The organism is Fundicoccus ignavus, from assembly GCF_009659375.1.
In the GTDB taxonomy this organism is placed as follows: domain Bacteria; phylum Bacillota; class Bacilli; order Lactobacillales; family Aerococcaceae; genus Fundicoccus; species Fundicoccus ignavus.
Map to the genome: position 1 here is coordinate 230,686 of NZ_WJQT01000002.1, position 48,226 is coordinate 278,911.

Annotated in this window: 40 protein-coding genes (1 of these 40 cut by a window edge); 34 read left to right on the forward strand and 6 right to left on the reverse strand. The window is 34.3% G+C overall.

Annotated elements, in window-relative coordinates; translation table 11 throughout:
- The 9 genes from der to GF867_RS03100 all read left to right on the forward strand — a co-directional run.
- Positions 1–1,291 carry the 3' portion of a ribosome biogenesis GTPase Der gene (gene der, locus GF867_RS03060; protein ID WP_153831643.1) on the forward strand. Its footprint begins 23 nt before the window's first position, so only the last 1,291 of its 1,314 coding nucleotides appear in the window; the start codon falls outside the window, past its left edge; the stop codon is at positions 1,289–1,291.
- A 159-nt stretch (positions 1,292–1,450) separates the two neighbouring features.
- Positions 1,451–1,726, forward strand: a complete 276-nt coding sequence (locus tag GF867_RS03065; protein WP_153831644.1) for an HU family DNA-binding protein — start codon at positions 1,451–1,453, stop codon at positions 1,724–1,726.
- Positions 1,727–1,947: 221 nt separating this feature from the next.
- Positions 1,948–3,252 carry a tetratricopeptide repeat protein gene (locus GF867_RS03070; protein WP_153831645.1) on the forward strand — a complete coding sequence of 435 codons (1,305 nt, stop codon included), beginning with the start codon at positions 1,948–1,950 and terminating at the stop codon, positions 3,250–3,252.
- A gap of 39 nt (positions 3,253–3,291) precedes the next feature.
- Complete coding sequence (locus GF867_RS03075) at positions 3,292–3,840, forward strand: YpiB family protein (RefSeq protein ID WP_153831646.1); 549 nt, start codon at positions 3,292–3,294, stop codon at positions 3,838–3,840.
- Entirely contained in the window at positions 3,830–5,068 is a 1,239-nt protein-coding gene (locus GF867_RS03080; protein ID WP_153831647.1) for a CCA tRNA nucleotidyltransferase, read from the forward strand. Before GF867_RS03075 ends, GF867_RS03080 begins: the two co-directional genes overlap by 11 nt.
- A gap of 48 nt (positions 5,069–5,116) precedes the next feature.
- A complete protein-coding gene (locus GF867_RS03085) occupies positions 5,117–7,675 on the forward strand; it encodes an exonuclease domain-containing protein (RefSeq protein ID WP_153831648.1) in 2,559 nt (852 codons plus the stop codon).
- A gap of 58 nt (positions 7,676–7,733) precedes the next feature.
- The gene (locus GF867_RS03090) at positions 7,734–8,210 is read left to right on the forward strand and encodes a hypothetical protein (RefSeq protein WP_153831649.1); all 477 of its coding nucleotides are present in this window, start codon (positions 7,734–7,736) and stop codon (positions 8,208–8,210) included.
- 24 nt (positions 8,211–8,234) lie between these two features.
- Positions 8,235–9,533 carry an asparagine--tRNA ligase gene (gene asnS / locus GF867_RS03095; protein WP_153831650.1) on the forward strand — a complete coding sequence of 433 codons (1,299 nt, stop codon included), beginning with the start codon at positions 8,235–8,237 and terminating at the stop codon, positions 9,531–9,533.
- Positions 9,534–9,615: 82 nt separating this feature from the next.
- Positions 9,616–10,359 carry a DnaD domain-containing protein gene (locus tag GF867_RS03100; RefSeq protein ID WP_253940711.1) on the forward strand — a complete coding sequence of 248 codons (744 nt, stop codon included), beginning with the start codon at positions 9,616–9,618 and terminating at the stop codon, positions 10,357–10,359.
- Between the two features lie 108 nt (positions 10,360–10,467).
- On the opposite strand, the gene GF867_RS03105 is transcribed toward GF867_RS03100, so the two are convergent.
- Entirely contained in the window at positions 10,468–12,978 is a 2,511-nt protein-coding gene (locus tag GF867_RS03105) for a transglycosylase domain-containing protein (protein WP_153831651.1), read from the reverse strand.
- Positions 12,979–13,010: 32 nt separating this feature from the next.
- Positions 13,011–13,613: a Holliday junction resolvase RecU gene (gene recU / locus GF867_RS03110; protein WP_153831652.1), complete on the reverse strand. Its 603-nt coding sequence runs from the start codon at positions 13,611–13,613 to the stop codon at positions 13,011–13,013.
- A 245-nt stretch (positions 13,614–13,858) separates the two neighbouring features.
- Between recU and tig the strand changes: the two genes are divergently transcribed.
- The 11 genes from tig (at position 13,859) to addA (ending at position 32,332) form a co-directional block, all read left to right on the forward strand.
- Positions 13,859–15,139, forward strand: a complete 1,281-nt coding sequence (gene tig / locus GF867_RS03115; protein WP_153831653.1) for a trigger factor — start codon at positions 13,859–13,861, stop codon at positions 15,137–15,139.
- A 137-nt stretch (positions 15,140–15,276) separates the two neighbouring features.
- Positions 15,277–16,521 carry an ATP-dependent Clp protease ATP-binding subunit ClpX gene (gene clpX / locus GF867_RS03120; protein ID WP_153831654.1) on the forward strand — a complete coding sequence of 415 codons (1,245 nt, stop codon included), beginning with the start codon at positions 15,277–15,279 and terminating at the stop codon, positions 16,519–16,521.
- Positions 16,522–16,536: 15 nt separating this feature from the next.
- A complete protein-coding gene (gene yihA / locus GF867_RS03125; protein ID WP_153831655.1) occupies positions 16,537–17,124 on the forward strand; it encodes a ribosome biogenesis GTP-binding protein YihA/YsxC in 588 nt (195 codons plus the stop codon).
- Between the two features lie 30 nt (positions 17,125–17,154).
- Positions 17,155–18,414 (forward strand): MFS transporter, encoded by a 1,260-nt coding sequence (locus GF867_RS03130; RefSeq protein WP_153831656.1) that lies wholly within the window; start codon positions 17,155–17,157, stop codon positions 18,412–18,414.
- A gap of 22 nt (positions 18,415–18,436) precedes the next feature.
- Positions 18,437–20,344 carry a DNA primase gene (gene dnaG / locus GF867_RS03135; protein ID WP_153831657.1) on the forward strand — a complete coding sequence of 636 codons (1,908 nt, stop codon included), beginning with the start codon at positions 18,437–18,439 and terminating at the stop codon, positions 20,342–20,344.
- A gap of 17 nt (positions 20,345–20,361) precedes the next feature.
- Positions 20,362–21,510 carry an RNA polymerase sigma factor RpoD gene (rpoD, locus tag GF867_RS03140; RefSeq protein ID WP_153831658.1) on the forward strand — a complete coding sequence of 383 codons (1,149 nt, stop codon included), beginning with the start codon at positions 20,362–20,364 and terminating at the stop codon, positions 21,508–21,510.
- Positions 21,511–21,978: 468 nt separating this feature from the next.
- A complete protein-coding gene (locus tag GF867_RS03145) occupies positions 21,979–22,710 on the forward strand; it encodes a tRNA (adenine(22)-N(1))-methyltransferase (protein ID WP_153831659.1) in 732 nt (243 codons plus the stop codon).
- Positions 22,691–23,503 (forward strand): Nif3-like dinuclear metal center hexameric protein, encoded by an 813-nt coding sequence (locus tag GF867_RS03150; RefSeq protein WP_311453456.1) that lies wholly within the window; start codon positions 22,691–22,693, stop codon positions 23,501–23,503. Before GF867_RS03145 ends, GF867_RS03150 begins: the two co-directional genes overlap by 20 nt.
- A 17-nt stretch (positions 23,504–23,520) precedes the next feature.
- Entirely contained in the window at positions 23,521–24,753 is a 1,233-nt protein-coding gene (gene pepT / locus GF867_RS03155; RefSeq protein ID WP_153831660.1) for a peptidase T, read from the forward strand.
- Positions 24,754–24,792: 39 nt separating this feature from the next.
- The gene (locus tag GF867_RS03160) at positions 24,793–28,434 is read left to right on the forward strand and encodes a PD-(D/E)XK nuclease family protein (protein ID WP_172973938.1); all 3,642 of its coding nucleotides are present in this window, start codon (positions 24,793–24,795) and stop codon (positions 28,432–28,434) included.
- Complete coding sequence (gene addA / locus GF867_RS03165) at positions 28,415–32,332, forward strand: helicase-exonuclease AddAB subunit AddA (protein ID WP_172973939.1); 3,918 nt, start codon at positions 28,415–28,417, stop codon at positions 32,330–32,332. Before GF867_RS03160 ends, addA begins: the two co-directional genes overlap by 20 nt.
- 61 nt (positions 32,333–32,393) lie before the next feature.
- Here the strand turns inward: addA and GF867_RS03170 are convergent, their stop codons facing one another.
- Together GF867_RS03170 and GF867_RS03175 are read right to left on the reverse strand one after the other, a co-directional pair.
- Complete coding sequence (locus GF867_RS03170; protein WP_153831663.1) at positions 32,394–33,779, reverse strand: putative glycoside hydrolase; 1,386 nt, start codon at positions 33,777–33,779, stop codon at positions 32,394–32,396.
- Between the two features lie 45 nt (positions 33,780–33,824).
- Positions 33,825–34,454 (reverse strand): YkyA family protein, encoded by a 630-nt coding sequence (locus GF867_RS03175; RefSeq protein WP_153831664.1) that lies wholly within the window; start codon positions 34,452–34,454, stop codon positions 33,825–33,827.
- Between the two features lie 133 nt (positions 34,455–34,587).
- Here GF867_RS03175 and lspA point away from each other — a divergent pair, with 133 nt between their 5' ends.
- From lspA to GF867_RS03220, 9 genes are all read left to right on the forward strand, one after another.
- Positions 34,588–35,046 (forward strand): signal peptidase II, encoded by a 459-nt coding sequence (gene lspA, locus GF867_RS03180; protein WP_153831665.1) that lies wholly within the window; start codon positions 34,588–34,590, stop codon positions 35,044–35,046.
- On the forward strand, positions 35,043–35,984 hold the full coding sequence (locus tag GF867_RS03185; protein WP_153831666.1) for an RluA family pseudouridine synthase: 942 nt from the start codon (positions 35,043–35,045) through the stop codon (positions 35,982–35,984). Before lspA ends, GF867_RS03185 begins: the two co-directional genes overlap by 4 nt.
- A 202-nt stretch (positions 35,985–36,186) precedes the next feature.
- Positions 36,187–36,888 (forward strand): DUF2786 domain-containing protein, encoded by a 702-nt coding sequence (locus GF867_RS03190; protein WP_153831667.1) that lies wholly within the window; start codon positions 36,187–36,189, stop codon positions 36,886–36,888.
- 125 nt (positions 36,889–37,013) lie between these two features.
- Positions 37,014–38,531 carry a pyruvate kinase gene (locus GF867_RS03195; protein WP_172973940.1) on the forward strand — a complete coding sequence of 506 codons (1,518 nt, stop codon included), beginning with the start codon at positions 37,014–37,016 and terminating at the stop codon, positions 38,529–38,531.
- A gap of 13 nt (positions 38,532–38,544) precedes the next feature.
- Positions 38,545–39,159, forward strand: coding sequence for an SAM-dependent methyltransferase (locus GF867_RS03200; protein WP_153831669.1), 615 nt, complete (start codon positions 38,545–38,547; stop codon positions 39,157–39,159).
- 1 nt (position 39,160) lies between these two features.
- Positions 39,161–39,589, forward strand: a complete 429-nt coding sequence (locus GF867_RS03205) for a pyridoxamine 5'-phosphate oxidase family protein (RefSeq protein WP_153831670.1) — start codon at positions 39,161–39,163, stop codon at positions 39,587–39,589.
- A 737-nt stretch (positions 39,590–40,326) separates the two neighbouring features.
- Positions 40,327–40,995 carry a deoxynucleoside kinase gene (locus GF867_RS03210; RefSeq protein ID WP_153831671.1) on the forward strand — a complete coding sequence of 223 codons (669 nt, stop codon included), beginning with the start codon at positions 40,327–40,329 and terminating at the stop codon, positions 40,993–40,995.
- A 106-nt stretch (positions 40,996–41,101) separates the two neighbouring features.
- Entirely contained in the window at positions 41,102–41,404 is a 303-nt protein-coding gene (locus GF867_RS03215) for a DUF503 domain-containing protein (protein WP_172973941.1), read from the forward strand.
- Entirely contained in the window at positions 41,404–42,372 is a 969-nt protein-coding gene (locus GF867_RS03220; protein WP_153831673.1) for a magnesium transporter CorA family protein, read from the forward strand. The genes GF867_RS03215 and GF867_RS03220 overlap by 1 nt, the downstream gene beginning before the upstream one ends.
- A gap of 84 nt (positions 42,373–42,456) precedes the next feature.
- Here GF867_RS03220 and nth read toward each other — a convergent pair whose 3' ends face one another.
- Positions 42,457–43,086: an endonuclease III gene (gene nth, locus GF867_RS03225; RefSeq protein WP_153831674.1), complete on the reverse strand. Its 630-nt coding sequence runs from the start codon at positions 43,084–43,086 to the stop codon at positions 42,457–42,459.
- A gap of 111 nt (positions 43,087–43,197) precedes the next feature.
- Here nth and GF867_RS03230 point away from each other — a divergent pair, with 111 nt between their 5' ends.
- The 5 genes from GF867_RS03230 to GF867_RS03250 all read left to right on the forward strand — a co-directional run bounded on the left by GF867_RS03230 (position 43,198) and on the right by GF867_RS03250 (position 46,754).
- Positions 43,198–43,689, forward strand: coding sequence for a ComE operon protein 2 (locus GF867_RS03230; protein WP_153831675.1), 492 nt, complete (start codon positions 43,198–43,200; stop codon positions 43,687–43,689).
- A gap of 17 nt (positions 43,690–43,706) precedes the next feature.
- Complete coding sequence (locus GF867_RS03235; protein ID WP_153831676.1) at positions 43,707–44,243, forward strand: TIGR01440 family protein; 537 nt, start codon at positions 43,707–43,709, stop codon at positions 44,241–44,243.
- A gap of 28 nt (positions 44,244–44,271) precedes the next feature.
- The gene (locus tag GF867_RS03240) at positions 44,272–44,958 is read left to right on the forward strand and encodes a metal-dependent hydrolase (RefSeq protein ID WP_153831677.1); all 687 of its coding nucleotides are present in this window, start codon (positions 44,272–44,274) and stop codon (positions 44,956–44,958) included.
- 20 nt (positions 44,959–44,978) lie between these two features.
- Entirely contained in the window at positions 44,979–45,725 is a 747-nt protein-coding gene (locus GF867_RS03245; RefSeq protein ID WP_153831678.1) for an NAD-dependent protein deacylase, read from the forward strand.
- Between the two features lie 567 nt (positions 45,726–46,292).
- Positions 46,293–46,754, forward strand: coding sequence for a DUF6241 domain-containing protein (locus GF867_RS03250; RefSeq protein ID WP_153831679.1), 462 nt, complete (start codon positions 46,293–46,295; stop codon positions 46,752–46,754).
- Positions 46,755–47,491: 737 nt separating this feature from the next.
- Here the strand turns inward: GF867_RS03250 and GF867_RS03255 are convergent.
- A complete protein-coding gene (locus GF867_RS03255) occupies positions 47,492–47,908 on the reverse strand; it encodes an OsmC family protein (RefSeq protein WP_172973942.1) in 417 nt (138 codons plus the stop codon).
- Between the last annotated feature and the right edge of the window lie 318 nt (positions 47,909–48,226).

The following is a 48,226-nucleotide window of genomic DNA, read 5'->3' on the forward strand; positions in this document are numbered from 1 at the left end:
AGTAGGCCGTCCAAACGTAGGTAAATCGACTGTATTTAACCGCCTTATCGGTGAAAGAGTTTCGATCGTTGCGGATTTTCCTGGGGTTACTAGAGATAGAATTTATTCAACTGGTGAGTGGTTAGGAAAAGAATTTCGTCTAATTGATACTGGTGGAATTGAAATGACAAATGAGCCGTTAATGGATCAGGTACGTTTTCAAGCTGAAATCGCAATGGATGAAGCGGATATTATTATTTTCTTAGTGAGTGCTCAAGAGGGTTTAACAGATGCAGATGAAGAAATCGGTCATATGTTACATCGTACGAAGAAACCAGTTATTTTAGCTGTTAATAAGACTGATAACCCTGAACAAAGACAAGAAATCTATGATTTCTATGCATTAGGACATGGTGAGCCATATCCAGTCTCTGGAGCTCATGGAACTGGGTTTGGTGATTTACTAGATGAGGTGATGGTTCAAGCTCCGTCTGATAGTTCAGATACAGAGGAAGATACATCAATCAAATTTAGTTTTATTGGTCGTCCAAACGTAGGTAAATCAAGTTTAGTAAACAGCATACTTAAAGAAGAGCGTGTAATTGTTTCTAATATAGAAGGAACTACACGTGAAGCAGTAGATACTAAGTTTACGAGTCAAAGTGGTCGTGAATTCACGATGATTGATACAGCTGGTATCCGTAAACGTGGTAAAGTTTACGAACAAACAGAGAAGTATAGTGTTTTACGAGCAATGTCAGCAATTGAAAGAAGTGACATTGTTTGTATGGTAATCGATGCAGAGACTGGGATACGTGAACAAGATAAACGAGTTGCGGGTTATGCGTATGATGCAGGTAAAGGCATTGTAATCGTAGTAAACAAATGGGATGCAGTTGACAAATCGGATAATAAATTCGAAGAGTTCACAAAAGATATTCGTGCTGAATTCCAGTATTTATCTTTTGCGCCAATCTTATTTGTAAGTGCTAAAACAGGTCAACGTTTAAATAAATTACCTGAATTATTAGAGATGATTTACGATAACCGCCACCGTCGCGTACAATCTTCAGTTCTGAATGATGTAGTGAGTGATGCGGTTGCAATGAACCCTACACCGACTGACAAAGGTCGTCGATTGAAAATCTATTATATGACTCAAGTTGCGGTTAATCCTCCTACGTTTGTAGTTTTTGTTAATGATGTTGAATTAATGCACTTTAGTTACGAGCGATTCCTAGAGAACCAATTACGGAATGCATTCTATTTTGAAGGAACACCTTTGAAATTAATTGTTAGGGAACGGAAATAATATTAAATTTTTGAGACTTATTAACGTAAAACATTGTATTAACAAGTTTTATGTGATATTCTAGTAAAGAAATAACCAAGATGATTATACCCACGGGTTTATTTCATTAATAAGACAGTTGCTCATTTAGAGCACAATTTTAAAGGAGGATTTACTAATATGGCAAACAAAGCAGAATTAGTAGAAAGAGTAGCAGCGAAAACAAATTTAACTAAGAAAGACGTTACAGCAACAGTTGAAGCGTTATTTGAAACAATTCAAGACGTATTAGCTGAAGGCGAAAAAGTACAAGTAATTGGCTTCGGTACTTTCGAAGTTCGTGACCGTGCAGCAAGAAAAGGTCGCAACCCTCAAACAGGTGAAGAAATTGAAATCGCAGCTAGCAAAGTTCCTGGCTTCAAAGCTGGTAAAGCTTTAAAAGATGCAGTTAAATAATTGAACTTTATAACCCCTAGAGCCGCAAGGCTTCAGGGGTTGTTTTTTTGTTTTGAGGTTGAAGTGTTGACCAATTGCGGACTAATTTGACCGAGTTACTTAATTAAACGGCGGTGTAATCAGTCTATTTTGAATCAAAATATGAATATTTCTTGGAACTTTTTATGATGGGCAGTTCATGTTATAATGGTATAGGTGTAGTAAACAAGAGGGGGCAGAACATGTCTTTATTCGATGAAATTATGAAAGATTTATCCAGAGCTGAGGATTTAGAACAGCTTTCGATACTATTAGAAGAATATTATATAGAAGCAGAAAACGATCAAGTGATTTTTAATGAGATGATTAATGTTGCAGCATATTATGCTAATAGAGGGTATCGAGACGTACAAATCGATATTCTAAAAGCTCTTTATGAAATTAATGTGTCAGCAAAAATCATTTATTTAATCGCGGAAGCTTATTATTTGTACGCACAGTACGAAGAAGCTTACCAATGGATAAAGAAAGTAGACGATAATTTACGTTATAAAAATTCTTTGCTAGAAGCTAAGATTCTAATTGAACTAGGAGATTTTAATCAAGCAAAAAGCTTATTAGAAAAATTGATTGCAAACTTTAATTTAAAAGCAGAACCGTACGTAGTACTGGCTGAGTTGTTCTATGATCGTCAATTTTATGAACAAGCTAAAACTTATTATCAAGCAGCTTATGAATATTTTCCTGAGAAAATTGATGCTAGAGTGGTTCGAATGAAACTTGTAGAACTTGAAAGTATTAAAGAAGTTATTGATATACAGAAGATTGAGTCTCTGATGCTAACTGAAGATTTACCAATTGAAGAAGCTAACGAGTATTATATATTGGCAATCGCTTATTTTAAAGCGCAAATTATTGATAAAGCAATTGAGGCCTCTATTAAAGCCATTCAAGCAGATCGAGACCTAGTTGATGCCCGACTATTATTAATGGAGTTGTATGAAACTGTTAGCCAAAATAATGAGCTAAAAAAAACAATCGAGCAATTAGCGATTATGTTACCACCTTTCCACGAAGCGATTATGGACATTGCTGAAATTGCAAACCGTCATAATTATTTTACAGATGACTTACTTGAAAAATTAATTGATTTTTATGATTATGTCGATAATGTTGAAGACCAATATCGAATCATGAGTTATCTTGTTAATTATCAATTATCGATTAACAAACCTGAAAATGCATTACATTACTTAAAAACTTTAGCTTATGCGTTTGAAGACGAAATGTCACTCACACATTTATTCGCTAAAACTTACGAGGCATTAAATATGTTAGATCGTGCAGAGGTATTTTATAATAAAGCATTAGAATTAGGTGTTGGTGATTCTAGTTTAGTAATTGATGCAGTGAAATTTTATATGAATCAAGAACGATACGAAAAAGCGTATCTTATAACTGAGGACTTTAACAATTCTGCTTATCAAACTCAGGAGTTAGTAAATCTCAACAATGAACTAAAAGAGATACTGTGGGATAAAGATTAATTAATCACAACACATAACAAATAGAAAGTGGGAACAAACATGATTAATAACAATCAACGTAAAAGACAATTTATTGAATATTTACTTCAAAAATATCATCATGTTAATCCGACTGTTACTTACTTACTAAATTATTTAAAAACACAACCAAATACTATGGATTCAATCATCTTCACTGAAAACGTCAAATATGCTCCTAGAGGCATTTATATATCTTATCAACAAAATACGCAAGTGCCTTTTGTATATTATAAGGATCAGTTAAGCTATACGATGTGTGAACAAGCCTTTCATGATATTCGATTAAACTCTAAATTTAATCAACAGAAATTCTATCTTGAATTAAATATTCCGGATTACTTCCAACAACTCTATTATTTAGATATCTTTGAGGAAAATCCTTTTTTACCAGAAAACGAAGAATTAATTCAATCAACGGATGTTCACTTAGAAAGGCTAAGCATTGAAGCGAATATTCAGCAACTAAGTCGTAAATTAGATGCTGCACTTGAAAAACATCAGTTTGAAGAAGTGAGTTATTACTTAAAACAGATCGAGCAATTACGAGGTGAACTAAATGAAAATTGATTTAGACAATCAGCTGTTTCAATCAGCTTTGCCTGTCTTAAGTACCATTGAGTCTCATGGTTATGAGGCTTATTTTGTTGGTGGATGTGTCCGTGATACTTTATTGGAACTTCCTATCCATGATATCGATATAGCAAGCAGCGCGACTCCCGATGAAATTGAAGCGATGTTTAAGCATACGTTTGAAGTGGGGAAAGAGCATGGAACGATAGTTGTTTTGCATAATGATGTGCCTTATGAGGTGACGACCTTTAGAACTGAAGGGGCATATAGTGACTTTAGAAGGCCCGATGAAGTACAATTTGTTCGTAATCTTGAAGAAGACACATTGAGACGTGACTTTACGATTAATGCACTAGCATTTGATCATTATGGAAATCTATATGATTACCATCAAGGTTTACCAGACTTAAAAGCTAAATTAATTAGAGCAGTTGGGACAGCCCAGGAACGATTCAACGAGGACGCCTTAAGAATGATCCGTGCAATTCGTTTTGCAAGCCAGTTAGGTTTTACAATTGAAGCTAAAACTTTTACATCATTACAAGAGTTAGCGCCATTAATTGAGAATGTATCTATTGAGAGAATTAGAATTGAAATTAGTAAATTTTTTCAGGGTGAATTCTTCCATTTAAATGGAGATTTATTACCAGAATCAGGTTTACCTCCTTACATAAAAGCTTTCTCTAAAATTGACGTAAAAGCTGGTATCGCCGGTTTGAAGCATCATTTAAAACCTTTGATTGAAAATGAATTGACCAGAGAAGAAAGTTTTGTCTGGGCATTATTCTTACATAGCGCTGGAATCAATGAGAAAAGCACGATAAAAAGATTGCTTTCGAGTTGGACACATAGTAATCAATTGATTCGTGATGTTCAAGATACGATTCAATTGTTATTAGCAACCGATGCTAATCAATTGAATTCATGGTTAGTTTATCAATTTTCCGATTATATCGTGAAACAAATGATCGACTATTTGGGAGCTCATCAAAACGAGAAGCGAACAGAACTGTTAAAATTATATGAACAGTTGCCAATCTATCATCGTAAAGAACTTCAATTAGACGGGCGCCGTATTATGCAAGTATTGAATATGGAAAAAGGGGGTCCCATCGTAGGGAAACTCTTGTTAGAAGTTGAAAAACTAGTCGTGATGGGTCAACTAGAAAATGATGAACAACTTTTATTGAATTACGTGAAACAAGCGTATCAATCAACTAATTAAGAAAACAGATGTTTTCTACTGTATAAAGGAAATTGAGGGATACTAACCATGACTAAAATCGCAATTGTTGATATTGAAACAACTGGGCCTCGAATTGATGAAGGGGACCAGATTATTCAATTAGCAGCAGTAATCATAGAAGATGGGCTCATTATCCATGAACACTCGATGTTGATTAATCCTGAACGAGACATTCCTGTACACATATCACAATTAACTGGAATTGAAGCATCTACTGTAGCGAAAGCACCAACATTCGAGAAAGTAGCAGGCTTGTGGTATGAACGATTAAATGACTGTGTTTTCGTTGCACATAATTTAGCGTTAGACTTAACTTTTTTAACAGAATACTTTAATATATATGGCTTTGATAACTTTAAGCCAAAAGCATTAGATACAGTTAAATTAGCCAAAATATTAGTTCCTCAAGCGCAGGGCTTTAACTTAAATGATTTAAGTGAATATTTTGACTTGCCGTTTGCTAATGCTCATGATGCTTTAGCCGATGCTCAATTGACGACACAATTATTACATCATTTGGCTTTAGAGGTAAAAATGTTGGATAATGTCACTTTAGAAAGAATATTACCATTTGTAGAAGCATTACCGAATGATGAAGCTGAATTACTAAAGCATCCAGATCATTATTTATTAAAAGAAGAGGTTGTTGTAAAAGCACAAGAAAAGATCGTTAATGTTTCAGAAGGTGTGATCAAGCAGTCCAATAAACATCAGCAATTAGCACAACTAATTATCGAAAAAGCTCATCAGGAAAAATTACTTGTCGTTGAAGATATCGTTGCACCAATCAACCCAACTGTCATTAAACGGTTATTGGAAGAAATCATTGATCAAGGACAAGCTTTTTGCTTTGCGACAAGACAATCTAGTAATTTAAATGATTGGCGAAGTTTTATTTTGAATTATTTTTCTGTAGAAAAACTGGTTGTGTTAAAGAATGCACGTCATTTTATACATGTTGCAGCCTTTGAGCAATTATTGAAAACTTATAAAATTGAGCATGCTAATCAACAAGAATTATTAGTGATTGCTGCCACCATCAATTGGTTGACTCAAACCAATTCGGGAGATTTTGCAGAAATTAATCAAGAATTAAACATACAACCCATATTAGTCAAACGTTGTGGTCGCTATTTATCAAAGAAAACGCATAAGTTTTATCAACAAATGATAAAAAATAGTTATGCGGCTCAAATAGTTTTACTTGATCATCGGTTCTTAACAGAATTGACAAGATATCACCGAGATATAAGCGATTCTTTCTTTGAGCGTTGGTTAATTGTTGATAATTTAAGTATCTACACTAAAGCTGTAAGACAAACGTACCAAGATGAATTAGCAGTAAGTGAATGGTTTACAAAGACTCGTTTGTTAGCAGATCATTTATCTTACCGTGAGGAAGTATCGCAACAAGCCTCTCATTTCATCAAACAATTAAATGTAATGACGAAATTATTAAATGATTTAAGTAATTATTGCCAATATTTACTTGAAGGTGAACAGAAAACTCAGCCAACGCCTTCTAAAATTGAGCATTATGTCTCAATGAAAGACACAGCAAGCCAATATTTTTTAGACTCAATCGACGAGATTTATCAGCTACACAGTAAATTAGCGAAAGTTCTTAAAGCAGATATAACCTTAATAAATGTTATCAATGATATAGATAAAAAATGGTATTATCAATTTAATTTGCTAGAAGAAACGTTGTATCATATGATAACATCCAAACTTTCACAAAATTACTGGGTACTAGCTGCTGAAAGTATCCAAGGCCAATTTTTTCATGTAAAAATCATAAATCAGGCTTTAATTATAGATGACTCACATGTTAACTATTTAGAGCGATTTAATCAGGTGATTCTATTTAGCCCGGGCGACTATCATCATTTACAAAAAAACGGTAGCTATCAATGGTTACAATTAAGCAATTTTAAATATTTTCTATTGCCTAAGCAAACCAGTAATGCTTCAGTTACAATTAATGTCCCGATAGAATACATTTTAGATAAAGAAGTTGAGACTGAAAAAAGTGAATTTGGCCAACTACAGAGAATTTATATTGAAGATAATTTAGAAAACTACAAAGATTATTTATTAATTCTTGTAAATAGTAAAACTGCTGCTCAAAAAGCTTATCGCATGCTTTCTCAATCAGAACTAATTAGAAGTCGCTATTCTTTACACGCACAAGGCGTAAGTGGTAGTTTGAAGAAAATTAAGCGTCGTGCTAAAGAGATGCAACCTTCAATTGTTATAATGAGTTGGAATGCACTGCTCAATGAACAATGGTGTTTAGAGAATGAATTGTTTGAAATATTCATTACAAGTTTACCTTTTAATTCACCAAAAATGGCCAGTATTCAAGCCATGACGGAATATTTGACAGAAGACATAGAAGCTGGATTTCATAAAATTTTATTGCCACAGATGATTCAAAATTTTAAATTTATAGTAAGTTATTTAGAAAATAACTTTCAACTAAACACTGTTAATCTGTTTGATGAGCGTGTTTTTACTAAGTACTATTCGCAACAAGTACGCGAACAATTAGAAGATTTAGTAAAATTTGAAATTTGTCAGTAAAACTCTATGGAAAATATGGTAGAATATGGGATGACCAATTGATAGAGGGGGTTAGTTGTTGAATCGTAAAACTGTTTCAGTTTTAACAGCAATTTTTCTAGTTTTGTTAATAAGTATTCTTGGTGTCTTTATGCAGAGCCAAGCGCGAATTAATCAAGCTGAAGAAGAGACTGTCAACTTAGTTAAATATGACTTTAATGTAGATAAAATCAATAAATTTTATTGGGTAACGACTGATAATACTTATTTTAGTTTAGATTTTATCGATGACGAAGGAGTACAACATTTTGCTATTGTCGCCCAAGAGGGTGGCGATATTCAGTATTTTTCCGAAAATGAAATAATTTCTGAGCAAGATGCTAATGATCTAACAATAAATGAAACTTCCATGACTAATATTATTCAGACTCGCTTAGGTTTATTGAATAATGAACCAGTTTGGGAAGTAACTTTAAAAAATGACAATAATACGTTAACTTACTATTATGTCAATGCGTTAACAGGCCTTTGGGTTAAAACGATCTCAAATATTTAAAATGATATATTTCAAGGAGGATTTATGGAAACTATTACAATGTCACAAGCGGCTCAATTTGTTGATCAAAAAGTAACGATCAATGCTTGGGTAACAAATAAGAGAAGTAGCGGTAAGATTGCCTTTTTACAATTACGTGATGGGTCAGCTTACTTCCAAGGAGTTGTTTTAAAAAGCGACGTTTCTGAGGAGGTATTTGATACAGCTAAATCTTTACATCAAGAATCAAGTGTTCGTCTTGTTGGAACTGTACAAGCAGATAACCGTTCAACATTAGGGTTTGAACTTTTAGTTGAGGATATCGAATTATTAGGTGCAAGTGAAGATTATCCAATCACGCCTAAAGAACACGGTACTGATTTCTTAATGGACCACCGTCACTTATGGTTACGTTCTTCAAAACAACATGCAATTATGCAAGTTCGTAATGAAATTATTCGTGCAACTTACGAATTCATGAATAACAATGGATTTATTAAAGTTGATCCGCCGATTTTGACAGGTAGTTCACCTGAAGGGACAACAGAATTGTTCCATACCAAATACTTCGATGAAGATGCGTTCTTATCTCAAAGTGGTCAATTATATCTAGAAGCTGCAGCAATGGCTTTTGGTAAAGTATTCTCATTCGGACCAACTTTCCGAGCTGAAAAATCTAAGACAAGACGTCACTTAATTGAATTCTGGATGATGGAACCAGAAATGGCTTTTGTTGAGCACGCTGAAAGCTTAGAAGTACAAGAAAAATATGTTGCTTACGTTGTACGCAATGTTATTGATAATTGTGAAATAGCTTTAAAAACTTTAGGGCGTGATGTTGAGTTATTAGAGAAATACACAAAAACACCATACCCACGCATTGAATATACTGACGCTATTACATTATTAAATGAGAACGGCTTTGATGATATTCAATGGGGCGATGACTTTGGTTCACCTCATGAGACATTTATTGCAAGTCAATATGAGCAACCAATCTTTATCTTACATTATCCAAAAGATATTAAACCTTTCTACATGAAAGAAAACCCTAATGATCCACGTACTGTACTTTGTGCAGATATGATTGCTCCAGAAGGATATGGAGAAATTATTGGTGGTTCAGAACGTATCGCAGATTATGAAAAAATCATGACTAATATTGAAAAATATGGTTTAGATCCTGAAGCTTATGCTTGGTATTCAGATCTGTCAAAATATGGACCAGTACCACATTCAGGTTTTGGTATCGGACTTGAACGTGCAGTAGCTTGGTTAACAGGTATTGAGCATATTCGTGAAACAGCACCGTTCCCACGTTTATTAAACCGTCTTTACCCATAATTAATAACTACAAAAAAACAATTGCCTGCTTTGTCAGTCAATTGTTTTTTTAACACTGAATCTACTTGAAAGGGGAGAGAAAATGAAATCATCAATTTATGACTGGATGAAAGATGGCTTCACAATGGTTCCGAATGTACTATTTAATCGATTTCATCAGCTAAATTTATCATCTGATGAAATGTTGTTAATTCTCTATTTGTTTTCACAAATGAATCAAAGTCATTCGATTGAAGAAACGACTAAGATTGCGAATCAGCTAGGGTGGACATCTAACAAATTATTTAGTGAACTTAATCATCTAATGGATAAAAACTTTTTATCGATTGAGCTTGTACCTGATAAAAATGGTAAGCAAACAGACCATTATAGCTTACGACCTTTATTTGAACAATTGGATGAACGCTATTATCAAAAGACAGCTGCTAAAGATAAACAAGTTCAGACCCATAAAGCGATTGCTAAAGAAGATGATTTGTTTAAAGAAACTGAATCTTTAGTAATGACGTTTGAAAACGAATTTGGTAGAATGTTGACACCGTTAGAATTAGAAACGTTAAACAACTGGATTTCTAAAGATAACTATCAACCTGCTTTAATTAAATATGCTTTGAAAGAAGCGGTTATTCATCAAGCATTAAGTTTAAAATATATCGATCGTATATTGTTAACTTGGGAAAAGAAAAATATTCGTACAGTGAATGAGGCTCAAAGGGAATCAGAAAGATTCCAACAAGGCCAACAAAAGAATATACCACCTAAGTCAAACAATAATCGATATGATCATTTTGAAATTCCGTTATATGATTGGAAATCTAATAACTAATAAATTTATTGCTTCAATTTGATTAATATGAATTAATCTCTTGTCATCTATTAGGAGAAAAACAAAGAAGCGTTCAGGCAAAAAAACCTGAACGCTTCTTTTAAATTGTTAACCTGGTGGAGTTGATTCCACAGGAGGAGTATCATCAGAAGATTGGGATTCATTAGGAACTTCTGTGCTAGAATCAGTCTCATCAGGCGGTAAATCGCTAGATTCCGAATCGGATGAATCACTCTCCTCTGAGGTAGTCGTTAAAGTCAGCGTAACAACTAATGTGTCTGACGAACTATTACCATCTATGATTCTTAAGCGAAGTATGTACTCGCCGTCTGCTTCAGCCGGCATTGAGAAGGTTGTTCCCGTTCCAGTATAAACAACAGTTCCATTTAGGGATAGTTCAAAAGTTCCGCTATCAGTTAATGCTCCCCATTCAGCAACAATACTCTTAGTCTCTTCATTGTAATTAGCATCAAACCATGATGGCGGATTGATGTATCGACCGTAGTATAGTGATTGTTGAGTAGGCTCAGTACCTTTGATAAATAATTCTTTTGAACGAATTTCAGCTGGAGTATATGGACCAGGTAATTGAAGAGGTTCAGAATATTTTTCAATTTCAACTTCTACTAGACTATCTGGCATTGTCCAATCGTTATTCGGTAAATCTTTCATCATATAAGCCATCATTTCAGCATATATTTGCTGTGGTATACGAGTTTCATCGAGTGTTAAGTAATTACCTGCTTCATTTCGATTATCATAACCAACCCAAGTAGCAATCGAGTATTTAGGCGAAATACCAGCATACCAACCATCTGGTGCCGCGTAAGTGCTGCTATCCAGCCCGAGCTGTGCAAGTTCACTTTCCCTATAGTTCGTTGTACCAGTTTTACCAGCATGGTATAAACCTTCAATTTGAGCCGCTGATGCAAACGTACCAGGAACATCTTTTAAGATATCCACTAACATATAAGCAGTAGAATCTTTCATTGCTTCACGAGGTGTTGGAGTAAATTCTTGAACTGTACCTGCGGCTGTTATAACGCGACTAACAGTATAAGGTGTGTTATATTCTCCGTAATTTGCAATTGTTGCGTATGCTGCAGAAAGTTGAACAGGTGTCATTTCTCCACCAATCGCATTTGATTCAACCAAATCTTTATTATTATCATTAATAATATTTATATCCATTTTTTGTAAAAAGGCATATGCATTATCTAACCCAACTTCTTGTAACAATTTTAAAGCTGGAATGTTTCGTGAGCTTGATAGAGCTTCACGTAAAGTCATATCGCCTTCGTAAAGGAAATCATAGTTATTCAATGTAGAACCATCACTAAAGGAATAGGGCTCATCTACAATTGTTGTTCCAGTTGAGTAATTTAGATATTCAAAAGCAGGGCCGTAATCAGCTAAAGGTTTCATTGTAGATCCGATACTACGTTGTAAAGTATTTGCTCTGTTTAATCCGAAAGCGACTTCCTGTTTACGACCACCAATTACAGCAACTAACTGGCCAGTTTCTACATCTATGATAGAAACTGCAGTTTGCAATTCATCATCTGGGAAAATAACAGTAGTATTACTATTGACTGTTTCAAATAGTTTAACTTGTGCATCCATATCTAGATTTGTATAAACTTCGACGCCGTCAGTAAAGATATTTAGGTTCATTTTTTCTTGGACTTCTTGGCTGACAATATCAATATAAGCATCGATAACCAAGTCATCTTCAGTTAATGAGTTATTGTTAATGGGAACTAACATCGATTCGATTGACGTATTAATCGCTTCATCGTATTCGGCTTGACCAATTAAATTACGATCAAGCATGACTGATAAGACAAGGTCTCGCCTGTCTTTAGCATCCTCTGGGAAAGTGTAGGGATCATAGTCACTTGGCGCTTGTGGAATACCAGCCAGAAGAGCAGCTTCGGCTAACGAAATATCTTGAATGTCTTTACCGAAGAAATTTCTAGCAGCTGTTTTGGCTCCATAAGTATTATTAGAGTAAAACATTTTATTCAAGTACATTGTTAAAATCTCATCTTTTGAGAATTCTTGTTCTAAACCAAGGGCTAACCAAGCTTCTTGTGCTTTTCTTTCTAATGTTTGATCTTGAAAATCAGTCGAGAATACAGACAATTTAACTAACTGTTGGGTAATTGTACTCCCACCTTGAGTGATTTCACCAGCCTGTAAGTTTGCTAAAGCAGAACCTACTATACGGATAGGATCAACGCCTTTATGTGTGTAGAAACGAGCATCTTCAATAGCCATAACAGCATTTTTAAGTACTTCTGGAATTTCCTCTGCAGTCATTAAATCCCTATTCTGACCACCAAGCTCTTTAACTAGCTCACCCTCGCGGTCATAGATTTTACTAGAGACTTGTCCAATCAAATCACTTTCTTTAATTTCAGGTGCATTCATAGCGTAGTAGGCAAATAAACTACCGCCAGCTATAAGAGTTAAGAAGAAGAGGCTAATAAAAAGGATGACTAATCTCTTTAACCATTTTCTCCAATTGCTTTTCTTATTTTTATTAGGGCGATTGTTTGAACGTTGCTTTGATTTCTCGTACTTTTTGCGTTCAACACGACTTCCTGTAGTAACCATTCATCTCTTCCTTTCGCAACAATCGTACGTTGTTAATTATCTAAATCTTTAAGATATGCATCGATTGCAGGTAAATAATCAATCATTGGGAACAACCCAACATTACAAGGATAACTATTTTGCTTTATCCATTCATAAGTTATGCTTTGTTTATCTGTGGTGCCTAAATAATCATCAACACGATTAAATGGCAGTAAGTAAATTTCTTGATATGCTTTAAAAGAAACAATTAAAAAAGCTAATCCTCCATGCTTAATACATTGGCGCATATGAACCCTTTGGTGCTCAGGTAAGTTTGCAAGTGGAAAACTAGTTTTATTATTTGTTTCTTTTGCTTCGAAATCAATATAATGATTTTTATATACACCGTTATAATCTGTTGTTGAAGCATTTCTAAAGTATGCTTCAGTTATTTTTGCAGCACTTCTTTTAGGATAATTTACTTTTACAACTTGAACAGGAGTTGGCTTCTTGTGAATAACAGCCATCCCTTTTTGCAAGTAATAGTCGTTACTTTGATTTAATTTGTCTTCCAATGACATTCCACGACTAGCATAACTTTGTTTCGGTTTCTTTTTGTAAATTTCTTTCTGGCGCATTCTTGAAGAAGTATGACCAGCAGGGTAGTTTAACATAAAATCCACTCCTCCCATCTATTATACAGAATTATCACACTTCATCATAGAATAATTATGAAATAAATTGTTACGATTCTGTGAATATTAGAAGTAAATGATGTAAATATTGTGGAAATACTTAGAATTTTAAAAAATATAGACAGATAAGAAGATAAATTCTTTAAAATCATTTACAAACCATGATTAATTCGGTAAACTATACTAGTATGTAAACTATATTTAGTGTTGGAGGGTTAAGACACATGTCAGTAAAATTCGAAAAAAACGCAACAAACGAGGGATTATTAACTTTTGAAATCCCATTAGAAGATGTTAAAAAAGGTTTAGATAAAACATTTAAGAAAGTTCAAAAAACTGTTTCTGTACCAGGTTTCCGTAAAGGTAAAGTTCCACGTCAAATTTTTAATAACGTGTATGGTGAAGAAGCTTTATACGAAGATACTTTAAACTTACTTTTACAAGATGCTTTTAAAAATGCTATTGAAGAATCTGGTGTTCAACCTGTTATTGAACCACAAATTCACATTGAAAAAATGGAAAAAGGTGAAGCGTGGGTGTTACATGCACACGTAATCACTAAACCAGAAGTAAAATTAGGTGAATATAAAAACTTAACAGTTGAAAAACAAGACCGCGAAGTAACTGACGAAGCAGTATCAGAAGCAATTGAAGCTAAACGTCAAGCATTAGCTGAATTAGTTGTTAAAGACTCTGAAGCAGTTTCTGGTGATACTGTTGTTATCGATTACGAAGGTTTCGTAAATGAAGAAGCTTTTGAAGGTGGAAAAGGTGAGAACCATTCCTTAGAATTAGGTTCAAACTCATTCATCCCTGGTTTCGAAGAACAATTAGTTGGAACTAAAGCTGGAGATGAAAAAGATGTAGTGGTAACATTCCCAGAAGAGTACCATGCAGAAGATTTAGCAGGTAAAGAAGCTGTTTTCAAAGTTAAAGTTCACGAAGTTAAAGCTAAAGAAGTTCCAGCTTTAGATGATGAATTCGCTAAGGACGCTGATGAAGAAGTTGAATCGTTAGCTGAATTAGAGAATAAAATTCGTGTACAATTAACTGAAGAAAAAGAAGCAGCCGCTAAAGAAGCAGTTGAAGACTTAGCTCTACGTCAAGCGGTAGAAAATGCAGAAATCGTTGAATTGCCACAAGCAATGGTTGATCAAGAAATTGAGCGTCAAATGTCATACTTCTTAAACAACTTACAACGTCAAGGGATTAACGAAGAACTATTCTACCAAATTTCAGGTCAAACAAAAGAAGACTTACAAGCTCAATATGCAGAAGAAGCTGAACTACGTACTAAAACTAACTTAGTTTTAGAAGCGATTGTTACAGAAGAAGCAATTGAAGTGTCAGAAGACGAAATCAACGCTGAAGTTGAATCATTAGCATCACAATACAACATGGAAGTAGAACAAGTTCGTGGATTTGTATCAACTGATATGTTAGAATCAGACGTTAGATTGAAAAAAGCAATGAGCTTAATTGTTGACTCAGTTGAAGAAAAATAAGATAATTAGTTAGAATACTGATTATATACTATAAGAGGGAATGCAAAAGTCACATGTGAACGCACGGGCTAATTGCATCCCTTTTTTATCATTTTTCACCCATTATGAAGAATGATAAGAATGAAAGGAGCGGTCGTATGGCAAAAAAAACACCTAGAGCTAATGACTATTTTTGCTCGTTTTGTGGGAAATCTCAGGATGAAGTAAATAAAATTATCGCTGGACCGGATGTTTTTATTTGTGATGAGTGTGTTGAGTTATGCAAAAGCATCATTGATGAAGAAATGAAACATGAAAAACAATCGGCACCTATCCAAGTATTGAAACCTAGCGAAATTATGGCTACATTAGATCAATACGTAATTGGCCAAAAAGAAGCAAAGAAAGCATTATCAGTAGCTGTTTATAATCACTATAAGCGAGTGAATCACGAAGGAGCTTTTGAAGACGATATTGAACTTCACAAAAGCAATATTTGTTTAATAGGTCCTACTGGTTCAGGAAAAACATATTTAGCACAAAGTTTAGCACGTATTCTCAATGTTCCTTTTGCAATTGCTGATGCTACAACGTTAACTGAAGCAGGTTATGTAGGGGAAGATGTAGAGAATATTCTATTAAAACTTGTTCAAGCTGCAGATTATGATTTAGAAAGAGCTGAAAAAGGTATCATCTATATCGATGAGATCGATAAGATTTCTCGCAAGAGCGAAAACACTTCAATCACTCGAGATGTAAGTGGTGAAGGTGTTCAACAAGCTTTGCTTAAAATATTAGAAGGTACTGAAGCAAATATACCTCCAAAAGGTGGACGTAAACATCCAAACCAAGAATTTTTAAAACTAGACACAAGTCAAATTTTATTTATAGTTGGTGGAGCTTTTGCTGGAATCGAAAATATAGTTAAAGAAAGATTAGGTAGCAAAGTAATTGGCTTCGGTAGCGTTAATACCAAATTAGATTCTTCAAAATCATATATGCAACAAGTAACGCCAGAGGACTTATTAAAGTTCGGATTAATTCCAGAATTTATTGGTCGTTTACCAGTTATGGCATCATTGGAAGAGTTAACTGAAGCAGACTTAATTAACATTCTAACCCAACCAAAAAATGCTTTAGTGAAGCAATATCAACGTCTCTTAGAACTTGAAGACGTAGAGCTTGAGTTTGAAGATGGAGCATTAGAAGAAATTGCTAAAAGAGCAATTGAACGTGAAACAGGAGCAAGGGGATTACGTTCAATTATTGAAGCAGTTATGTTAGATGTCATGTTTGAAGTGCCGAATCGCGATGATATTAAAAAAATCGTCATAACAAGAGAGAATGTAATTGGGGATAGTGAGCCTAATTATTACAATGAAGAAAATCGCAAGATTTCATAATTAAGAGGTGAGTTTATGCAAGTTAATCACGCAGAACTAGTAATTAGTGCAGTAAGACCTAATCAATATCCCGAGGACTCAGTGCCAGAGATTGCTCTAGCTGGACGTTCGAATGTAGGAAAATCTTCTTTTATCAACAGAATGATTGAAAGAATTGGTTTAGCTAGAACATCAAGTCAACCAGGAAAGACACAAACTTTAAATTTTTATAATATTAATAATGAATTTAGATTTGTAGATGTTCCTGGCTATGGTTATGCAAGAGTATCAAAAAGTGAGCGAATTAAGTGGGGTTCAATGATTGAACACTATATTCTTAATCGTGAGAATATTCGTTTATTATTATTATTAATGGACATCCGTCATGAGCCCACTGAACTTGACATTGCAATGAAGGAATTTGCGGATGAAGCTGAAATTCCTTATGCAATTGTATTAACAAAATTAGATAAAATTAAAAAAAGCCAATTGAACAAACACTTATCAATTTATAAAAAATCTTTGAATTTACCTACTGTAGATGCCTTATTCTATTTTTCTTCAGAAACTGGTGAAGGTTCAGAAGATATCTGGGACATCATAGAAGACCAACTTGCTGAATAATATTGAATTATAGACAAAAGGAGAACCTAAATGCTAAAAAATATCACTCAAAAGTTTTCGAAGACGGAATGGAGTTGGATTTTTCAAGATTGGGCTAACTCTGTTTATTCTTTAATGATAACAACTGCTATATTTCCGATTTTCTATAAATCTGTTACTGACGTAGCGGGTATTTCATCTTCTGATTCGACGGCGTACTTAGGTTACGCGAATTCGGTGGCAACGATTTTAATCGGTTTATTAGCGCCACTTTTAGGTACAATTGCCGATTTTCCTCGTGTTCGAAAGCCACTGTTTACGGTTGGAACAATGTTAGGGATTGTTGCAGTTTTTAGTATGATGTTTACCTCAAATGGTGGATGGTTAACATTGTTAGTATTGTATTGTGTTTCGGCCATTGGTTTTGGTATGGCGAATATCTTTTACGATGGCTCATTGATGGATGTAACAAGCCGAAACCGTTTAGATCAGGTGAGTTCAGCAGGTTTTGGTTTTGGATATATTGGAAGTGTCATTCCATTTTTAATCTTTATGGTATTCCAATTAGGCGGTTTTTTTGATGCAAGAACAACTGTGAATATTGGCTTTTTACTTACAGCCATGTGGTGGTTCGTTTTCACGATACCTTATTGGAAAAATGTAGAGCAAACAACTTATTCGGTAAAAGAAGGGAATTTGCTAGCATCAACTTGGCGATCAATAACAAATACGTTAAGTGAAGTTAAGCAATATAAGCATATTTCATTGTTCTTAATTGCATACTTCTTTTACATAGATGGCGTTGGTACAATCATTAAAATGGCTACATCTGTTGGAACAGATATTGGTTTATCTGCTGATGAGTTGATTGTTATGTTATTAATTGTCCAAATTGTCGCATTTCCTTGCACAATTATTTACGGTTTATTAGCTAAGAAATTTGGTACAAGAAGTATGTTATTTGTAGGGATTGCAACATATATGATAATCTGTATTATTGCTTTAGGCTTAGAGACGTATAATGATTTTCTAGTATTAGCTATTTTAGTAGGGACCGCACAAGGTGGAATTCAGTCACTTAGTCGTTCATATTTTGGCCAGATGATTCCAGGTAAGAATACAAATCAATTTTTCGGTTTTTATAATATATTTGGTAAATTTAGTTCAGTATTAGGTACTACAGCATTAGGGATAGTTGCGCAACTAACAGATGACTCTTTGAAAGGAGTCTTCGCTTTAATTGTTCAGTTTTTGATTGGAGCTGTATTATTGTATTTAGCAAAACCACCTGTTCAGGAGCAGTTAGTATAAATTTAGAAAAAAGGTGATTTCAATGAGTTATATTCCTGAAGAAGTCATCCAAGACATACGTCAGAAAACTGACATTGTTGACGTGATTAATCAATATGTGCAATTAACAAAAAAAGGAAACAATTTTACCGCTTCGTGTCCATTTCATGAAGACCGTAATCCATCATTTTCAGTTCATCCAGGTAAACAGATTTATAAGTGTTTTAGTTGTGGACGTGGTGGAAATGTTTATGGTTTTCTTCAAGAAATTGAAGGAATCGGTTTTGTTCAAGCCGTTCAAAAAGCGGCAGAATTTTCAAATGTTGCTTTAGATGAGCGCTATCTAACCAATAAGAATGCGGAGCACAAGAAAGAAAATCAAACTCTTTACGACATTCATAAAAAGGTAAATGACTTCTATCATTATTATTTGCTGAATACAACGAATGGTGAAGATGCCCTTAATTATTTAACCAATCGTGATATGACAAATGATACGATGACTACCTTTCAATTAGGATTAGCACCGCTTAATTCAGAAGTTTTATTACAGTATCTGAGTCAAGAAAACTTTTCTCATGAAGATTTATTAGCGAGTGGAATATTCTATGAAAGCAGTCAGGGAAAATTAATAGATCGTTTTAGAGGTAGAATAATTTTTCCTTTACGTAATAGTAAAGGCGAAGTTGTAGCATTCTCGGGAAGAGTTTATGATGAAAATCTAGTGAGTCAAGCAAATGCTAAGTATTTAAACTCACCAGAAACTGAAATATTTCATAAAACAAACTTAGTTTATAATTTGGACATAGCCAGACCTAGAATTCGCCAATTAAATCAAGTGCTGGTTTGTGAAGGTTATATGGATGTAATTGGCTTGCATCAAGCTGGTTATCAGCATGCAGTTGCTACGATGGGGACTAGTCTTACGGAAGCGCATATTAAGCAATTAGGTAAATTAGCTAATGAAATAATATTTGTTTTTGATGGAGACGATGCTGGTCAGAAGGCGACTGCAAGAGCGTTTGATATTTCAAGTAAATATAAGCAACTATTCAAAAGTATTCAGATTCCGAATAGACTTGATCCAGATGAATGGATTAAACAAAAAGGAGCAGCCAGCTTCCAAACATTGATTAATCAGGCGGATAGTCGTTTTGAGTTTTATCGCATGTATTTAAAACAAGAATATGATGTTTCTGATGATCAACAGTTGGCGGCCTATATCGAACGCTTAATTGAGTTAATAGCTGAGATAGCCTCACCGATTGAACAACAATTAAGAATTCAAGATATTGTTGAACAATATCATTTAAATGAAAGTATTCTATACGAACAGTTAGCAAGAGCTAGACAAACAAGTTCATCGAGTACTACACAAGAAGTTATTCCAGTAAACTATGAACATGAACCAGTAATGGATGAAGAGTGGGGAGCGCCACCACCCGAAGATTTGTCAGAAATCGATTTTTCGCATGTTGAAGTTGAATCGGTAATAACTCCGACTGTACATAAAGTTAGGTCAATAAGAGCTTTTCAGAGTGAGAAACACTTATTAGCTTGTTTGATGTATTATCAAGAATCGTGGGATTATATCGCTCAAACAAATCAAGCGATTATAATGTTTCATGAAACAGCTCAAGCAGTGTACTTTGAGTTACAAGAGTATTATTATCAAGGTAATAAGATGCCTCTAACTGGTATAGTAGATAAAATTCAGGATACTGAAATTAATCATTTCTTAACAACATTAATATGGGAAAGTGACCCTTTAGGTTACTCTGATGAAATTATTAATGACTGTTTGCGCGTAATTAATGAAGAATTCATTTTATTAGAAATAAAAGAATTGAAGCAAAAATCAGAACAATATCGTAAAGAGCAAAAGTTTACTGAGAATAATGAAGTCATTAATCGTATAATGAGTTTAAATCGACAGTTAAAGAAACGCTAATAAAGGGGGATTTTTTAATGTCTGAAGAAAATGTAAAGAAAACAGATACTAAAAAACAAGAACTACAATTAACTGTAGAACAAGCAACAAAAGAGTTAATTAAAGAGAAAAAAGTTTTTGGTCAAATTCACTATGATGAATTAACTGAAAAAATTGCAAGTCCATATGAACTAGATTCTGAAGCAATGGATTTATTAATTCAACAAGTTGAAGACAGTGGTGTTTCTGTAGTTGGTGACGATGGTGGTCCAACGAAACAACAAATGGTCCGCGCTGAAGATATTAAAGAAGATAAAGAAGAATTAAGTGCCGCTTCTAAAGCTGCCGCATCTAAAGTAAAAGTTAGCGATCCCGTTAGAATGTACTTAAAAGAAATTGGACGCGTACCTTTGTTAACGGCTGAAGAAGAAGTAGCCTTAGCTATTCGTATTCAAGAAGATGATGAATTGGCTAAACAAGAGTTAGCAGAAGCCAACTTACGATTAGTTGTTTCGATTGCGAAACGTTATGTTGGTCGTGGTATGCAGTTCCTAGATTTAATCCAAGAAGGTAACATGGGGTTAATGAAAGCTGTTGAGAAATTTGACCATACTAAAGGATTTAAATTCTCTACTTATGCTACTTGGTGGATTCGTCAAGCTATTACGCGTGCAATTGCTGACCAAGCACGAACAATTCGTATTCCAGTACATATGGTTGAAACGATTAATAAATTGGTTAGAGTTCAACGCCAATTATTACAAGATTTAGGACGCGAACCTACTCCTGAAGAAATCGGAGCTGAAATGGACTTACCAACTGAAAAGGTAAGAGAAATTTTAAAAATAGCTCAAGAGCCAGTTTCTCTTGAAACACCAATTGGTGAAGAAGATGATTCTCATTTAGGTGACTTTATTGAAGATGAGGCAGCAATGAGTCCTGAGACATTTACGTCATCTGCTTTACTTCGTGAGCAATTAGAGGACGTATTAGATACACTAACTGATCGTGAAGAGAATGTATTACGTTTACGTTTTGGTTTAGATGATGGGAATATCCGCACTTTAGAACAAGTAGGTAAAGTATTTGGTGTAACTCGCGAACGTATTCGTCAAATCGAAGCAAAAGCTTTACGTAAATTACGCCACCCAAGTCGTTCTAAACAATTGAAAGACTTTTTAGAATAATAGAATAATCCGTAAACCGAACAATGCATTGAGTACTTTGCATGTAACGACTGAATTCAAAAGGTAACAGTTGCTCACGCAAAATCGTGAGCATGCCGGATGAAGTTTGTTATTTCAAAGTAACTAGATTGTTCGGTTTTTTTATAAAATAAAGTTTTATGTTGATTTCCCAAGCTTTGTACTACGCTCAGCTGATTGTTTTCTAAGGCGGAGGTCGCTTCAAAAGCCTCACTGACGTTCGTGCTTTTCCAGTTCAATTGGCTAAGCTCTGTCTACTTCGCTTTGCTCATAGACAGAGCAAGCTACGCCGATTGCCCTTTGTACCGCTATGGATAACAAGTCGCTGAGCTACGTTAAGTATTCCAACAAAAGTAAAGCGATATAATCAAGTTAAAACCGCTCAACGGAATTTAAAGTCCTCGGACTTGTCCGAGGTTTTCTGACAATATTAAAAAGTGAGGTGAAGGGATGAATTCAGAAAGATTATCCCCACGTTTAAATCGAGTGGCTCAATTAATTGGTCAATATGGTCCACAACCGATTAGATTAGCTGACATAGGAAGTGACCATGCCTATTTACCCTGTAACTTAAAGTTAAATGAAACGATATCTTATGCTATCGCAGGCGAAGTGGTAGAAGGACCTTTTCAATCAGCAGTAAAGGAAGTCAATCAGCAAGGTTTTAGTAACGTAATTGATGTACGTAAAGGTGATGGCTTAGAAGTCGTTACACCAGAGGATAATATTAATACCATTTCAATCTGCGGAATGGGCGGAGCTTTAATCAGAACCATACTCGAAGCTGGCTTACATTTATTAAGAAATAATACAATCGTTGTATTACAAGCAAATATTGCTGAGCCACAATTGCGAACATGGTTAAGTAAGCATCATTTTATTATTAGAGATGAGGACATTATCGAAGATAATAGTCGATATTATGAGATTATTGTAGCGGAATATTTACCGTCTCAACAACAAGTATTGAGTAAAAAACAAAGACTGTTCGGACCAGTCAATTTACGTCAGCCAGATGCTACCTATATAGCGAAATGGCAACAAGAATTACATAGCCAAGAAAAAGTCTATGCTTCCATGAAAGCTGGTTTAGAAGACGCTAATCATCCTAAATTAGTTGAAATGGAGAAACATTTACAATTAATAAGGGAGGAATTAGCACGTGTCGAAAAAACAAATTAAGCTAAATGAACTTATTTCATTATTTAACAAACAATATCCCCCATCTCTAGCCGAATCGTGGGATCAAAATGGTATTCACTTTGGAAGTTCTGAAGCTACTGTGAAGAAAATTTTGGTCACTTTAGATGTGAGAGCTGAAGTTGTTCAAGAAGCCATTGAAAATCAAATAGATACGATAATTGTGCATCATCCTCCTTTATTCAAAGCTATTCAACGCTTCGATTTAAGCCAACCAGATGTTGCCATGTATGCACAATTAATTAAACATGATATTAATGTTTTTGCAATGCATACAAATTTTGATGCTGCAAGTAATGGCATGAATGATTGGTTAGCAGAGCAATTGAAGTTAGAGAATGTTTCATCTTTGGTTGTTCATGAAGATGAAACAAATCCAGGCATTGGGAGAGTAGGGGAATTTTCAGAAGCTTTAAGTCGCACAGATTTACTTAAAGTATTGAAAGAGACTTACCAACGAGAACAGTTAATTGTAATCGAAAAGGAGAGTCGTGTCGCTTATAAAAAAGTTGCGATAGTAGGTGGCTCAGGAACTAGTTTTATTAATGAAGTTTCTGATCAAGAGGTCGACCTATTTATTACAGGTGATATCACCTATCATCAAGGCCATGATTTGTATGAAGCAGGCTTTATGACAGTCGATGCAGGACACTATATTGAGTCAATCTTTATACCCGGCTTAAGTAAAGAATTACAAAATACGATAGAAAAAAATAATTGGGACATTGAGGTAGTAGCTAGTCAAGTTAATACAAATCCCTTTAAATATGAATAATAGAACGGAGTTTTCTTATGTCAATTTTTGAAAAAACACAAGCAAGATTAATTAAATATGCTAAAATCAACACTCGCTCAGACGTTAATAGTCCAACGATTCCTTCCACAGCTATTCAATTTGATTTGTTGAACTTATTAGTTGAAGAATTAAAAGAAATAGGTCTTTCTGAAGTTGAATTGAATCCAGAAAACGCATTTGTTACGGCAACATTACCAGCTAATACAGACGAAGTAGTACCAAGCATTGGTTTTATTGCCCACGTAGATACTGCCGATTTTAACTCTGTAAATGTATCCCCTCAAGTTATTGAAAATTATTCATTACAAGATATTGTGCTAAATCAAAAAGAAAACATTGTGATGACTACAGCAGATTTTCCTAATTTGCTTGCTTATGAAGGCCAAACATTAATCACAACAGATGGTACAACTTTATTAGGAGCAGACGATAAATCAGGAATTGCTGAGATTGTCACAGCTATGGAATATTTAATTCAACATCCAGAAATTAAACATGGTAAAGTACGTGTAGCATTTGGACCTGATGAAGAAATTGGACGTGGAGCTGATCATTTTGATGCAGAGGGGTTTGCGACAGATTTTGCTTATACACTTGATGGAGGACCTGTTGGTGAATTAGAATACGAAAGTTTTAATGCAGCTGCTGCTAACTTAACAATAACTGGTAAAAACATTCATCCAGGAACTGCGAAGGGTAAAATGGTCAATGCAATCACTGTGATGAATCAATTTATTAATTTACTTCCAGAAAATGAAGTGCCAGAATTAACCGAAGGTAGAGAAGGATTCTATCATGTATCTGACGTAACTGGTACGGTTGATGAAGCAAAATTAAGCATGATTATCCGTGATCACGATCGCGAGCTATTCAACCAACGTAAAGCTTTTGTTGAGAAAGCCGTAGCTGAAATTAATGCCCAATATGCTACGCAACCAATTCAATTAGATTTATTTGATCAATACTATAATATGGCTGAAGTAATTGAAAAAGACATGACTTCAGTTGAATTAGCTAAGTTAGCGATGGAGGAATTATCAATTGAACCATTAATTAAACCAATTCGCGGTGGAACTGATGGTTCAAAAATTAGCTTTATGGGAATTCCTACACCAAATATTTTTGCTGGTGGCGAAAACATGCATGGTCGTTTTGAGTTTGTAGCGGTAGAGTCAATGGTAAAAGCGACAGAAGTTATTGTTCGTATCGTTGAATTGAACGCTAAATAAATATAGTTATAAACAAACTAATGGAAAGGATTGTGAATGATGCCGCTTCAATTTATTACTGGAGATTTATCTGTTAATAAGAAAAGTGAATTAATCGAGAAGATGGTGCAATTAAAGGCTCAAAATCCTGATGCGATTATTTACTATTTAGTGCCAGAACATTTAAAGTTCGATACAGAGTCTTTTGTTTTAGAAGAATTACAAAAGATTTATGAGACACAACAAGCTGCCATGATCGATATCCAAGTCGTTAGTTTTACGAGATTGGCTTGGTTTATGTTACTAGCCAATCTTAAATCAACACAGAATCTGTCTACAATTGGGCTTAGTATGCTCGTTAGACAGATTCTGTCTGATTATGCTGACCAATTATTGGTGTATCGAGGACAAATTAATTATCAAGGATTTATTGAAAAATTAGTGAGTCTTTTTGAAGAATTGTTTGAGGGAAATATTGAACCAGAAGATCTACAAGTTTCTTGGTTCGACAAAGAATTAAATGTAGAAGAAAATATCCCCAATATTGAAGCTCAAAGATTGAAAGAAATTCAACTACTGTATAGCGCTTATATTGTGGCAGTGAAAGAAAGGCACTTAGCAAGTTATGAAAACTATGATGCTTTAAGTAGCTATCTTAATTCATCAAAAGAATTTGATAATCATTATCTTTTTGTGGATAATCATTATTATTTTAATGCTAAACAAACATCTTTATTATTGGATGTAATTAAAACATTTAAACAAGTTTGGATAACCATGCCATTAACATCAGACCAAGCCCATTCTAGCAATTGGCAACCTCTAGTTCAGGTACCTCATGACACATATAAGCAGTTAAAAGAATTATGTTTGAACTTAAACTTAAGCGTATTAGAAGATTGGGATATTCATTCAAAAGATTCTCAATTTAAAACGAGTATTGAATGGCTAGCTAAGTATTTTTACAAAGCACAAAGCCAAGAACGATTACCCCAAATCAATAACAATTTAGTTGAACAACTTAAACATAGTCATCATTTTGCACAATTTGATTCATTACAAACTGAATTAAGGCATGTAAGTAATCAAATTCATGCACTTGTCTCTAACGAAGGGTATCGCTATCGTGATATATTGGTGTTGGCTCGTGATTTAGATCGTTACCAACCGATGGTAGAACCGTTTTTCGCAATGAACAATATTCCGTTATTCTTTGACCATGCAATGAGTATGTCACAACATCCCTTTATGCTATGGTTAGAAGGTCTATTAAATTTAAAACGCTATAATTGGCGCTATGATGATTTAATGTTGTTATTAAAAAATGATATTTTTGTAGAGGCTTCACCTACTAAGGGAGATTTTAATTCCTTTAAAGAAAACGAATGGCAAGATTGGTTATCAGAGCAACATCATCAAATAAGTCATTTTGAGAACGTTTTAATCGCTAATGGATACTTTGGTTATCGATTTTATAATGAGACTTTCGAATGGAATTTCCAGACATCTGAACTAGCTTATACGAATCATAAAGGACATCATACTCAAATGACTTTATTTGAGCTTGTAAGCCGTAAACGTAACTGGCTACTTGAAACTGTCTATAAGCCATTACAAGCCTGGAAAGACGAAATGAGTGGTGCTGAAGCTGCTCAGTGGTTATATGACTTAGTCGAACTATCAGGCGTCAAGCAGCAAATGATTCGCATACGTGATGCCTCCATTTCAAAAGGTGATATCGATGCTTCCCGAAGACATGAACAAGTCTGGCAAGTATTTAGAGATACATTAGATGAATTTTATTTACTATACGAACATGAAACGATTGATTTTAGAATGTTTTTTGATATTTTATTTGCGGGTTTGAAAGAGGGTAGTTATCATATAATTCCACCTACAATTGACCAAGTAACATTTTCGAATATGGTCAGTCCGCAGGTACAGCCTTTTAAAGTTTGTTTCATTCTTGGAGCAGATGATAATTCTTTACCACAGAAACCTTCATACACATCATTATTAACAGAAGATAATCGTAATTTGATTGCTGAGGGTTTATTACCGCATCAATACTTAATGGAACACGTGAGTATACATAATCATCAAGAATTATTTTTAACTTACCAATTATTATTGAGTGCATCAGAAAAACTCTACATATCTTATGCAAGTATGCTAGGTTCGCAGCAAGTAAAGTTCTCACCTTATATTGAGAATATAGCGAAAGAATTGAACCTACCCATTAGGTCTTATCATAACTTATTAAATGAAAAACTCGATCAAAAATTAAGCTTAAGTCATTTCGGTCGTTACCCAATGCAAATTACACCAATCCTTCAAAGGGTTCGTTTTTATTACGAGCAGCAATTGGCTGTTTCGAATGATTTGCGCTTATTATTAAAAGAAATGAGCCAGTATCAAGCTGAACATCCAAATGAAGTTAAAAGGCCTTTAAAAGAGTTGATTAAAGCAACATTTACTTTTAATGAACTTCCGCAAAATATTCAAGCCGAAACTGCCTTAAAACTTTTTGGTAAGAACTTAAATCTATCTGTATCCAAAATAGAACAATACTATCAAGATCCGTATAGCCATTTCTTGTTACATGGATTAAAACTTCAAGAAAGACAGTTGTTTGAATTAAATCCAGCAAAAACGGGTGATTATTTCCATGATTTCTTAGATTTTTTCATGGAAAAATTAATTTCAGAAAAATTGTCCTTAAAACATTTAACAAGTAATCAATTCGATCAATTATTCACTCAAACAAAGAATGATTTAAAAGCAAATCCACGCTTTAATTTGTTTGAGAGTCAGCCTCGATTGTCAGCAATCAAATTTCAAATGGATCGACGTTTATATGACTTTATTCGTTTTATGCAACAACAACAGCATCTAGTAGCCGTTGATACGCTTAAAACAGAAGCTATATTCGGTTTAAATAAGCAAGCGATACATCTAGATGGTTTTGTTTATCCTTTACGTAGTGGAGGGCAATTATCAATAAGTGGAAAAATAGATAGAATTGATGGTCTGAATATTAATCAAAAACACTATCTACAAGTGATTGATTACAAATCGGGCAAGAAAAATTTCGATTTAGTCGATGCTTATTATGGTTTGGATTTACAAGTCTTAACTTATTTATCGGTCGCTTTAAAAAATTATTCAGATTATTCTGCTTTAGGTGCTTTTTATCAACCCATACTACACAGTTATCAAAAAGTAGATAATCAAATTGAGACTACTGACAATCTTGATGAAATGATCCATCAGCTTCATCTTAATGCTAACCGCTTAAATGGATTCGTTACAGTTCCAAGTGATATGCTGCAAGAGATTGATGCAACGCTAGTCGAAACAAATAAGAGTCTGGTCTATCCTGTAACGTTAAAAAAAGATGGTGACTATAATGCGCATAGTGTGGCATTTAGTGAGCAAGAGTTAGACACCCTATTAAAGTATACGCATTATATGTTTAAGCAAGCAGCTGAACAAATTCAATCAGGTCATATAGAACTTCAGCCATTCTTGCATGAGCGCTTTACACCAGCTTTACAAAATGAATATCGTGTTATAACAGGTTTTGATGCGACACAATCTTATTCAGCTTATCGACATAAAGCCGTTAAGAAAAAAGAAGTTTTCGATATGATGGTACAAGAACTAACAGATGAGGAAGGAGATGAGGATAATCGAGATTAAGCCAAGTAATGCACAATTTAATGACGAACAATGGCAAGCAATTCATCAAAAAGGGAGTAATCTATTAGTTGCTGCCAGTGCTGGATCAGGGAAGACAACCGTTTTGATTGAAAGAATCTTAACTCATTTAACGAATCAATATGCTAATTTGGATGAATTACTTGTCGTGACATTTACTGAATCAGCAGCTAAGGAAATGAAAGAAAGAATGGAAGTTAGTCTGAAGAAAACGGTTTCTTCAACCAGTGATGCTTTTTTACAACGACATTTCCTTCAACAAATTAACTTATTGCCAACCGCACATATTCGAACACTGCATAGTTTCTGTTTACAAGTCATTCAACAATTCTTTTATCTTGTCGATTTCAATCCAAGTTTCCAATTGTTAACGGATGAAACGCAAAAATCACTGATTTATCAGGACGTTTGGCAAGATTTATTGACGGATATTCTAAATAATGAAGTCAAAAGTGACACACTTTTTTTTGATCAAAATGACTTGGTAGATTTAATGAATCGCTTTGCGAATGCCAGAAGTGATCAAGGTCTTTTTGACATAATTCTTCAACTTTACTTGTTCTCAAGCTCTCATACTGAACCAACAGTTTGGTTAGAGAATATACATCAGTTAACCGCTGATTTTGATCGATTTAAAGCGTCGGACCTATACCAGAATTCTTTTAAAGCCTATATTCAACGAAATGCAATGGCAGCGAGTCGCTTATTACAAAAAGGTCAAGATTTGTTAAAAGGATTAAGTGACGAGAACATTACCAAATATGAACCTGTTTTACGTAATGAAGAACAATATGTTAATCAGATTATTGAAGCCAATTTAAGTGATGATATTGAGACATTGATGCAACTGATGCAACAGGTTAAATTTGATCGTTGGTCAAGTGCAAGAAAGACTAATGAAGAATTTGAAACAATTAATGAAATAAAAGTTTATCGCGATGACGCCAAAAAAATTGTTACGGATAGATTAACGAAATTATTTTATTTTTCATATTCTGAAACGAAAAAAGTTGAAGAACAAATTTCTCCTGTTATTCAAAAATTAAGTAATTTAACCTTATTATTCACTCGATACTTAGCAGAGCATAAACAAAACTTGAATATCATTGATTATAATGACTTAGAGCATTTAACTTTAGATATTCTTGCTCCATATAATGAAGTGAAGAAAGAAAGGGAAGCTAGTCCAGCAGCTTTATATTATCAAAAATTATTTAAAGAAGTGATGGTAGATGAATATCAAGATATTAATGATATCCAAGCGACTATCTTAGGCTGGCTAGCGCATGAACATCGTCCTGAATTATCTGGTAATTTATTCATGGTAGGAGACGTCAAACAATCTATTTATGGTTTTAGAATGGCTGAACCAAGTTTGTTTCTTGATAAATATCGTAAATTCGCTCAAAGTGAAGGAGGAGAGCTGATAGTTTTAGATAAAAACTACCGTTCTCGAGATGAAGTGCTTCAATTTACAAACTACATTTTTGAAAGAATTATGGGAATTGATTTTGGTGAGATGGAATACGGTAAACAAGAATCTTTAAAAACTGGTAATCTGAGTTTGCTACCAGAAGCACCATCTGAAGATTTTGATATTGAGCTCTTATTGTACGAGAAGCAAGTAGAAGATATTGATATTAATGATTTAAGTGAAGAGGAAGAATTGCTGATTGATACGTCCATTGAGGCTGAAGTCCATTTAATTGCCCAGGATATTCTTAACAAAATTGCCAATGGTTTTCAAATATACGATAAAAAAAATAAAGGTATGAAATTTGCAACTTTCAATGATATTGTTATTTTGAGTTCTACTCGTACGCCTTTTTTACCAATACAACAAATTTTTGAACGTTATCACATTCCAGTATTAACGCAAAAAGTTGAGAATTTCTTCCAAAGACAAGAAATTCGTTTAATGATTGCTTTACTAAAATTGATTGATAATCCAATTCAGGATATCCCTTTGGTCGCGATTTTAAGGTCATATTTTGTCGGGATTGATGACGAGATGTTAAGTAAAATTAGAATTGCATCGCCATCTGGTGATTTTTATTCTGCGTGTTTACAATACCTATCATTAGACAAAAATCAAGTTGACGAAACTATTTCAATTTTATTGGAAAGGTTTATTTCTCAATTAAATCATTGGCATGAACTTTCTAATGAAGTTTCTTTAGTCGAACTTATTTGGACGATTTATCAAGAGACCAATTTTTTAGATTATGTAGCTGGCTTAGCTAATGGACCACAACGACAAGCAAATTTACATGCATTTTATCAAAAAGCCGATGAATTTGAAGAAAGTAGTTTCAAAGGCTTGTTTGGATTTATTCAGTATATTGAGAAAGTGATGCAAGCTGAGAATGATTTGGCGGAACCTGTAGTTCTTTCCGAAAATCAGAATGCGGTTCGAACAATGACAGTTCATGCGAGTAAAGGCTTAGAGTTTCCAATTGTGTATTTAATTAATACCGGAAAGAAATTTAATACTCAAGATGTTACACAGAAAAAATATATAGCTTCAAAAGATTATGGAATCGCAACGGATTATTATGATTATAATACTCTACTGCAGTATCCTTCTCTTTCTAAACAAACTTTACGTATTAATCAAGAAAATCTATTAAAAGCTGAAGAGATGCGTAAACTCTATGTTGCTTTAACCCGTTGTGAACAGAAACTCATTATTGTTGGTACGGTGAAAAATGAAGATGAGTGGCATGAGAAATCCGAGAAAACGCGTCAATTAACTGGAACGAACGAACTTTTAGTTAATACGCAAGAACGTCAGAGTACAAATAACTGGTTAGAATGGATTCGTCAAGCATTAGCAGTCGAAGATTCACTTCAGGAATCAGTAACGAACTTTACAACGAAACAAGTGCAAGTAAGTTTCTTTAATCAGCAAGCATTAAATCAACTCGTTGTTAACGAGGATGACTCGTCAAGTTATTTGTCTCCAGAGAGATGGTTAAAGCATTTACAGAAAATAGTTGATGAGACCACAATTGATGATGCGAGTAAATCAGCATTGCTTGTTAAGCAGCTAATGAGAAGTGATTATGAATATGAATTGTCGACAAACACGTCGAGTTATCAATCAGTATCGGAACTGAAACGTCTTTATGAAGAACCCCGTATCGAAAAAATAGAAAGTTTCCAGGATCGTCGTCCTTCTGTACAAATATATTCAACAGAAGACGAAGCAGAGGAGATTCAAAGCATTCGGTATACACAAGATACATTTGAAGCACCAAAATTTGTGGAAGACAAACAGATGGATTATGCTCAAATAGGTACGATTACACATTTCTTACTTCAGCAGCTAAATTTTGGATTATTTACGAATTTAGCTTCAGAAAATTATGCAACAATATTAAACGAAGAAGTTGAGAGGCTTATTTCTGAGGAGTATTTAGATCGAAGTAAAGCGGAAGTCATTCAGTTTGATAAAATATCAGAGTTTCTTTTAAGTGAATTAGGCCAACTAGTGATTAAACACTCAAACCGTTTGAAAAGGGAACAAGCCTTCTCGTTTTTATTACCAGCGAATCAATTGTTAAAATCACGACTGGATGATATGGCCTTAGAAAAACTAGCGAGTGATCAATTATTAGTTCACGGGATTATTGACAACTTTATTGAAATGGAACATGGTTTAATATTATTAGACTATAAGACGGACCGTTTCAGACCTTATCTGAAAACAACCGCTGAAGAGCAAAGTGCGGATATTATTGAAAAGTATAAATTTCAAGTTAGTTTATACGTACAAGCACTAGCTCAAGCGAAGAAAAAGCCAGTTTTAGGTGCATATTTAGTCTTGTTAGATTTCGGAATCTCAATTCAAGTAAACGACTTGTATCAATTTGATTAAACTTTTCATATAGAAAAACCACCAAGTAAACATATTTTTGTTTACTTGGTGGTTTAATTATTTAGTAATAAAATTCATTTCCAGTAATTTCTGGAGCGTAGTCAACGCCTTCGCTATAATCTCCGGAGGCATTCCATAATAGGAATTCATGAACACCATGTTGTTTAAGCGCAACAATTTGCGCCTGGACTTGATCAGCGCCATATTCTTGGAATGTGCCTGGGATTTTATACCAAGCTGTAAAATCTTGTAACCAAGGACGCGTGACAATTGGATTTGAAACATTTGCTAATGCTTGGTCTTCCGAATACATGTATTCATCAATTGCATCAAAGGGATTTAAGTCAGGGTAATCAATTCCGAAGAATCCATCATCCCAGTGAGAAGGATAAATCATCGACGAAATGACATCTATATGTTCTGCCATTTGAGAAAAGTTTTGACCGATACCACGTACGTCCGGCGCGTCACCAGCAACAGCTGTATAACCAAAAACATCCGCACTGACTTGAACACCATATGGAGCTAGTTGATCCCTACCATATTCTAAGAAATCTGTAATCGCCATAACTCTTTCGCCACCTTCAGTTTCCTCATCTTCCGTAACGTAACTAGCGTAATCGCCAATATCGTATTCAAGAGTATCCGCAAAGTCATGAAACCCTTCTGGAAAACGTACATAGTCAAACTGAATATCTTTAAAGCCCATTTTTGCAGCAGCAATCGCTACTTCGATATTGTAATCCCAAACTTCTTGAGAGAACGGATTAATGAATAGCGAACCAGTATCTGCACTCCAAAGTTCTCCGGTTTCAACATCCGTAAATGATAAGTCTGGTCGTAAATTTGCAAGCATGTAATCTTTAAAGGTTACGATACGAGCAATCGGATAGATGCCTTTTTCTTCGAAAATTTTTAGTTTTTCCTGTAAATCTACAAGTCCAACCACACTATTTTCGACTAAAGGGTTATTAGTTTCTATTTGAGGAATTATTTGGCCATAATCATCTTTGAAATCGATAACCACAGCATTTAAAGCTGTCTGATCGATATAGTCGATAATATAGTTGAAATATTCATCGTCTAACAGATTATCTGTCGTAATGTATAAGCCCTTAACTCCTTCTTCAGGATAAGGAATATCAATACCGCTATCATAGAAAAGGGCGCTTGGCAATTCTGATGGTTTTTGTAATAAAGGCGTATTGCGAATGACTAAGCCTTCATACCGATTCGTTTGACCGCGATTAATACGGCTATTGAAATCGACAATTTCTTCTTCAGAATATTTATTAGTGACATCTGGTAAATTGTAGTAAGTTGTTTGATTTTCTGAAGAACCTTGTGAGTTACAAGCTGTTAAAAATAAGGAGATAACAACTAGCAACACACCTGACCAAAGTTTCGGACTATTAATAGAGTGAAGCTTTGTATTTTTAAAGTTCATTTTACACCTCTTTGTTAATTTGTAGAGTCACAAATTATTGATTTATTATTGAGCATCTACTAAAAATACTTTTAAATTAATTAGCAGACTAGTCAATGGTTCGAAATGAACAAGTATTTTATCCAAATTAATGTTGTTTTCTGTTGCAAGTGTATTGATATTATCAAACACTCCAAAGAAAGATCTATAATCTGTTTCCGGATTAGCAATTGATTTAAACGTTATTTCTTCTTCGACTAAATTTTCTTGGTAGTCAATAATGTATGTATTTAAATCTGTGCTTAGATCATTTAAATAAGTAATGACTTGATCAATTTGAGTGGTTGGTATTGTATCGCTAGATTTAAGATTTTCAAGTTCTGAAATTAATTCATCTAATTGTTTGATACTTTCCAAGATACTCTCTAAGTGTTCTTTTCGATTATCGATATTAACTTGAACAAGGCTATCGTTAGCATGGAAAATCGTGAGATCTTCGCTACTTTGAAGCATCGTCTCAAATTCAGATTGCAAGTTGTTCTCAAGGACTTGCACTTCATTTAATTCATTAACTATTTGAGTGACATTTTCTTGGATTAAACCAATAGCGCGGTCAGCACGTTTCAATGAATTATCACACGCTACCAAAAGAATAACTGAAAATGTAAGGAGAAATAGTTGAAATGTTTTCTTCATAGAGGACTCCTTAGTATTGTATTTTAAGTATTTATAATTTCATTTTATTATTCTGCGAACTAGTATATAATAATATGTATTATAAACACAAACATTATAACAAACTTTGAAACAATAACACAAGGAGGTTATCATGGCAATTGCTTATTTAGTTGCATTATTAATGGTTTTAATTGACCAAATTATTAAAAAATGGACAACTAGTTCTTTACAACTATATGAATCACGTAGTGGAATTGACGGCCTGTTTGACTTCTATTATATACGTAATGAAGGCGCTGGATGGGGGATTCTACAAGGGCGCATGTGGTTTTTCTATGTTGTCACTTTTGTTATTATCGTTTATCTTATTTACCTAATTTATAAACATCGTCAGGGGAGTCTTTTCTTAAAGTGTACGTACGGTTTATTACTAGGTGGGGCAATAGGAAACTTAATTGATCGCATCATAAATGGTTATGTAATCGATATGTTTAGGTTGACGTTTATGAATTTCCCTATTTTCAATGTTGCGGATATGGCACTATCAATAGGTGTTGTATTGTTAATTATCCAGGTCTTAATGACTGAGGATACAGAAGGAGTCTTATGATTAATACAAATAAAGATTTACACACAATCGTTTTAAACGGCGAAAATGGCCGCTTAGACAAAATATTAACTCAGTTATTTAAAGATGAAAGTCGATCAACGATTCAAAAGTTAATAAAAGATCAGTTAGTAACAGTCGATGGTAAAGTAGAGAAAGCAAACTTCAAATTGTTAGGGAACGAGACTTTAACGATTACGTTTCCAGAAATTGAGCCTTTAGAATTAGTTGCGGAAGATATCCCCTTAGATATTGTTTTCGAAGACGATGACTTAGTGGTAATTAATAAGCCAGTTGGAATGGTCGTCCACCCATCAAAAGGACATGCCAGTGGAACGTTAGTTAATGCTTTACTACATTATCTAGGCAATAATTTGTCAGATAGCACTGACGCTGTAAGACCAGGTATTGTTCACCGTATCGATAAGGATACGTCAGGTATGATTGTGATCGCTAAGAATAATTATGCGCACCAAAAATTAAGTGAACAATTAGTGGATCACACGATGGGTAGAGTTTATATCGCGTTAGTTTTAGGTACAGTAGAAGCAAATGATGCAGTGATTGAAGTACCGATTCGTCGTTCAACCACGAGTCGCTTACGCTGGAGAGCGGATAAAGAAGGCAAATATGCGTTAACAACGTTTGAAGTGCTGAAAAGATACCATGATGCGACGCTATTGCAATTAGAATTAAAAACAGGGCGTACTCATCAAATTCGTGTTCATATGGAACATATTGGTCATCCAATCGTTGGTGATCCAATTTATCGTTCTGGAATGAATGAATTTAAAACATCGTTATCCAAACTAAAGGATGGTCAATTGTTACATGCGGCCCAATTACATTTCTACCACCCAAGATCAAAAGAATTGATGGAGTTTTCAAGTGAATTACCAAGTAATTTTTCAGAAATATTGGACACGCTGACTGAAATATAAGATAATAAATTGATGGCACAAATTACGGAGTATTCTTACTGAATGAATAGTGAAGTAAGTTGTGGCGATTAAACCTTTGTTGAGAATCTGAGGGTGCTTTTCATTTTTATGGAAAGTGAGAAATGAAGAGAAAGGATAGCCTAAATCTATTAATCTCATTAAACTATTGTTGGTTTAATTAGGTTTACGGCATGGTAAGTAATTGTCTGGAAATGATAAGATATTAGAAAAAATTCGAAACCTACTTAGCCTTGCTGAGGATGGTGGTAATGATGAAGAAAGTCAAACGGCTTTATTGATGGCTCAGAAATTAATGTTGAAACATAAGATTTCTCAAAATGAGCTCAATGAAGGTGGAGACCAGAAAATTGTCATTAAGTCACTTTCTGTTTATAAGCGAGTATATTGGTGGGAAAAAGTATTAGTCAAAATCATTGCTGAGAATTTTAGGGTTATGTATTATATGCAAAGCAATCGATTACCACATCAAACAACAGTTCAAAGAAAATTGGTTTTAATGGGTTACCCGGAAGATGTTGATTTTGCCTATGAAATGTTTACTTTAGCTGCTGAAGCGATGAAACATTATGCAAGTCTACACTTAAAATCAATGGAAGAAAAACATTTAAAAAGCTCTCAAGGAAATATCCGTAAATCGTATTATCAGGGATTTATGGATGGGCTTAGTCATAAATTTAAATTACAACGTGATCAGATGAGTAGTGAAAATGAGAAATTTGCCTTAATGATTAAAACTCCACAAGATGTAGTAGATAAATTTAACGCAGAAATTCAAGGTCAACTAGCCTTTAAACAGCCTATTCTGAATACTGAGAATGAGGCATATTCAGAGGGGTACGAAAAAGGAACCAAAGTTTCATTATCAAATAAATATTTAAATTAGTAGTAATAAATAAAAAGTGATCATTCACTTTTTATTTTCAAATGCATTGTAAGCGTTATCTAAAAACTTAATGAATAATTCTGATATAATTTGTTTAAGCAAACAAAGAAATGAGTGTGAATCAGATGACCGAATTTAATCAAGCGCATGAAGTAATCAAGGCAAAAGATTTACTAGAAGAATTAATAGAACTTTATGATGATGTTGTTACAGAAGGTAATCAGATATTTGCTAAATGGAAAGAGGAAATTACTCGTTCTGACTTTGAAGAGAGTGCACGCAATTTGAGTTACTATTTGGCTTTAAGACAAAGGGATATAAGAGGTATACAAAAAGATCTTGTGCCCTGGGGCTTGTCTTCTTTAGGAAGATTAGAAGCCAAGACCTTAAGTACTTTAGAAGCAGTAATCAGTGCATTATCCGCGATAGTTGGAGATAAAAGTCAAATTAAACAACCAGATTTTAAAGAATTTAGTGTTGGTGAAGCAAAATTAGCAAGCAATATTGAAAAAATATTAGGACAAGCCCCAAGCAATCGATATACGCGTATAATGGTAACCATGCCTAGTGAAGTTTCAGAAGATATTGAGCTAGCTAAGAACTTAATATCAAAAGGGATGAATGTGGCGCGCATTAATTGTGCACATGACAATACGGAAATCTGGCAGAAAATGATCCACAATATCAGAAAATCTGCCGAAGAATTAGGGAAAGATGTCAAAATATTAATGGATATTGCAGGCCCTAAGATTCGTACCGAATGGATTTTTACTACCTATAAGAAGCCTAAAGTTTCTGTTTCAGATAAGATTTGCTTGACAACGAATAATCAAATGTTACCCACAAATCAAGAGGTTAAAGTAACAGTTGGGACTAGTGTGCCAGAAATAATCAATCAACTTTCTGTAGGTGATCCAGTTTTAATTGATGATGGTTCAATCGAATCAATTGTTGAGTCGATTAATGAAGAAGAAGCCATTCTTTTAGTTAAGAGAGTAAGTGGAAAAAGTATTCGTTTAAAAGCCGAGAAAGGATTAAATTTCCCAGGTTTGTATTTTGATATTGATATTCTGACTGATGAAGACCTCGACGCTATGAAGTTTGCTGTTGAACATGCAGATATTATTGGATGTTCTTTCATTCGCGATGTAAAGGATGTTGAAGCAATTCAAGCTGAATTAGACAAGCTTTTAGGTAATAAAGCTGGCAGAGTGGCATTACTCTTTAAAATTGAAACTGTCCAAGCAGTTAATAATCTAACCCAGCTCATTTTAAAAGCCGCTAGCAGAAATCCATTAAGTATTATGATAGCTCGTGGAGATTTGGCTGTTGAAACAGGTTATATTAGATTAGCTGAAGTTCAACAACAAATTATGTGGATTTGTGAAGCTGCTAATATACCTGTTGTTTGGGGTACGGAAGTTCTGGCAAATATGCTTGAAACTGGAATACCTAGTCGTGCCGAAGTAACGGATGCTGCTGAAGGTGCTCGTTCCGATTGTGTGATGATTAATAAAGGCAACTATATGTTGGAAACCGTTACGATGTTAGATGAAATCTTGCATATGATGAAAGAGCATCAGTTCAAAAAGACACCAAAACTAAGGGCCTTAAGCATCGCAAAAAATATTATGATAGATTAAAGGAGTTGGCTGATTGAAAGAAAGCGATCGAGATCGACAATTAAATATTAAAACCAGTGGTTTACACGAAATGAACGAATGGAATCATACTCATTATAATCGAACAGAATCAACAAGTTATCAAGTGCTAGATGTACTAAGAGAAAATTTCCAATTTAAAGAGAATGATCACTTGTTGGATTTCGGTAGTGGAAAAGGACGAGTTTTGTTTTATATTCATTTCCATGCAACTATTCCAGTCACTGGTATAGAGGTGAGTAGTACTATATTCCAACAATTAGAGGAAAATAAAAGATTATATTTATCGAAACATCCAAATACAGTCCCTATAAATTTGGTCAATCATTTTGCGGAGCATTATCCAATTCATCGAAAATTTACTGTGTTTTATTTCTTTAATCCTTTTTCAGGAACCATTTTTCGACAAGTTTTAGAGAATATCATTCAGTCTATTGAAGAGCATCCGCGATCCATTCGTTTAATCATTTATTTCCCAATTCCGTCATATCATGCTCACTTAGAGCTGTTAGACTTGTTTGAATTGGAACAAACTATTAAGATAGGTATAGAATCAGGTTTTACAGATGAAATTATCATTTTAACAAATAAATATAATAAAGGAGCGTAACATGAACGCAGAAAAGTATTTAAGTATTTTACAAGATAAAATCGGTGCAGCTGTATTTGCTACAGTGGATGAAAACCAACAACCCGACTCACGGTATATTAATGTCGGAGTTGCAAATGAGAAGGGTGTATTCTTTATGACGAGTCCAAGTAGCAACTTTTATAAACAACTAGAAGCTAATGGTCATGTTTCAATTACTGGTATGGCGAAAGCAGATGGTGAAATTGAAGTTATTCGAATAAAAGGTGCTATTAGACCATTAGGCCAGGATATGTTAGAAGAAGTTTTGAAAGATAATCCTTACGTAAAAGACGTCTATCCAGATGAAGAAAAACGCAAAGATGTTCAAGTTTTTCAAGTGTATAAAGGAACGGGTAACTATATGCATTTACAAAAACGTATTAAAGAAGATTTTGTATTTGGCGAATAATCGTAAAAATTTGCCAATCTTACGTATATCAGTGTAGATTACCTAACACAACCTCCGACTATGTCTGATGCCTTTTTAGTATTAAAAGTAATTATATGTTTATGTTAATTTAACAAACGTTATGCTTCACTCAGCCTATATTTTTCTAATGCGGTGGTCGTTTTCCAAGTCTCATTGATGTTCGAGCCAATCGGGATTTTTCAGCTCAATCGTTTAGGCTCTATCTAATTCGTTTTGCTTATAGTCAGATTAAGCTGTTTTCTTAATAAAGAAGGCTTGCTTTTTATACCACTTTGGAAAATAGGTCGCTGAGTTACGCATAGTATTCCAAGAAAAGTAACATTATGTTATTAAGTTAAAACTGTTAAGCGGAATTTAATGGCCTCGAATTAGGCCAAAAATTATTGTTTTGCTTAGCTTAGCGCTTTGACATTCTACAAATAACTCTTAAACTCAACAGATTTTTAATGACCATCTCACTTTAAGGACGAAATATAAATGCTATTAAATAAGCCCAAACGTAGTGTTTTTGATAATTCTAAAAAATCGTATTAGAATAAAACAAGAAACAGATGTCAAGTGGACTTATTAGTAAAATGCTTGTTAATATTGACTCTTGTCCTAGATGTTGTTTGATGTTATTCTAGTAAACGCAACATGTAGTATGAGTATCAAACTTATACACATGTAACAAATTGAATCTAAATAATGTTTACTAGGGATTAGGAGAGGGGAAGATGGCAATTATAGTTATTGGAGGCATGATTGGTGCTGGTAAAACAAGTGTTGCTGAATTAGTTGCGAATGCTTTAGGTACTGAAGTATTCTACGAAAATGTGGATGATAATGATATTTTACCTTTATTTTACACAGCGAGTGAGGAAGAACAGGAAGCGAAACGCTATCCATTCTTATTGCAATTAGAGTTTTTAAGCAGCCGCTTTAAGAATATTAAAGATGCACTAATTAATCAAAATAACGTTTTAGACCGTTCTATCTATGAAGACTGGTATTTCTGTAAAATTAATAATAAATTAGGCAGAATTTCCGATACAGAATTTAAAATTTACGAAAAACTTTTAAATAACATGATGGAAGAATTAGAAGAGCTACCTAAAAAGTCACCAGACTTAATGGTTTACTTAACTGGATCGTTTGATACAATCTTGCATCGTATTGGTTTACGTGGTCGAGAATTTGAACAAGATCAAGGGTTAATGGATTACTATCATACTTTATGGTCTGGCTATGATGATTGGGTAGAAAACTATTATCATGCATCACAAGTTTTAGTCATTAACATTGATGAATTTGATGTTGTGAATCGACCTGAAGATGCAGACCGTTTAATTAAAATGGTAGAAAACAAATTAGTTGAAATGAACATTGAAACAAGCGTTTATTAATTAATGAATTAGCAGCAAATCTTCGGATTGCTGCTTTTTATTATGCTTAAACTCTGCGAAGTATTATACTGAAGTTATAAGTAGCAAGTATTGATAAGAGATGGTGATGCAAATGTTTGTAATTGCAGTACGTATTGAATTAATAATTGACGAAGCATTCTCATTAAAAGATAAACGAAGCATTGTGAAAAGTATGTTAGTTAAACTACAACAGAAATTTAAACTAAGTGGTGCTGAAGTAGATAGATTAGATCAAGTTAATGCAGCAATTATCGGTTTAGCGATTGTCGCTAACGATTTAAGGTATGCACAAAGTGTTCTACAGAAGGTTGTGAATTTTATTGATATTTCTTATCCAATTGAAATAATTTCAATAGAATGGTTAGATGGAGTGGGGGAATATGATTAATGAAATTTTTTAAGAAGTTAGCAGATAATTCCTTTCAATCAGTGTATGATCCAAAGGAAGCAGACTGGTTGCACTATCAATTACCAGATGAAGTTGTCATTCAGGAGCTTGTAAATGAGTACAGTTTGCCCGAAGATTTTATCACGTCAGGGCTTGATCGATATGAAATACCGCGATACGAAGTTATCGAGAATAAAAGCGGTCATAAAATTCATTTACTACTCTTACTGACACCGATTCGAAATCAAACTGTAGAAGTCGGTAAGGAATACATTACAGAACCATTATCCATCATTATATTTCCAGACAAAGTCCTGACAGTAAGTCCACACACGCCAAAGTTAATTGACGATATCGCAAACAATCGACCACATAAATCAGATAAGAATTTATTACATGGTCAAGCAAAGGATAATCATTTAGTACTAAGAATATTGTGGCGTTTAATGAATGATTATATTGAAAAGATTGCTGAAATCAATATTCAAATAGAACAATTAGAAAGTAATATTCATGATACGACTAAAAATGAGATGTTTGATCAATTAATTTCGATTCACAAAAGTCTTGTCTATTTCCATACAGCAATCAATAAAAATCATGACAAAATACTTCAAATAAAATCGATTGATTTAATCGAAACTGAAACGTTAAACAAAGAGTTCTTACATGACATTGAAGTGGTATCGTCCCAAGCTCTAGTTTTAGTAGATGAGTCTGATGAAATGATTTCGCATTTAAGTGAGGTTTTTTCAAATGTCATATCAAATAATATGAATTACATCATGAAATTTTTAACAGCCTTGACTGTGGTGCTAACAATTCCTCAATTAATTGGTTCTATTTGGGGAATGAATGTTGGATTACCTTTAGAACGTCATCCATTTGGTTTTTCTATCCTAATTATTGCAACAGTGTTAATAACTATCTTAACGATTAAATGGCTGAAAAATAAAGATTTTTTCTAACAGCTTAATCGTATTTAGAGTGCGCATAACTCTCACCGCTAAAAAATAATAAGGCCAGGTATATTAAAATACCAGGCCTTATTTTTAGATAAGTTCTTGGCAACAATAGAGTTGAGGATAATTTTCGCACTGAGGATTACGGGGATGACAAATATTACGTCCGAAAAAAATAATTGATTGATGAGCTTGTGTCAGCAACTCTGGAGGTAAGATTGAAATAATATAATCTTCAATTTGACGTGGTGTCGCTTTCGCAGGAACAATATCATGATGCTTACAAACTCGTGAAACATGAGTATCCACCGCAAAGGCTGGAATGCCAAAACCAACACTAAGGATAACATTCGCAGTTTTTCTACCAACACCAGCAAGTGACTCTAAATCTTTACGGTTATTGGGAACCTCACCGGAATATTTTTCTACTAATTGTTGACAACATTGGAACATGTATTTTGCTTTATTGCGGTATAAACCGATTGATTGAATATAGGGCTCAATTTCGGCTGGTGACGCATGAGTAACTGACTCAGGTGTGGGAAATCTTTCAAATAGTTTAACAGTAGCCTTATTGACTGCGATGTCAGTGGTTTGAGCACTTAGCATAACAGCTATCAATAATTCATAATTATTTCGATAGTTGAGTACCGTTTCGACATTAGGATATAAGGCAATAATTTCTTCAATGACTTGGCGTGCACATTCTTTAGTTAACATTTAATCACCTATATTTTTTTTTGATAAAATCAATTATACCATAGTCTGTAAAAAGAATTTTGATAGATTATTATGGTAAACTGTAATTAAGAGTTTAAAGGAGGCTACCGAATGACACAAAGAATTCCATGGGATCAATATTTCTTGTCTCAAAGTTTAGTTTTATCTTTACGTAGCACTTGCGAAAGATTAATGGTAGGCGCTGTTATTGTACGTAATAAGCGCGTAATTGCAGGTGGTTACAATGGTTCTGTAAGTGGTGAAGATCATTGTATCGATGTTGGATGCTACTTAGAAGAGGGACGCTGTGTTCGTACAGTGCATGCAGAAATGAATGCTATATTACAGTGTGCAAAATTTGGCGTACAAACGGATGATGCAGAAATTTATGTGACACATTTTCCTTGTTTGAAATGTACACAGTCAATTATTCAAGCAGGTATTCGTAAAATATACTATTTACATGATTATCATAATCATCCATACGCTAAACAGTTATTAAAACAAGCCAATATCGAAACAATAAAGGGTGAAATTCCGAGTGATTTCTTTGAACAAATAATTCAATTGAATGAACGAAACCTTTCAAAAGAATCTGAGTAGAGAATAGGTGACGCTAAATGTTAGAGATTATTCAAGCACAAGTTCGTGAAGCAATCAATGAATTATTAGAGCGAGCGGACTTAAAGGCCGGAGATGTGTTAGTAGTTGGTACGAGTACGAGTGAAATTATGGGCGAGCATATTGGGAAGTCATCTAATAAAGAAGTAGGGCATGTTGTTATTTCAACTATTCTGGAAATATTGAATGCTAAGCATATTTTCTTAGCCCAACAAGCTTGTGAGCACTTAAATCGTTCCTTACTTGTAGAAGCGGAATTAGCTGAAAAACTTGGCTTAGAAATTGTCAATGTCAAACCTAGTTTAGACGCAGGCGGTGCTGCATGTGTCGCGGCCTATCAATTAGCTAAAGAACCAGTAATGGTAGAAAGAATTATAGCTAAAGCTGGCTTAGATATTGGAGATACTTTAATTGGAATGCATATAAAACACGTACAAGTTCCACTGCGTTTAAAAGTAAAAACAATCGGACAAGCTCATGTCACGGCCGCATTTTCTAGACCGAAATATATTGGTGGACCGCGAGCTAACTATTAGATAATAAGATTAAAAAGGAGAATGAATGATGAAAGCAGCTTTTCATGGTCATGCGGTAGTTTCCGTCTTGACAAATTCAGGTACTAGATTATTATTTGATCCTTTTATAACAGGTCATCAACAGTGTGATTTGGATGCTGAGACAGTAGAAGTCGATGTTATTTTAGTGACGCATGCTCATTCAGATCATTTAGGCGATACGGTTGCATTAGCTAAACGGACTGGAGCTTTAGTTATTTCAACGGTTGAAATCGTCAATTATTTAGCAAGTCAAGGGTTGGACAGATTACATGGTATGCAACCAGGTGGCGCATTTGATTTTGATTTTGGGCGGGTGAAATTTACGCCTGCCATTCATGGATCATCCATCGTTTTGGAAGATGGAACATCACTTACTTTAGGTTTAGCTACAGGAATTTTATTGACTGCAGATGAACGGACGATTTATCATGTTGGTGATACTGCGTTGTATTCAGATATGAAGTTAATTGGTGAGCGAGAGAGTATAGATTTAGCCTTTGTACCGATTGGTGATAACTTTACCATGGGTCCTGAAGACGCAAAATTAGCGGTGGAATGGTTACAAGCCAAACGAGTTATCCCGATTCATTACAATACCTTTCCGCTTATTAAACAAGATCCTAAGGCTTTTATTGATAGCTTAGATGAAGGAGTGGGGATTGTACCTAATTTGGGAGAAATGATTGAAATTTAATCTCGCGAAGGAGGCGTAATATGAACATTGAACAATTACATATTGCAAATCAATGGTTAGAAGAAGCGAACATGATTGTGTTATTTGGTGGTGCAGGTGTTTCGACGGAAAGCGGGCTACCAGATTATCGTTCACAAGACGGTCAATATTCTCGTATGGAGCAGACAAATGAAGATCCTAAAAAGATTATGAATCGTCGTTATATTATGCAACATCCCGAAAAGTTCTTTAATCGAGCACCTAATCAGTCATCGCAAATGCTGATAGAACCCAATGATGCGCATAAAATATTAGCTAAATGGGAAAAGTCTGGCAAGGATGTACGCATCATTACGCAAAACGTAGATGGTTTACATCAACGAGCTGGCCATCGCTTTGTCATTGAATTACATGGCAATGGAAGAACCTCTTATTGTATGACGTGCGGGCGTGTGTATTTGCCTAATGAAGTTGAACGAGATGAGCAGAATATTCCTCGGTGTCATGTAGATCAAGGAATTGTCCGACCAAGCGTCGTATTTTTCGGTGAAAATCCTAAGGCAGAGGATCTTCAGAAAAGTATTGATACGATTAAACAAGCGGATGTTTTAATTATTGCGGGGACATCGCTAAGTGTCTATCCAGCAAAAAATTTAATTAATCATTTTAAAGGTGATAAGGTTATTGTCATCAATCGAGAAGCTTTGGAGATACAACAACTTAAAGTAGATCTATTTCTGGAAGGAAATGTTGGTCAAATATTAGCTGAGTTAGATGCTTTGAGATGATTGAATGGTTGAGTGAAATTCATTAAAGAAAGAGCGTAGTTTGGAGATTATCCAAACTACGCTCTTTCTTTATAATATAAGATTTATAAGTTTTATGCTTTTTACCAAGATTTGTACTTGACTCAGCTTATTGATTCCCAAGGTGGTAGTTTTCTTTAAAGCCTCATTGGAAATTATGACATTCATGCTTTTTCAGATCAATCAGCTAGGCTTTGCTTCGATCTGCTCATAGTCAGAGCAAGCGAATCTATTAATAGCGATGGTTTGTCCTATGTACCGCTTAGGAAAACACGCTGCTGATCTACGTTAAGTTTTCCAAGAAAGTATAGTAAAGCGACATAATCAAGTTAAAACTGCTAAAAGGAATATATAAGCCTATCGAAAGTAGCGCTCGAAGAAGCACCGACGTAAGGGTAGAACTTCGCTACGAAAGGATTTGGGACGACCAGTGCGACGATATAATTACCAACTATAATAAAATTGGTTACTAAAAATGACAAAAATGGTTGACTTAGCTAGATGTTATCTGGATAATATATTAATAGATGAATAAGGAGAGGTTTTTATATGAGGAAACTATTATTAATTATCATGTCATTAGGAATGTTCATTTCAGGAAGTATTGTGTACGCTCAAACTGCCGAGGAAGAAGACTTAGAACATGGAATTATGGTCGCAAAGAATACTAGAAATGGTAAAGAAATTATATTAAACCTTAAAGTAGAAAAAGATTTTGCGGAAGCATTGCATTTTATGACGCACCAAAAGGTTGAGGCTTTTATGAAATGGGGAACCTTAGAGTTGACGGAAGAACGTGTAGACGCAATGTTGGAAATCTTAGAAGATACTAATTTCGTAAACAAATTCTTTTACAAAAGAACATTAGAGCAATGGAAAGAAGGAAACTTTAAAAATGTTGTCATGGTGCATAACCGAATTTGGGAAATGGCGGAAGGAGACATAGGCAAGGCGACCGCATACCTTGACGAACAGGAAGAAGAATCATACATAAAGGAACATTATAGATAATAAAATAACGTAGACAGAGACGGACTTAATTGTTCCGTTTTTTTTTATAATATAACTGTTTATAAGATTCATGTTGATTTATCAAGCTTTGAACTACGCTCAGCTTATTGTTTTCCAAGGCGGTGGTCGCTTTCAAAGCCTCACTGATGTTCGGCTTTTTCAGCACAATCGGCTAGGCTCTGTCTACTTCGCTTTGCTCATAGTCAGAGCAAGCTACGCCGATTGCCCTTTGTACCGCTATGGAAAATAAGTCACTGAGCTATGTTAAGTATTTCAGCAAAAGTAAAGCGGTATAATCAAGTTAAAACTGCTAAACGGAATTTAAAGTCCTCGAAATCGTCCGAGGTTTTCTCACGCTCAACACGGAAATTTAGATAAAAATTAATGGTTAAAATAAAACTGAACAAGAGAAACTATACCATTATCTCTAAAAGCATACCTCTAAACTTTACACTAGAGTATAAAACCCAATAAATTGGACTAGATGAGAATTGAAGACTTAGGATGGAAAGCATAAGGTAATATGAAATTAGGCGATACGCTTTCGACAAATGAGCGAATAAATTACGTAAAGAAATCAATAAACGTTAATGAAAAATGATATGTTAATGAAAGTAGCGGTAACTATGAGACAAAAAACGATATTCTTCTTCATAACTGCTTACAAATAGATACATACATAGACTTATTGGAGCAGAATTAAAACCACCAGTTTACAAAGATGATTTTAATTTCATCTATCTAATTAATTCAATTTGAGCAGTAATTACATTACCAGTTTGTAGAACGCTAGAAACAGTACAATTTCTTGCGACAAATCTTTCCATAGTTTCCATTTCGCGGTCATCCAGTTGTGCATCAGTTTTAATGGTTACATTTGCATTTAGTTGCCAGTTTTTACGACCATTCGTAAATTCTCCATTTATTTCAATGATTAATTTAGAGAAAGGGATTTTCTTTCCTGACAAGAAAGAACGGGCAGTCATCGCATGGCAGCCAGATAATGCGGTTAAAAGCATACCGGTAGGGCTTGTGCCTAAACTTTCACCTTCTGGATTACGATCTGCATAATCCATTGTGTAGGTGAAACCTTCTGAAGTGGCGGTAACGATGTAAGGTTCTTCAAGTTGTGCAGTTACATGTTTAATACTCATCATGACAACTCCTTTCGTTTCAATATAGTATTATTGTACCATGTTACGAAAGTTTGACCAATTGGTACAATTCTTAATCAATACTAAATCTTTGTGAAATTTATATGACGAAACGATATTATCTTCATGAAAATGGACGATATCATTAGACTTTTGGCTGTGGTTTTTCTAGGATAAATTAAAGAAGCTTTGAAAGACTAACTATATAAAGTCAAGCAATAAGTTGTAAAAACATTACGTTAAATTTTAGAAATTGAGGGCACACCAAATAAGCTCAAAGAGTGTATTTTTTAAAATTTACTGTAATCGAACTTCGTA

What these genes read in the sequence shown, in the direction of transcription:
- GF867_RS03065 (WP_153831644.1), top strand. Translation starts at nt 1,451, where the DNA reads ATGGCAAACAAAGCAGAATTAGTAGAAAGAGTAGCAGCGAAAACAAAT.
- GF867_RS03070 (WP_153831645.1), top strand. Translation starts at nt 1,948, where the DNA reads ATGTCTTTATTCGATGAAATTATGAAAGATTTATCCAGAGCTGAGGAT.
- GF867_RS03075 (WP_153831646.1), top strand. Translation starts at nt 3,292, where the DNA reads ATGATTAATAACAATCAACGTAAAAGACAATTTATTGAATATTTACTT.
- GF867_RS03080 (WP_153831647.1), top strand. Translation starts at nt 3,830, where the DNA reads ATGAAAATTGATTTAGACAATCAGCTGTTTCAATCAGCTTTGCCTGTC.
- GF867_RS03085 (WP_153831648.1), top strand. Translation starts at nt 5,117, where the DNA reads ATGACTAAAATCGCAATTGTTGATATTGAAACAACTGGGCCTCGAATT.
- asnS (WP_153831650.1), top strand. Translation starts at nt 8,235, where the DNA reads ATGGAAACTATTACAATGTCACAAGCGGCTCAATTTGTTGATCAAAAA.
- GF867_RS03100 (WP_253940711.1), top strand. Translation starts at nt 9,616, where the DNA reads ATGAAATCATCAATTTATGACTGGATGAAAGATGGCTTCACAATGGTT.
- GF867_RS03105 (WP_153831651.1), bottom strand. Translation starts at nt 12,978, where the DNA reads ATGGTTACTACAGGAAGTCGTGTTGAACGCAAAAAGTACGAGAAATCA.
- recU (WP_153831652.1), bottom strand. Translation starts at nt 13,613, where the DNA reads ATGTTAAACTACCCTGCTGGTCATACTTCTTCAAGAATGCGCCAGAAA.
- tig (WP_153831653.1), top strand. Translation starts at nt 13,859, where the DNA reads ATGTCAGTAAAATTCGAAAAAAACGCAACAAACGAGGGATTATTAACT.
- clpX (WP_153831654.1), top strand. Translation starts at nt 15,277, where the DNA reads ATGGCAAAAAAAACACCTAGAGCTAATGACTATTTTTGCTCGTTTTGT.
- yihA (WP_153831655.1), top strand. Translation starts at nt 16,537, where the DNA reads ATGCAAGTTAATCACGCAGAACTAGTAATTAGTGCAGTAAGACCTAAT.
- GF867_RS03130 (WP_153831656.1), top strand. Translation starts at nt 17,155, where the DNA reads ATGCTAAAAAATATCACTCAAAAGTTTTCGAAGACGGAATGGAGTTGG.
- dnaG (WP_153831657.1), top strand. Translation starts at nt 18,437, where the DNA reads ATGAGTTATATTCCTGAAGAAGTCATCCAAGACATACGTCAGAAAACT.
- rpoD (WP_153831658.1), top strand. Translation starts at nt 20,362, where the DNA reads ATGTCTGAAGAAAATGTAAAGAAAACAGATACTAAAAAACAAGAACTA.
- GF867_RS03145 (WP_153831659.1), top strand. Translation starts at nt 21,979, where the DNA reads ATGAATTCAGAAAGATTATCCCCACGTTTAAATCGAGTGGCTCAATTA.
- pepT (WP_153831660.1), top strand. Translation starts at nt 23,521, where the DNA reads ATGTCAATTTTTGAAAAAACACAAGCAAGATTAATTAAATATGCTAAA.
- GF867_RS03160 (WP_172973938.1), top strand. Translation starts at nt 24,793, where the DNA reads ATGCCGCTTCAATTTATTACTGGAGATTTATCTGTTAATAAGAAAAGT.
- addA (WP_172973939.1), top strand. Translation starts at nt 28,415, where the DNA reads ATGAGGATAATCGAGATTAAGCCAAGTAATGCACAATTTAATGACGAA.
- GF867_RS03170 (WP_153831663.1), bottom strand. Translation starts at nt 33,779, where the DNA reads ATGAACTTTAAAAATACAAAGCTTCACTCTATTAATAGTCCGAAACTT.
- GF867_RS03175 (WP_153831664.1), bottom strand. Translation starts at nt 34,454, where the DNA reads ATGAAGAAAACATTTCAACTATTTCTCCTTACATTTTCAGTTATTCTT.
- lspA (WP_153831665.1), top strand. Translation starts at nt 34,588, where the DNA reads ATGGCAATTGCTTATTTAGTTGCATTATTAATGGTTTTAATTGACCAA.
- GF867_RS03185 (WP_153831666.1), top strand. Translation starts at nt 35,043, where the DNA reads ATGATTAATACAAATAAAGATTTACACACAATCGTTTTAAACGGCGAA.
- GF867_RS03195 (WP_172973940.1), top strand. Translation starts at nt 37,014, where the DNA reads ATGACCGAATTTAATCAAGCGCATGAAGTAATCAAGGCAAAAGATTTA.
- GF867_RS03205 (WP_153831670.1), top strand. Translation starts at nt 39,161, where the DNA reads ATGAACGCAGAAAAGTATTTAAGTATTTTACAAGATAAAATCGGTGCA.
- GF867_RS03210 (WP_153831671.1), top strand. Translation starts at nt 40,327, where the DNA reads ATGGCAATTATAGTTATTGGAGGCATGATTGGTGCTGGTAAAACAAGT.
- GF867_RS03215 (WP_172973941.1), top strand. Translation starts at nt 41,102, where the DNA reads ATGCAAATGTTTGTAATTGCAGTACGTATTGAATTAATAATTGACGAA.
- GF867_RS03220 (WP_153831673.1), top strand. Translation starts at nt 41,404, where the DNA reads ATGAAATTTTTTAAGAAGTTAGCAGATAATTCCTTTCAATCAGTGTAT.
- nth (WP_153831674.1), bottom strand. Translation starts at nt 43,086, where the DNA reads ATGTTAACTAAAGAATGTGCACGCCAAGTCATTGAAGAAATTATTGCC.
- GF867_RS03230 (WP_153831675.1), top strand. Translation starts at nt 43,198, where the DNA reads ATGACACAAAGAATTCCATGGGATCAATATTTCTTGTCTCAAAGTTTA.
- GF867_RS03235 (WP_153831676.1), top strand. Translation starts at nt 43,707, where the DNA reads ATGTTAGAGATTATTCAAGCACAAGTTCGTGAAGCAATCAATGAATTA.
- GF867_RS03240 (WP_153831677.1), top strand. Translation starts at nt 44,272, where the DNA reads ATGAAAGCAGCTTTTCATGGTCATGCGGTAGTTTCCGTCTTGACAAAT.
- GF867_RS03245 (WP_153831678.1), top strand. Translation starts at nt 44,979, where the DNA reads ATGAACATTGAACAATTACATATTGCAAATCAATGGTTAGAAGAAGCG.
- GF867_RS03250 (WP_153831679.1), top strand. Translation starts at nt 46,293, where the DNA reads ATGAGGAAACTATTATTAATTATCATGTCATTAGGAATGTTCATTTCA.
- GF867_RS03255 (WP_172973942.1), bottom strand. Translation starts at nt 47,908, where the DNA reads ATGAGTATTAAACATGTAACTGCACAACTTGAAGAACCTTACATCGTT.